Origin of the sequence: Stenotrophomonas sp. FR024 (assembly GCF_047500745.2) — a bacterium.
In the GTDB taxonomy this organism is placed as follows: domain Bacteria; phylum Pseudomonadota; class Gammaproteobacteria; order Xanthomonadales; family Xanthomonadaceae; genus Stenotrophomonas; species Stenotrophomonas maltophilia_A.
On the sequence record NZ_JAXAXM020000013.1, the window covers coordinates 87,162 to 143,402 of the forward strand.

Genomic DNA, 56,241 nt, shown 5'->3' on the forward strand with positions numbered 1-56,241 from the left:
GTTGGGGCGGGCCGGGGGCCGCCACCCCTGGGACGATCTGCGACGCCGGGTCGCACCTGCCGGCCAGCGGCCGGTACTACCCTGTGAATTCACCGCTACAATTGCCGCCGCACTCCGGCATGAAGACCTTTGCCCCTTGAACACCCCTGCATTGCTGGCCGCCAGCGGCCTGAGCTTTTCCCGCAATGACGAGCCGGTGTTCGGCCCGCTGGACTTCCATGTGGACGCCGGCGAAGCCCTGCTGGTTCAAGGCGGCAATGGCGCCGGCAAGACCACCCTGCTGCGCGTGCTGGCGGGCCTGGCCCGGCCTGGTGCCGGGCAGGTGCAGATCGATGGCAGGCCGGCCGGCAATGCCGAGCGCGCGCGTTACGTCGCCTACCTCAGCCACCTGCCCGCATTGAAGCCCGATCTGGACACGCTGGAGAACCTGCATTTCCTGTGTGGCCTGCACGGCCGTCGCGCACGGCAGATGCCGGGCAACGCGCTGGCCATCGTCGGCCTGGCCGGTTATGAGGACACTCTCGTTCGGCATCTGTCCGCCGGACAGAAGCGGCGGCTGGCACTGGCACGCATCTGGCTGTCACCGGCGCCGTTGTGGCTGCTCGACGAACCCTATGCCAACCTCGACCTGGAGGGCATCACCCTGGTCAACCGGATGATTTCCGCGCATCTGCGTGCCGGCGGCGCTGCACTGGTCACCACCCACGGCGCCTATGCCGCACCGCCGGTGCGTACCCGCCAGCTCGACCTCGGCGGTACCGCATGATCGCGCCAGGCACCGAACCGGGCCTGTGGCAGACCGCAGCGGCCCTGCTCAAGCGCGACCTGCGCCTGCTCTGGCGCCGCCGCGGCGATGCGCTGCAGCCGCTGCTGTTCGCGGTGCTGGTGGTGGTGCTGTTCGCGCTCGCCCAGGGCCGCGAACCGCAACTACTGGCCGCCACCGCCGGCGCGGTGCTGTGGCTGGCCGTGCTGCTGGCCGGCCAGCTGTCACTGGATTCACTGTTCCGCTCCGATGCCGAAGACGGCTCGCTGGAGCAATGGCTGCTGGCGCCGGTGCCGCTGGCCTGGCTGGTGCTGGTGCGCGTGCTGCTGCACTGGGCCACCACTGCGCTGCCGCTGATCGTGGTCAGCCCGTTGCTGGCCGAAATGCTGCATCTGCCGCATGACCAGCTGCCGATGTTGCTGGCATCGTTGCTGCTGGGAACACCGTTGCTGAGCCTGATCGGTGGCGTGGTCGCTGCACTGACCGTAGGCATCCGGCGCTCTGGTATTCTCGTGGCGTTGCTGTCGTTGCCGCTGTACGTGCCGGTGCTGGTGTTCGGTGCAGGCAGCCTGGCAGCGGCGGGACGCGGACAGGATCCGGTCGGTGCGCTGCTGATGCTGGGCGCCGGCCTGCTGGTCGCGCTGGTGCTGGCTCCGTTGGCCACCGCCGCTGCAATACGTATTTCTCTGAGTTGACCGAGCTGAGAGCCAATCCACCCCTGCTGGATAGCCGCCACGCATGAATCCGATTGTCCGCTGGTTCCACCAACTCGGTTCGCCCCCCACGTTCGACCGATTCGCTGCCCGCTGGTCGCGGGTGTTCTACCTCGCGGCGGTGCCGGTGCTGCTGGTCGGCATGTGGCAGGCGCTGCTGGTGGTGCCGCCGGAAGCCAAGCAGCTGGACAGCTTCCGCATCCTCTACATCCACGTGCCCAGCGCCTGGATGAGCCTGTTCGTGTTCGCGCTGATGGCGCTGTATGCCGCCATCGCCCTGATCTGGCGGATCAAGGTCTGCGAGATCCTGGCCATGGCCTGCGCGCCGATGGGCGCAGGCTTCACCCTGATCACCCTGTTGACCGGCAGCATCTGGGGCAAGGGCACCTGGGGCACCTGGTGGGACTGGGACCCGCGCATGACCAGCGAGCTGGTGCTGCTGTTCCTGTACCTGGGCGTGATCGGCCTGTATCACGCCATCGAGGACCGCCGCAGCGCCGCACGCGCAGCCGGCCTGCTGGCCATCGTCGGCGTCAGCCTGCTGCCGGTGATCCGCTATTCGGTGGACTGGTGGGGCGGCCTGCACCAACGCCAGTCGATCAACGTGTTCGGTGAATCGGCGATCAGCAGCGCGATGATCGCGCCACTGTGGTGGATGGTGATCGGCACCAAGTTCTGGTTCGCTGGTTCGGTGCTGGCCAAGGCCCGCGCCGACAATCTCGACCGCGAGGCCGGCAAGGCCTGGGTCGCTGGTCGCGTCGATGCCGCACGTGCGGCCGGGGAGGCCCAATCATGACCCACCTGCCCTATGTGATCGGCGCCTACGCCGTGTTCGTGCTGGTGCTCGGCGCCGATGCCATCGGTTCGTGGCTGCGCCTGCGCGTGGCACGCCGGTTGGCGCTGGCACGCCAGCAGCGGCAGCAGACCCGCGCCGTCAAACAGGACGCTGCGGCGCCGCTGTCGACGGAGCTGGAACGATGACGCCGGTACAACGTCGCCGCCTGGTCTGGGTACTACTGGCCCTGCTCGCCTCCGGGCTGGCCACCGCGCTGGTGGCGATGGCGCTGGAACGCAACATCGCCTACCTGTACACGCCTTCGGAAGTGCTGCGCGGCGATGTCGATACGCAGTCGCGGTTCCGCCTGGGCGGCATGGTGGTGAAGGGCTCCTTCAACCGCCCGGTGGGTTCGCTGGAAGCACGTTTTGAAGTGACCGACGGCGATGCCCAGCTGGCGGTGACCACGTCGCGGATCCTGCCGGACATGTTCGCCGAAGGCACCGCAGTGGTCGCAAGTGGCCGCCTGCAGGACGATGTGTTCGTCGCCGACGAGGTGCTGGCCAAGCACGATGAGAAGTACGTGCCCAAGGAAGTGGCCGACAAGATGGGCGACGCCCATCGCAAGCATGACGTGCCGGTGACGGCACCCGAGGTGCGCTGAGTGCTGCCCGAACTGGGTCAGATCCTGTTGTTGTGCGCGTTGCTCGCCTCGCTGCTGCAGGCCGGCCTGCCGCTGGTCGGCGCGCAGCGCAACAACGCCGCATGGATGGCGGTGGCACGGCCAGCCGCCTTCGCACAGCTGCTGCTGCTCGCCGGCGCCTTCGCGGTGCTCACCGCTGCGTTCGTACAGCAGGACTTCTCGGTGCGCTACGTGGCCGAGAACTCCAATTCGCTGCTGCCGATGATCTACCGCTACTCGGCGGTGTGGGGCGCGCACGAGGGCTCACTGCTGATGTGGGCACTGGTGCTGGCGCTGTGGACCGGCGCGGTGGCGCTGTTCTCGCGGCACCTGCCGGCACCGGTGCAGGCGCGTGTACTGGCGGTGATGGGCATCGTCAGCGTCGGATTCCTCGCCTTCCTGATCTTCACCTCCAACCCGTTCCTGCGCCTGAATCCGGCCCCGCTGGAAGGCCGTGATCTCAACCCGCTGCTGCAGGACCCGGGCCTGATCATCCATCCGCCGATGCTGTACATCGGTTACGTGGGCTTTGCTGTGCCGTTCGCATTCGCGGTGGCGGCACTGCTGGAAGGCCGCGTCGACGCGCGCTGGCTGCGCTGGACGCGGCCGTGGACCAACGTCGCCTGGGGCTTCCTGACCCTGGGCATCGCGCTGGGCAGCTGGTGGGCCTATTACGAGCTGGGCTGGGGCGGCTGGTGGTTCTGGGACCCGGTGGAAAATGCCAGCTTCATGCCGTGGCTGGTCGGTGCGGCACTGATCCATTCGCAGGCGGTCACTGAGAAGCGCGGCACCTTCGGCAGCTGGACCCTGCTGCTGGCGATCGCCGCCTTCGCGCTGTCGCTGCTCGGCACCTTCCTGGTGCGCTCCGGTGTGCTGACCAGCGTGCATTCGTTCGCTGCAGATCCGTCGCGCGGCCTGTTCATCCTGGTGTTCCTGTCGGTGCTGGTCGGCGGCAGCCTGCTGTTGTACGCGCTGCGTGCCAGCCAGCTCAGCGTGGACGCCGACGATCCGCGCCGTGGCTTCACCGCCACCTCGCGCGAGACCCTGCTGCTGGCCAACAACCTGCTGCTGGCCACCGCCTGCGCGATGGTGCTGCTCGGCACACTGTATCCGTTGCTGGCCGATGCACTGTCGCTGGGCAAGATCTCGGTCGGCCCGCCCTACTTCGGCAGCCTGTTCCTGCTGCTGATGGCACCGATGATCCTGCTGCTGCCGTTCGGCCCGCTGGTGAAGTGGCAACGCGACCAGCCCTCGCGCGCGTTCGCGCTGCTGGCACCCTGGCTGGGGCTGGCGGTGCTGCTGGGTGCGCTGGCCTGGTGGCAGGCGCCGCAGAACGGCTGGAAGGCCGGTCTTGGTGTCGCCGCTGCGGTCTGGGTCGGGTTCGGTACCGCACGCTTCGTCTGGCAGCGACTGCGCGGCAATGGCCGCTTCACCGCCGAAATGCTCGGCATGATCGTCGCCCATGCCGGCATCGCCGTGTTCCTGGCCGGTGCGCTGCTGGTGGAAGCCCTGAACGTACAGCGTGAAGTGGCGCTGGCACCGGGCCAACAGGTGGTGGTCGGCCGCCACGAGGTGCGCTTCGAGGGCGTGGACCATCGTGAAGGACCGAACTTCATCGCCGACCGTGGCCACCTGCGCGTGTTCCGCGACGGCCGCGAGCTGGCCCTGCTGCATCCGGAAAAGCGCCAGTACGCCAGCGGCGGCCAGGTGATGACCGAGGCCGGCATCGATGCACGCCTCGATGGTGATGTCTACGTGGCATTGGGCGAGCCGCTGGGCAACAATGCATGGGCGGTCCGGGTGCACATCAAGCCGTTCGTGCGCTGGATCTGGCTGGGCGCGCTGTTGATGGCCCTGGGCGGATTCATCACCGCCGCCGACCGCCGCTTCCGTCGTCCGTAGGAGTTTCCATGTCCGAGTCCCCCGCCCCGCGCCCCTCCCGCCCGCTGCCGCCGGTAGCCATCGTGATCGGCGTGCTGTTCTTCTTCGGCCTGCTCGGGCTGATGATCTACGGGGTGATGAAATCGGGCGATCCGCAGCGCGACGTGCTGCCATCGGCGCTGATCGACAAGCCGGCGCCGGCGTTCGCGCTGCCGGTGCTGCACGACCCGGAAATGATCGTGCACAGCGACGAACTGCGCGGCGCGCCTTACCTGTTGAACGTGTGGGGCAGCTGGTGCGCGGCCTGCCGCGAGGAACACCCGGTGCTGACCCGTTTCGCCGAGAGCAAGCGCGTGCGCGTGATCGGCTACAACTGGAAGGATGAACCGACCGATGCCCTGCATTGGCTGGAACAGCTGGGCAACCCGTTCATGGTCGTGCTCAGCGACGTGGAAGGCCGCACCGCGATCGACTGGGGCGTGACCGCCGCACCGGAGACCTTCCTGGTCGATGGCAGCGGCGTCGTGCGCTGGAAGTACAGCGGTGCGATGACCCAGCGCGTGGTCGACGAGAAGCTGATCCCGGCACTGGAGAAGATCGAGAAGGCCCAGGGCAATGCCGGCAGCACGCTGCGCACGGCGCCCTGAGCCCATGCGCTGGCTGCTGGCATTGCTGCTTCTGATGCTGCCCCTGGCCGTGCTGGCACAGCAGCCGTTGCATGATCCGCAGCCACTGCAGTTCCGCGATGGCGCCGAAGAACGCCGCTTCCACGACCTGGCCGCGCAGCTGCGCTGCGTGCAGTGCCAGAACCAGTCGTTGGCCGACTCGAACGCGCAGATCGCGCAGGACCTGCGCCGCGAGGTGCTGCAGCTGATGCAGCAGGGCCGCGACGACGCACAGATCAAGCAGTTCCTGGTCGCCCGCTACGGTGAGTTCGTGCTCTATCAACCGCCTCTGCAGCCGGGCACCTGGCTGCTGTGGGGCGGTCCGCTGCTGGTGCTGGGCGCCGGCGCGCTGGTGGTACTGGGCATCGTCCGCCGCCGTGGCCGCACGGTTGCTGCCGCCCCCGCCAGCAAGACCGATGAAGGAGACGGATGGTGAGCCATTGGCTGCCGATGCTGGCTGGACTGGTGGCCGCACTGATGGCGGCGCTGGTGCTGTGGCCGCTGCGCCACCACGGTCGCCGCGGTTTCGTGGTGGGCGTGCTCGCGCTGGGCGTGGCCGGTGCCTGCCTGTATCTGCTGGTTGGTGATCCGCGTGCAGCACAGGTACGACCGACCCCGTCGGTAGCCACCCTGCGCGATGGTGTGCAGGCCCTGCAGGATGCACTGAAGCGAGACCCGCAGCGAGCCGATGGCTGGGCGCTGCTGGGCCGGTCGCAGGCCGAGCTGGGCAACGCCGCCGCCGCAGCGGATGCCTTCGCACGTGCTGCCGCTCTCGCCCCGGAAGACCCCGGCGTGCTGGTGGAAGCGGCGCAGGCACGTGCGCAGGCCGATGCCGGCAAGCAGTTCGATGGCACCGCGATGGCCTGGCTGCAGCAGGCGCGTGCGCTGGCGCCCGATGCCGAGCGTGCCAGCTGGCTGCTGGGGATCGCCCTGCGCCAGCGCGGAAAGAATGCCGAGGCCGCAGATGTGTGGAGCGGCCTGCTGCCACGGCTTGAGCCCGGCGCCGCGCAGGCGCTGCAGGCGCAGATCGCCATCGCCCGTGAAGCCGCCGGTCAACCGTCAGATGCAACCGTTGCGGCGCCACCGGCGCTGTTGCAGGTGCGCGTGCAGTTGCCTGCGTTGAAGGGCACCGAGTGGCCGGCCAGCACCCAGGTATTCGTGCTGGCCCGCGCCGTGGGTGGACCGCCGATGCCGGTGGCCGCACGCAAGCTGCCCTTGGCCGGATTCCCGGCCACGGTCGGGCTGGGCGACGGAGACAGTCCGATGCCAACCGCACCGCTGTCGGCCCATCGCGAAGTGGAAGTGCAGGCACGCATCTCGCGCACCGGCAGCGCCAACCGCAGCGAGGATGACCTGCAGAGCGTACCGGTGAAGGTGAGCCTGCCCCACGACGGTGTTGTGGAGCTGCGCTTCCCGTAACGCGCCGCGGTAGTGCCGGCCGCTGGCCGGCAACCTCATGAATCGTGATGCGCCTGCGAGGTTGCCGGCCAGCGGCCGGCACTACCTGCATCACCGATGGAAACCAGCGTGTCGCCAGCTCCACATGCGGCCCCGCTAGAATGCCTGCATGACCGAATTCATCCCGCCCGGCACCCGCTTCCACGCCCTGCCCTCGCCCTTCCCGTTCAAGCGCGGCGGCGCCCTGCACGGCGCGCGCGTGGCCTATGAGACCTGGGGAACACTGGCGGCCGACGCCAGCAACGCGATCCTGATCGTGACCGGCCTCTCGCCGGATGCACACGCGGCAGCCAACGAGGCCAACCCGGCACCGGGCTGGTGGGAAGGCATGGTCGGCCCCGGCAAGCCGATCGATACCGACCGCTGGTTCGTGGTGTGCGTGAACTCGCTGGGCAGCTGCAAGGGCTCGACCGGTCCCGCCTCGCTCAACCCGGCCACGGGCCAACCGTATCGCCTCGACTTCCCCGAGCTGTCGATCGAAGACGGCGCACGCGCCGCCATCGAAGTCGTGCGTGCCCTGGGCATCGAACAGCTGGCCTGCGTGGTCGGCAATTCAATGGGCGGCATGACCGCACTCGCGGTACTGATGCTGCACCCGGGCATTGCGCGCAGCCACGTCAACATTTCCGGCAGTGCGCAGGCACTGCCGTTCTCGATCGCGATCCGCTCGCTGCAGCGCGAGGCGATCCGTCTCGATCCGCGCTGGAATGGTGGTCGCTACGACGATGCCGAGTATCCCGAGTCCGGCATGCGCATGGCGCGCAAGCTGGGCGTGATCACCTACCGTTCGGCACTGGAATGGGATGGCCGCTTCGGCCGCGTGCGGCTGGATTCGGACCAGGCCGACGACGATCCGTTCGGCCTGGAATTCCAGGTGGAAAGCTACCTGGAAGGCCATGCCCGGCGCTTCGTGCGCTTCTTCGATCCGAACTGCTACCTCTACCTGAGCCGCTCGATGGACTGGTTCGACCTGGCCGAATACGCCGACGGTGATGTGCTGGCCGGGCTGGCGAAGATCCGGGTGGAGAAGGCGCTGGCGATCGGCGCCAACACCGACATCCTGTTCCCGGTGCAGCAGCAGCAACAGGTCGCCGACGGCCTGCGCGCCGGCGGTGCCGATGCGCGCTTCATCGGCCTGGAGTCGCCGCAGGGCCATGACGCCTTCCTCGTCGATTTCGAGCGTTTCGGCCCGGCCGTGCGCGGCTTCCTCGACGCGCTGTAAGTGGCATGGCGGCGTAACCTCGCGCTGGCCGCATTCGGTGCGTTGATCGCACTGACGGTCAGCGGCGTGCTGCCGCTGTGGCTGGGCGGTTGGTGCCTGCTCGCCAGCGCGGTGTCTTTCGGCCTGTACGGCCACGACAAGCGCGCGGCGCAGCGAAAGCAGTGGCGGATTCCCGAGCGCACACTGCAGTTGCTGGCTTTTGCCGGCGGTTGGCCGGGCGCGCTGCTGGGCCAGGCGCTGTTCCGCCACAAGCATCGCAAAGCCGGATTCCAGTGGGTGTTCTGGCTGTGCGTGCTGGCCAACGTGGCCTCGATCGCGGTGATGCTGCGCGAGTTCTCGCGGTAACCCTTCGAATGGGTAGTGCCGGCCGCTGGCCGGCAATTGCGTATCCATATCAAGCGCCATGAGGTTGCCGGCCAGCGGCCGGCACTACCATTCACGCTTCGCGCACCACTCCCCCATCACGCAACCGGTACTGCGCATCCACCACGCCGTCGGGCAGGTCGTCGTGGGTGATCATCAGCAGGCTGCGCCCGTCCAGCAATCCGGAAAGATCCTGCAGCAGCGCGCGCGCGGTATCCACGTCCAGGCCTTCGGTCGGTTCGTCCAGCAGCAGGATCGGCGCATTGCGCAGCAGCGCGCGCGCCAGCGCCAGGCGTCGTGCCTGGCCGGCCGACATCGTCGCGCCGTTCTCGCCCACCCAGGTCTGCAGGCCACCGTTGCGCTCGGCCCACTCACCCAGGCGCACGCGACGCAGCACCACCCACAACGCGGCGTCACTGGCATCGGGATCACCCAATCGCAGGTTCTCGGCCACGCTGCCGGCAAACACCGGCGCGTTCTGCGGCAGCCACGCCAGTTGCCGGTGCCAGTCGCCCTGGGCGAAATCACGCAGGTCGCGGCCCCCGTAGGTCAACCGTCCTTGTTGCGGATCCCATAACCGCAGCAGCAGGCTCGACAGGGTGGTCTTGCCACTGCCGCTGTCGCCGCGAATCGCGATCCGCTCGCCCGGCGCCAGGGTCAGCTGCAGGCCGGACAACACCGGCCGCGCCGCACCGGGCCACTGGAAGTGCACGTCATCCCAATGCACGCGCGCGGCCTGCGGCACCGCCTGCGGCGCCTGCGGGTCCTCCACCGTCGGCGGTTGCTCGACGATGGCCTGCAGGCGATCGGCGGCGATGCGCCCGGACTGCAGCGACTGCCAGGCCAGGCCCATGCCGGCCCACAGTTCGATCAGTGCCACGGTGAGGAACACCAGACCCGCCGCCATTTCCGGCGCGATGCGCTGCTGTTCGGCCGCATGCAGGGCCAACGCCAGCATCGCCACCAGGCCCAGCCCGGCGACCAGGCCATGCAGGGTCGAGGCCGCGATCAGGCGCCAGCGCCGACGACGATCCCGCGAAGCCAGCTGCTTGGCCGCCACGCGCACCTTCAACTGCCACGCTGCATCGGCATGCAACGCGGCCAGATCACCCGCGCCCTCCAGTCCTTCGAAGGCTGCGGTACGCAGGGCAGCACGATGCGCGGCACGGTCGGCTTCCTCATCGTCGCGACCGCGCACGCCCAGCCACGGCACACCGAAGGCGATCAGCAGCGCCAGCACCGCCAGCAGTACCGCCGCAGACGGCAGGATCACAGCGGCCGAGGCGATCGCCACCAGTGACAGCGCACCCAGCGCCACCAGCGGCCCGATCGCACGCACCAGCAGGCCATCCACCTCATTGATGTCACCCAGCAGGCGTGCCAGCAGTTCGCCGGTACGCGTGGCCCCCAGCCGCGCCGGTGCCAGTGGCAGCGCGCGGCGGAAGAACCACACGCGCAGGTCGCGGGCGATGCGCAGCGTGGCATCGTGGCCGACCAGCTTCTCGAAGTAGCGCGACACGATGCGCGCCATGGTCAGGCCGCGGATGCCGGCCGACGGCGAAAAGAAGTTGAAGCCCTGCGCCAGCCCGGCCGCACCGGCCAGCGCAGCGGCGGTCAGGAAGCCACCGGACAGGCCCAGCAGGGCGGTGCCAGCCAGCATCGTGATCCACAGCAGCAGCACGGTCAGCAGCAGGCGCGGGCGATGGCGCAGGAACACCGCGCGCAGCGAATCAGGCGAACGGCTCATGCGCGCACCGCCTGTGCCGGCTCGACCAGGCGGCCTTCCGGCAACAGCAGGCAACGGTCAGCCCACGCGATCACCGCAGGGCTGTGGGTGGCGACCACCACGCTGCGTCCACGTGCATAGGCGGCCAGGCTGCGCAGCAGCGCGGCTTCGGTATCGGCATCGAGGAACGCAGTGGGTTCGTCCAGCAGCAGCACCTGCGGGTCGCGCAGCAGCAGGCGGGCCAGGCCGATGCGGCGTGCTTCACCACCGGACAGGCCGAAGCCGCGCTCGCCGATCACGGTATCCAGCCCCTGCGGCAGGCGCTGCGCGAACTGCAGCACCTGCGAGGCCTCGGCCACTGCGCGCAACCGCGCATCGCTGGCACCGGGATCGGCCAGGCGCAGGTTGTCGGCGATGCTGCCGTGGAACAGGTACGGCCGCTGGCTGGCATAGGCCACCTGCACGCCGGGACGCAGCTGCAGCTTGCCGGCACGCGGCGGCAACCATCCGGCCAGTGCCTCCAGCAGCGTGCTCTTGCCGGATCCGCTGGGGCCGACCAGGGCCAGGCGCTGGCCCGGTTCCAGCAGCACATCCAGATGCTGCAGCACGTCGTGCGGCGCGCCCAACGGGCGCAGCACCAGGCCCTGCGCCTGCAGCGGCGGCAATGCGGCCTCGGCCGGCTCCACCGCCAGCGGCGCGATCTCGTTCTCGATCAGGCCCTGCTCATCGGGCAGCGACTGCAGCAGGCGCTCCACCTCGGCGGCAGCGGCCAGCGCGTTGGCGCGGTCGTGGTAGTGCGCGGCCAGCCGCCGCAGCGGCGCGTAGAACTCCGGCGCCAGCAGCAGGCAGAACAGCCCAGCGCCCAGCGTCGGCACTGCTGCATGCAGCGTCATCAGGCCCAGATAGCTCAGGCCCAGGTACAGCGCAACCATCGCCACGCTCACCGAGGCGAAGAATTCCAGCACCGTGGACGACAGGAAGGCGATGCGCAGCACCTTCATCGTACGCACGCGCACGCCTTCAGCGGCGGCCGCGATGCCGTCCAGTTCGGCCTCGCCGCGGCCATACAGGCGCAGCAGGCCCAGACCCTTGATGCGGTCGGCGAAGTGGCCGCTCATCCGCGCCAGCTCGCCCAGCTGCGCACGGCCGGCGGCTTCAGCGCCCCAGCCCACCAGCATCATGAAGAACGGCACCAGCGGTGCGGTGAACAGCAGGATCAGCGCCACCACCCAATCCACCCAGGCCACTGCGGCCAGGATCAGCAGCGGCACCACCACCACTTCGGTGCGCACCGGCAGGAAGCCGCTGTAATAGCTCTCGATCGCATCACCGTGATGCAGCATCAGTTCGCCCAGCTCGCCGGTGCGGCGCTGGCGCAGCCACAGCGGCCCATGCCCAAGCAGGCGCGCGAACACACGCTCGCGCAGCGCCAACCGCGCAGCATCGGCCACATCACCGGCAGCCGCCTGGGTGGCGCTGCCCAGCAGCGTGCGCAGCACCAGGATCACCGCCAGCCCAGCGAGCACCGGCAGGCCCGACGCCAGCGGTGCGCGTTCCACCAGCACCTGCTGCACCAGCCAGGCGATGGCAGCGGCCTGGCCGATCAGCAGCGCGCCAGACAGGCTGATGCACAGCGCCGCCAGACGCTGGCGACCTCGAGCGGAGCGCGCAAGATCGGCCAGCCAGGCGGTGCGGGCACGCCGCTGGCGGGTCGTTTCGGCTTCCGGGGAAAGGCCGTCAGGGGTCGTTTCGGCAGCGCTCAAGGGGTCTTCACGGGTAACAGGGGAGACACGGCATTGTAGGCGCAGGCAACAGCCTCCCCCTGCGGCCGGCGGTCGCAGTCTTCATCGGGTTGGCATACGATCCTCCTGAATACCCATTCATACATTGATCTGGATCAAGGCTGTTTGAAGTAGTCGGTCACATCATTCACCCCGTAGACCACCCTTCCCGCCACCTGCAACGGCACTATCCAACGAGGTAGCCAGGCCATGATTGATCAGACAGTCGTAGAACTGTCGCGGCTGCAATTCGCGCTGACCGCGATGTACCACTTCCTATTCGTACCGCTCACCCTCGGCCTGTCCTTCATGGTGGCCATCATGGAGAGCGTGTATGTGATGACCGGCAAGGAGATCTGGCGCAGGATGACCCTGTTCTGGGGCGTCCTGTTCGGCATCAACTTCGCCATGGGCGTTGCCACCGGCATCGTCATGGAATTCCAGTTCGGCATGAACTGGTCCTACTACAGCCACTACGTGGGTGACATCTTCGGTGCGCCACTGGCGATCGAAGGCCTGATGGCGTTCTTCCTGGAAGCCACCTTCGTCGGCCTGTTCTTCTTCGGCTGGAACCGCCTGAGCAAGGTCAAGCACCTGATGGTGACCTGGCTGATGGCGCTGGGGACCAACCTGTCGGCGATCTGGATCCTGGTGGCCAATGGCTGGATGCAGAACCCGACCGGTGCGGTGTTCAACCCGGAAACCATGCGCATGGAAGTGGTCGACTTCATGGCGGTGGTGTTCAACCCGGTGGCGCAGGCCAAGTTCGTGCACACCGTCAGCGCTGGCTACGTGACCGGTGCGGTGTTCGTGATGGCGATCAGCGCGCTGTTCCTGCTGCGCAACAAGCACAAGGACCTGGCCCGTCGTTCGTTTGCGGTGGCCGCGGCGTTCGGCCTGCTGTCATCGCTGTCGGTGGTCGTGCTGGGTGACGAGAGCGGTTACGCCGCCAGCGAACACCAGAAGATGAAGCTGGCCGCGATCGAAGCGATGTGGGAGACCGAGCGTGCGCCGGCCGACTTCACCGCCTTCGGCATCCCGAATCAGGAGACCCACCAGAACGACTACGCGGTGAAGATCCCCTACCTGATGGGCCTGATCGCCACCCGCTCGTTGAACCAGCCGATTCCCGGCATCCTGGAACTGGTCGAGCGCGCCGAACACCGCGTGCGTGGCGGCCAGCTGGCCTACGGTGCATTGGAACGCCTGCGCGCCAACAAGAACGACGTTGAAGCGCGCGAGATGTTCGACCGTCACTGGCAGGACCTGGGCCACGGCCTGCTGCTCAAGCGCTATCGCGATGACATCCTCAACGCCACCCCGCAGGAAATCTCGCAGGCGGCGATGGACACGGTGCCGCGCGTGATGCCGTTGTTCTGGACCTTCCGCGTGATGGCCGGCCTGGGCTTCTACCTCATCGCCTTCTTCGCCCTGGCCTTCTACTACTCCTGCCGCAACAATTTCCAGGACAAGCGCTGGTTCCTCAAGCTGGCCCTGTGGACGCTGCCGGCGCCGTGGATCGCGATCGAGTGCGGCTGGTTCGTGGCCGAATATGGTCGCCAGCCGTGGGCGGTCGATGGCGTGCTGCCGACCTTCTATGCAGCATCGGGGCTGGCCCTGCATGAAATCGTGCTGACCCTGGCCGGCTTCACTGCCATCTACACCGCGCTGATCGTGGTCGAGATCAAGCTGATGCTCAAGGCGATCCGCAAGGGTCCGGACGAGGTGCTGCCGTCACTGCAGTCGCCCCAGCCGCATGCTTCCCACAATGCCTCGGCGCCGGCCGCCGGCCAGGCCTGAGGCAGGAGAACCAAGATGGATTTCATTCTTCTGGACTACACCACGCTGCGCGTGATCTGGTGGCTGCTGCTCGGCATCCTGCTGATCGGTTTCGCCGTGATGGATGGTTTCGACCTGGGCGTGGGCACCCTGCTGCCCTTCGTCGCCCGCAACGACGCTGAGCGCCGGCTGGTGATTAATACCATCGGTCCGGTATGGGAAGGCAACCAGGTGTGGCTGATCCTGGGCGGCGGCGCGATCTTCGCCGCATGGCCGCCGCTCTACGCGGTCAGCTTCTCCGGGTTCTACCTGGCGATGTTCGTGATCCTGTTCGCGCTGATCCTGCGACCGGTCGGCTTCAAGTTCCGCAGCAAGATGCCCAGCGAGCGCTGGCGCAACACCTGGGACTGGGCGCTGTTCATCGGTGGCTTCATCCCGGCGCTGATCATGGGCGTGGCGGTGGGCAACGTGGTGCTGGGCGTGCCGTTCCACTTCGATGACAGCATGCGCATCTTCTACACCGGCTCGTTCTTCGGCCTGCTGATGCCCTTCGCGCTGCTGGCCGGCCTGCTCAGCGTGTCGATGCTGGTCGCCCACGGTGCCGCCATGCTGGTGCTGAAGACCGACGGCCCGGTGGCCGAACGTGCGGCCCGTTTCGGCAGCATCGCCGCGATCATCGCCTTTGTGCTGTTCGCCGTCGGTGGCGCCTGGGTGGCCTTCGGCCTGCCGGGTTACCAGATCACCTCGCAGGTGGTCACCGATGGCGCCACCAATCCGCTGCTGAAGACTGCTGAACTGGGCGCCGCCGGCGGCTGGATGCGCAACTACAGCACGATGCCGGCCACGATCCTGGCCCCGCTGCTCGGCCTGGCCGGCCTGCTGGCCAGTGCGGTACTGCTGCGGGCCCGTCGCGGCGGCCTGGCCTTCATCGCCTCGGGGGCCGCCATCGCCGGCATCATCCTGACCGTCGGCTTTGCGATCTTCCCGTTCCTGCTGCCGTCCTCGAGCCAGCCCACCTCCAGCCTGACCGTGTGGGACGCCTCGTCCAGCCACCTGACCCTGTGGATCATGCTGCTGGCCACGGCGGTGTTCCTGCCGATCATCCTCGCCTACACCACCTGGGTGTACCGCGTGCTGAAGGGCAAGACCACCACCGAAGAGATGGGCAACAACCCGAACGCGTATTGATTGCTTGCACGTGTGCCGACCAACGGTCGGCACCTACCCGGAATGAAGGAGACTGATCATGTGGTATTTCGCCTGGATTCTCGGTGCCGGCCTCGCCTCGACGGTGGCCATCCTCAACGGCATGTGGTTCGAAGCCCGCGAGCAGAACCGCATCGAGAAGGAAAATCGTCGCTGAGCTGTAAAAAAGCCTTGCCGCCTTGGCCTTCACACGGTATCTTAGGCGGCTCCTTCGGGGTGTAGCTCAGTCTGGTAGAGCGCTACGTTCGGGACGTAGAGGTCGCAGGTTCGAATCCTGTCTCCCCGACCACTTAAGTGGTCGCATTGAAGCCTGGTGAAATCGTCCAGGCTTTTTTGTTCCCTGAAGTGGCACTGCTTCGGCAGTGTGCAGAAAACAGCATTCCCCCCTTGCCGCCATCGGGGTGAATCGCTAGAATAGGCGGCTCCCTTCGGGGTGTAGCTCAGTCTGGTAGAGCGCTACGTTCGGGACGTAGAGGTCGCAGGTTCGAATCCTGTCTCCCCGACCACTTCGGTGGTCACCAAGAAGCCTGGAAGACATCACTGTCCTCCGGGTTTTTTTGTATCAAGCGCCAGGCCGCCCGCGTGACGGGACCTTGCCGCGCAGCGCACGTACAATGGCCGCGCTGCCGGCCCTCCTGCAGCCCCCCCCCCCACCTGCCGCTTCGGCGTAGACCGATGCCGGCGCTGCATGCCGTTGCTGCGGCGTGCGACACCTGCAAGGACCACCGATGAGTTCCTCCCCTTCCGATTCGCCGTCGCTGCTGCACGGTCGTGTCCTCGCGTTTGCCGCGATCCTGCTGGCAGCGGTCAACCTGCGCACTGCGGTCACCTCGATCACCCCGCTGCTGGACGTGCTCGGCCAGCAGTTCGGCTTCGGCACCACCATGACCGGCGTGCTGGGCATGCTGCCGACCGCCTCGTTCGCGCTGTTCGGCGTGGCCACGCCGGCATTGGCGCGGCGCCTGGGCCTGGAACGCACCACGCTGCTGGCGATGGTGATGGCGATGGCCGGCCTGCTGCTGCGTTCCAGCGCCGGCAACGTCGGCACGCTGCTGCTCGGTTCGGTGGTTGCACTGGCCGGCATGGGCATCGGCAACGTGGTGGTGCCGCCGCTGGTGAAGCGCTATTTCGCCAACAAGGTTGGCACCATGAGCACGCTGTACATCAGCGTGCTGCAGCTGGGCACGATGCTGCCGGCGCTGCTGGCAGTGCCGGTGGCGAATGCTGCGGGCTGGCGCGTGTCGCTGGGCATGTGGGCGCTGCTGGCGCTGGCCGCCGCCCTGCCGTGGCTGCTGCTGGCCAGGCACGCACCGAAGCCGCAGGCCGACGCCACCGACCCCACCGCACAGCCGCACGGCAAGGTCTGGCGCACGTCGCTGGGCTGGAGCATGACGCTCATGTTCGGCATGACCTCGCTGATGACCTATTCGATGTTCACTTGGCTGCCGCGCATCGTGGTCGAGGCCGGTGGCACGCCCGCGTTCGGCGGCGTGATGGTCGCCGTGTTCTCGGCACTGGGCCTGCTGCCGTCGCTGGTCATTCCGTCGATGGCGGTGCGCCTGCAGAACCCGTTCCCGCTGGTGCTGATCGGTTTCTTCTCGTTCGTGATCGCCTTCACCGGCCTGCTTGTGGCCCCGATGAAGGCGCCGCTGCTGTGGGCCTGCCTGCTCGGCGTCGGTCCGTCCACCTTCCCGCTGGCGCTGACCCTGATCAACCTGCGCACCCGCACCCCCACCGGCTCGGCCGCGCTGTCCGGGTTCATGCAGGGCGTGGGCTACAGCTTCAGCTGCCTGGGGCCGTTCCTGGTCGGCTGGCTGCACACCGTCAGCGACGGCTGGACGATCCCATTCAGCTTCCTGTTCGGCTGCGCCACCCTGATGCTGTGCGCCTCCTGGGTGGCCTGCAAGCCGCGCAAGCTGGAAGACCTCTGGTAAGCCACGTGGGGCCTCGCAACCGGCCCCACCTACCGCTCGTCAGCCCGTCTGCGCATTTTGACGCCGGGCTGACAATTCCGGGCGGATAGTGCCCACGAATGCCCATCCTTGCCGCGTGCCGGCATCGGGCATGGGGGCGGCAGCGCCGCCCAGGCCACCACTCGGTGTGCGGGGGACTCTCGTTTCAGACAAGACATTGCAGGTCGCTGTCCTGGTTTCGCCCATCCCTGCTGGATGGGAGTTCGCGAGGGGAGTGACGCAGGCCACGGCCATCCCAAAATCTGGCATGTGATGTGCGTCACATTTTTCAGGTTGTCTGGTTCGGAAGCCAAGGGGGTCCCCAATGGTTGTCCACCGCCGGCTGGCGCTCTGCGTCGGCCTTGCCTGTACCGCCCTGGCCTGGGCCAGCAGCGCTGCCCCGCCTGACCGCGAGGCGGCCCTGGCCGAGATCGGCCGCTACCGCGACCAGGCCCGTTGGCTGGATGCGCTCGGCGCGATCGAGCGTGCCAGCCAGCAGCAGCCCAACGACGACCTGCTGTTCAAGCTGCGCGTCCTGACCCTGGGCGACATCGGCAATGCCTGGCGCGCCTGGGAGCTGTACCAGCAGCGCCCGCAACTGTTCGACGCTGCTCAGAAGCAACGCATCGAAGGCGACTACCTGGCCAAGCTGGTGGTCTGGAGCCTGGCCTACAGCAGCAGCGAAGACAGCCGGCTGGAAGAAGCCGAATCGACCCTGGCGCGCATGCAGCGCTATCTGGGCAGCGAAGGCACCCCACCTGTGCAGGCGCCATTGCGCATCCGCATGGACCGGCTGATCCTGCTCAACCGGCTGGGCCGCCATGCGCAGGTGCGAGAGGAAGCCCGCGCACTGCAGGCTGAAGGCCATGCCCTGCCCGACTATGTTCTGCCTGCGGTCGGCGATTCGCTGATGGGCACGCTGCATCCGGAAGAAGCCATTCCGGTGCTGCAGGCGGCCGTCGCAGGCGATCCGACGCGCGACGCCTCGCATTCGGAACTGGCTTACGCCTACCTGGAAAGCGAGCAGCAGGAAAAGGCCGTCGACCTGCTGCAGGCGTGGCGCGACAAGGAACCTGCCTGGCGCTGGAGCAACGGCAAGTCGCCGTATCCAAACTGGTCGCGCTACGAAGCCGACCTCAACCTGGCGATGGTGCGCGCCTACAGCGGTGACCTGCCCACCGCGCAGCGCGATCTGGAATCGATGGTCGACATCGCACCGGGCAACGGCGGCCTGCAGAGCGCGCTGGGCAGCGTGTACATGATGCGCGGCTGGCCACGCAGGGCGCTGCAACGGCAACAGATGGCGCATGCGCTGGACCCGCGCGACATCGAGCCACGGCTGGGCATGCAGGAAGCCTACGTCGCCCTGCAGCGCGATGACCTGGCGCGACCGCTGCACGACGATCTGGTCGCGCGCTACCCCACCCAGCCCGCCGTCGAACGCATTGACCAGGCCTGGCGCGCGCACCGCGGTTGGCAGCTGAAGGCATGGACCGACATCGGACGCAGTTCCGGCGGTGGTGGCACCTCGCCACTGGGCAACGACGACCGCCGCTATGGCATGGAAGTCCAGACACCCGTACTCGACGATCGCTGGCGGCTGTTCGCCTTCGCTGACCGGCGCTCGGTCGATTTCCAGGACCAGCGCATCGACCCGCTGTGGCTGGGCGCGGGCGTACGCTACCGATTCGGCCGTCTGGATGCGGAAGCTGCAGTGCAGCGCGCCAACGACCACATCGGTGATACCGGCCTGCGCGTCGGCGTGGGCTGGCAGTTCAACGACCACTGGCATGCCGGACTGACCGCCGCACGCAATGATCCGGATGCATCAATGCAGGCGCGCGTGGCCGGCATCACTGCCGACAGCGTCAGCGCGCAGGTCGACTACCGGCGCAGCGAACGCACGCACTGGATGTTCGGCGCCAGCCGCTTCCGCTACGACGATGGCAACCATCGCGAACTGTTCAGCACCAGCGTCGAGCAGCGGCTGCTGACACGTCCACGGTGGTTGATCGATGGCCTGGGCAGTGCCTACACCAGTCGCGGCAGCCGCGATGATGCTCCCTACTTCAACCCGAAGCGTGATCGCATGGTCGAGATCGGCCTGCGCATCGACCAGCAGTTGTGGCGCCACTACGAACGCCACTTCCGCCACCGGCTGACCGTCTCGCTGGGCGATTACTGGCAGGACGGCTTCGGCAGTGCACTGGTGCCGTCGGTGTCATACATGCATGAGTGGCAGCTGGGCCAGGGCCGCGTGTTCGAGTATGGCGTGCGCTGGTCGCGGCCGGTCTACGACGGCCATCGCGAACGCCATATCGGCTTCGAAGCCGCACTGCGCTGGGGAGACTGACATGACCCGCATCCTGCGCCTGATCGTGCTCCTGCTGCTGTCGGCTGCGCCGCCGGCCTTCGCGCAGCAGGCCCTGCATCTCGATGCGATCGACAACGGCCTGCTGATCCTCAGCTACCACGACATCCGCGACCAGGTCGCAGCCAAGGGGGATGCCGATACCTATGCGGTGAGCACGCAGAACTTCGCCGCCCATCTGGACTGGCTGGGGGCACACGGTTACCACCCGGTGTCGCTGTCGCAGGTGATCGACGCCTCCCGGGGACGCGCCACGCTGCCACCGAAACCGGTGCTGCTGACCTTCGATGACGGCCTGCGCAGCGTCTACGACAAAGCCTTCCCGTTGCTGCAGGCTTACCGCTATCCGGCGCTGGTGGCGGTGATCACCGACTACGTGGACATGGCACCTGGCCGCACCATCGACTATGGCTACCGGCCGTTCGGCCGCGACGACTTCATCACCTGGGCACAGCTGAAGCAGATGCACGACAGCGGCCTGATCGAAGTGGCCAGCCATACCGACGACCTGCACCACGGGGTGCTCGCCAACCCACAGGGGAACTCCACCCCGGCTGTCGTGACCCGCGTTTACAACCCCGCCACGCGCAGCTATGAGAGCGAGGCGCAGTACGCGCAACGCCTGCGCGCCGATCTCTCGCGCAGCGTGCAGCGCATCGAGCAGCACCTGGGCGTGCGCCCGCGCGCCATCATCTGGCCATACGCGGCCTACAACCAGTTGAGCAACGACATCGCCGAGCAGCTGGGCATGCCGGTGTCCTTCGATCTGGAGGGCCGCAGCACGCCGGTGGCCAGCGACCTGCATGGCCTGGCGCGCTTCCTGGTCAGCGACAACCCGACCGTGGAGGGGCTGGCCTACGAGCTGCGCCGCGACGTCGCGCTCGATGGCATCCGTGCCCTGCAGATCGACCTGGATGATGTCTACGATCCGGAGCCCGCACAGCAGGCGCGCAATCTGGATGCACTGATCGAGCGGGTCAAGCGCATCGCACCGACGCACGTCTACCTGCAGGCGTTCGCCGATCCGGACGGCAACAACACCGCCGATGCACTGTACTTCCCCAACCGCCACATGCCGATGCGCGCGGACCTGTTCAGTCGCGTCGCCTGGCAACTGAAATCGCGTGCGGGGGTGAAGGTCTACGCATGGCTGCCGGTACTCGGCTTCGAGCTGCCCGACCCGGTGCAGCGCAAGGCGCTGGCGATCCGCAACGGCGATGCCGATGGCATGTACCGGCTGGACTTCACCAATCCCCAGGCGCGCCAGGTCATGCTCGACATCTACGAGGATCTGGCGGTCAACTCCTACTTCGAGGGCCTGCTGTTCCATGACGATGGCTACCTGCGCGATACCGAGCTGCCCACGCTGGCACCCGGCGATGGGGGCAGCGCACGCACGCAGGCGTTGATCGACTTCACCCTGGCGCTGCGCAACAGCGCGCAGCGCTGGCGGCCGAAGCTGGCCACGGTGCGCAACCTGTACGCGGAGCCGGTGCTGCGCCCGCAGAGCGAAGCCTGGTTCGCGCAGCGCCTGGACCTGTTCAACAAGGCCTACGACCAGACCGCACTGATGGCGATGCCGTGGATGGAAGGCAGCAAGCATCCGGAACGCTGGCTCGACCAGCTGCTGGCCGCGGTGCGTGCACATGACCCACAGCTGCAGCACACCCTGTTCGAACTGCAGACCGTCGATTGGCGCAGCGGGCAACCGATTCCTGCCGAGCGCCTGCGCGCGCAGATCCGCCAGCTGCAGGCGCAGGGCGTGCACCACTTCGCCTGGTACCCGGACGACTTCATCGCCGACCAGCCCTCCACCCGCGATGCCCGCGCGGCAATGTCCGCCGGCAACTTCCCGTACCCGGAGAAGTGACATGGACATGCATCCGTTGCTGCAGGTCCTGTTCCAGTTCGCCTTCTACTACCCGATGGTGATGGCATTCTTCTGGATGTCGGGCGGCCTGTATTACTACTTCCGGCGCGAACGCCATTCGCGCCCACGCAACGACCCGCCGCTGATGGTCGATCCACCGTTCGCGAGCCTGCTGATTCCCTGCCACAACGAGTCGGCAAACCTCGACGACACACTCGGCGCGGCGCTGGCCCAGCGCTACCCGGCCGACTATGAGGTGATCGCCATCGACGACGGCAGCAGCGACGACACGGGTGCGAGGCTGGACGCCCTGGCGGCAAAGCACCCACGGCTGCGCGTGCTGCACCTGGACCGCAACCTCGGCAAGGCCAATGCGCTGCGCATGGGGGCGCTCGCCGCACGCTCGGAATACCTGGTGTGCATCGACGGCGACGCGATGCTGGAAGAACACGCGCTGCACTGGATGATCTGGCACCTGGTCAGCGGCAACCGGGTCGGCGCGGTCACCGGCAACCCGCGCATCCGCAACCGCTCCACCCTGCTCGGACGCCTGCAGGTGGCCGAGTTCTCCTCGATCATCGGCATGATCAAGCGCGCGCAGCGGGTGTACGGGCGCATCTTCACCATCTCCGGCGTGATCGCCGGCTTCCGCCGCACCGCCCTGCACCAGGTCGGCTGGTGGTCCGATGACATGGTGACCGAAGACATCGACATCAGCTGGCGGCTGCAGCGCGCGCACTGGGACATCCGCTACGAACCCAACGCACTATGCTTCATCCTGATGCCGGAAACCCTGAAGGGACTGTGGCGGCAGCGGCTGCGCTGGGCCCAGGGCGGCGTGGAGGTGATGCTGCGCCACGCCCGCTCGCTGCTGCACTGGAAGGAGCGGCGCATGTGGGGCGTACTGCTGGAGTACGTGCTCAGCGTGATCTGGGCTTACACCATGTTGTTCATCGTGGTGCTGTGGGCGCTGGGCAAGTTCATCGAACTGCCCCCGCAACTGCATATCGCCAGCCTGCTGCCGGAGTGGCATGGCGTGATCCTGGCCCTGGTCTGCCTGCTGCAGTTCGCCAGCAGCCTGATCATCGACCGTCGTTACGAAACACAGATTGGACGCAACTACTTCTGGGTCATCTGGTACCCGATGGCGTACTGGTTGATCAGCCTTTCCACCACCCTGGTGGCGTTGCCGAAAACCCTGCTGCGCCGTCGCAGCAAGCGCGCCACCTGGACCAGTCCCGATCGGGGGATCCGATGAACGCACAACGCCCGTCCAACCGCTTCGACTCGCGGATGATCCGCAAGCCGCATCGCCAACCACGCTTCCAACGCACCGCCTGGGGCTTCGTCACCCTCGCGTTCTGGGGGTTCTACTTCTACCTGTGGGCCCCACTGGTCACCCTGGTGTCGTGGCTGGTCGGCGGCCAGCTGGCCTGGCAGCAGCTGTACGAACGGCAAAGCCAGTTCGACCCCTATGTGCTGGTGGCGTTGCCGCTGATGCTGCTGTGCGCCAGCGTACTGCTGATCGGCTGGGCCGAGTACAACCGCGCGCGCTTCCGCGGCCACGACCGGCGCCTGCCGCGGCCGCTGGCCAGCCTCAACGAAGTGGCCGCCGACCTGGGGGCCAGCACCGGGCTGGCCGAGCGCCTGCTGGGCTGCAAGGCCGCCACGCTGCACATGGACGATCACGCGCGGCCGATCGGCATCCGCCGCGAGGTTGTGTAGCCCTGCTGCACGGTAGATGCCGACCTTGGTCGGCGTTCTCTCTGGTGGGTGCCGACCTTGGTCGGCACCGGGGTCTACCGCGAAGAGCATCCACGCATGGCGTGGATCTACGTGCGGGTCTGCCCTTCACCGCGCACGACAAATCGTTCGACGGTGAGTGCCTCCAGCCCCATCGGGCCATACGCGTGCAGGCGCGTGGTGGAAATGCCGATCTCGCTGCCCAGGCCCAGCTGGCCGCCGTCGGAGAAACGCGAGGACGCATTGACCATCACCACCGCCGAGCGCAGTGCGTTGACGAAGCGCTCGGCATGGCCGGCGTCTTCGGTGGCGATCACTTCGGTGTGGTCGGAGGTATAAGTGCGGATGTGCGCGATAGCCGCATCGAGGTCGTCGACCACGCGCACCGCCAGCACCAGATCGAGGAACTCGGCGGCATAGTCGTCTTCGGTGGCGGCGGTGCTGCCCGGCAGCAGCGGTTGCGCCAGTGCATCGGCGCGCAGCTGCACGCCGCGCTCGCCCAGCGCCTGCGCCACGCGCGGCAGGAACGTTTCGGCCACGTCGCGGTGCACCAGCAGCGTTTCCAGCGAGTTGCAGGCTGCAGGGCGGCTGCACTTGCCATCCACCAGCAGATCAATGGCCTTGCCGAGGTCGGCACTGGCATCCACGAACAGGTGGCAGACGCCCTTGTAGTGCTTGATCACCGGCACCCGCGCATGCTCGGCAACGAAGCGGATCAGGCCCTCGCCGCCTCGCGGAATGGCCAGGTCGATCAGCTCATGCAGCTGCAGCAGTTCCAGCATCGCTTCGCGGCGCAGGTCGGTCAGCACGGTCACCGCCGCCGGCGGTACGCCGTTGGCCTTCAATGCGCCGGACAACGCTTGGGCGATGGCGGTGTTGGAGTGGATCGCCTCGGAGCCTCCGCGCAGGATCACGCCATTGCCGGCCTTCAGGCACAGGGCGGCCGCTTCGGCGGTCACATTCGGGCGGGCTTCGTAGATCATCGCGATCACCCCCAGCGGAACGCGCACCTTCTGCACACGGATGCCGTTTGGACGCACATCGTCGCGGGTGACCTGGCCGACCGGATCGGGCAGCGCAGCGACCTCACGCACCGCTTCGGCCATCGCGAACAGGCGCGCCGGGTCCAACGCAAGGCGGTCGAGCATGGCACTGCCAACGCCCTTGTCGCGCGCGGCAGCAAGGTCACGCGCATTACCGGCCAGGATCAGCCCGGCATTCACTTCCAGTGCCTGCGCCATTGCCAGCAGCAGCGTGCGGCGCGCCGCACTGTCGAGGCCGGAAACGATCTGGGCCGCGTCACGGCAGGCACGCGCCTGCACTTCGATTTCGCTCATCGGGGAGTCCTTCAAACCGGTCATGGCAACACCAGATCGTCGCGATGGACGACACTGCCACCGTAGTTGTAGCCCAGCACGGCCTCGATGTCGCGCGAATGGCGCCCGGCGATCCGGCGCACATCATCTGAAGCGTACTGGCTGACGCCGCGCGCCACGCAGACACGGCCCTGTGGCGCGTTCCAGCACACCTGCACCATGTCGCCACGGCGGAACACGCCCTCCGCACCTGTGATGCCACCGGGCAGCAGCGAGGCGCCCTTCTCACGCATGGCCTGCGCCGCGCCGGCATCGATCACGATCGCACCCTCGACCAGCGGCGCGTGCCGCAGCCAGTGCTTGCGGGCCGCCTCACGACTGCGCGCGGCGTGGATACGGGTACCGAACAGGCGGTCCTGGGCCAGCGCGCGCACCACGTCACCGCTGCGGCCATTGAACAGATAGGTTTCGATGCCGAGGCGACCGGCCTTCGCCGCCGCTTCCAGCTTGGTGCGCATGCCGCCGGTACCGGCGCGCGAGCCGGTGCCACCGGCCATCGCCAGCACCTCGTCACTCAGTTCCGGCACGTCGTGCAACGGCCGCGCATCGGCCACGGTGCGCGGATCCGCGCTGTACAGGCCGTCGATGTCGGTGGCAATGAACAGTGCATCGGCATCGACCAGCGCGGCCACGGTGGCGGCCAGGTTGTCGTTGTCGCCGAGCTTGAGTTCGTCCACCGACACGGTGTCGTTCTCGTTGACCACCGGCAACGCGCCCAGCCGCAGCAACTCATTGAGCGTGGCGCGTGCGTTGAGGTAGCGGCGGCGGTTGCGCAGGTCGTCGTGGGTCAGCAGCACCTGCGCCACGGGGCGCTCGAAGAAGCGCTGCCAGAGCCCGATCAGCTGCGCCTGGCCGAGCGCGGCCAGGGCCTGCCGCGCCGCCATCGCCGCACCGGGTTCATCGGCCCGCGGCAGGATCGCGCGCCCCGCCGCAACCGCACCGGAGGAGACGATCACCACCTCACGCCCGGCCAGTACATTGGCCGACACGAACTGTGCCAGGCCCAGCGCGTGGCGAGGTGACAGGCCGCCGCCATCGGCGGCCAGCAGGCTGCTGCCGACTTTCAGCACCGCACGCCGCCACGGCGGCAGCGCTTGTTCGGGGAACGGCGAGGCGACGTGGGCAGCGTGCTGGATCATCGGTCAGGCTCTCAGCGGGTGTTCCATTCGTGCACGGTCAGCGCGGAGGCCTGCATCGTCACCAGCGGATCGGTGGCGACGATGGCCTGCGCCTGCGCCAGGCTGTCCACGTTGCACAGCACATAGGCGCCACCGCTGCCATCGGCAAAACCGCCGGTCAGCTGCAGCTTGCCCTGTGCCTGCAACGCATCGAGAAAGTCACGGTGCGGCTGCACGGCGGCGGCGTTGAAATCGGGCCGGCGCATGGCCAGCACCAGGTAGACGGTGCCGGCCATCAGGACAGCGCCTGCCAGCGCGCGTGCAGTTCGTCCAGGCGCAGGTCGGCGGCCGAACCCGGCGATACGCGTGCGGCCAGGCTGCCTTCCGGGGTACGCCCCTGCCCTGCGCTGTCGGCACCGGCGGCAGCAGCCTTGTAGGCCTCGCGGAACGGCACGCCGGCCACGGCCGCTTCGACCGCCACATCGGTGGCGTACATGCCCGAGTCGATTGCCGCGCGAACCTTGTCGTCGCGCCATTCCAGGTTGGCCAGCAGCGCCGGCAGCAGTTCCAGCGCCGACAGGCCGCGACCGAAGCCGTGGAAGATGGCGCCCTTGGACGACTGCAGGTCGCGGTGATAGCCCGACGGCAGCGACAGCAGCTGCTCGATCTCGGTACGCGCGGCGGCGACGCTGGCGTGGGTCGCGCGCATCAGCTCGATCACGTCCGGATTGCGCTTGTTGGGCATGATCGAACTGCCGGTGGTGTACTGCGCCGGCAGCGCGACGAAGCCGAACTCGGCGCTGGTGAACAGCGACAGGTCCCAGGCAATGCGGCGCAGGTCCAGCGTGGCGCCGCCCAGCGCTTCCAGCGCGGCCAGTTCGAACTTGCCGCGCGACAGCTGCGCGTAGATCGGCGAGATCTGCATGCGGGCGAAACCGAGCGCGGCCGTGGTGTGCTCACGGTCCAGCGGCAGGTTCACACCGTAGCCGGCAGCCGTGCCAAGCGGATTGGCGTCGACCAGCGCATGGGTGTCGCGCGCGCGGATGGCGTTGTCGATGAAGGCCTCGGCCCAGCCGGCCCACCACATGCCGGCCGAGGACACCACGGCACGCTGGATATGGGTATAGCCGGGAACCGGAAGGTCCTTCTCGGCCCGCGCGCGGTCCAGCGCGACCTTGGCAACCTCGGCGCTGAGCTGGGCCACACGCAGCAGCTTCTCCTTCAGCCACAGGCGGGTGGCAACCAGGATCTGGTCATTGCGGCTGCGGCCGGTGTGGATCTTGCGGCCGGCATCGCCAAGGCGTTCGGTCAGGCGCGCTTCGATCGCCGAGTGACCATCTTCGTACTGCGTGTCCAGCACGAAGCGGCCTTCACGGAAGTCCTGCGCCAGCACGTCGAGCTCGCGCAGCAGGCCGGCCAGTTCATCGGCGCTGAGGATGCCGATGTGCTGCAGGCCCTGTGCATGCGCGGCGCTGGCGGCGATGTCGTGCAGGAAGAATTCGCGATCGAGGATCACGTCATCGCCGGCGAGGAAGGTCTGGATCTGGGCGTCGACGGCGACGCCGGGCTTCTGCCAAAGAAGGTCTGCCATGGGGGCTCCGGAATACGTGTTCAGTGCGGGATCGACGTCAGTTCGTCGATGCCCAGCGCGAGGTTGAGGTTCTGCATGGCCTGGGTGGCCGCGCCCTTGAGCAGGTTGTCCAGGGTCGCCACCACCACCACCCGCTTGCCGCACGGGGCCAGGGTGAAGCCACCGACCTGCGCACCGTGGCGGCCGGCGATGCGGCTGACCCACGGCGCTTCATCCACTACCTCGATCAGCGGTTCGCCCGCATAGGCCTGCTGGAAGCGCTCGACGATCTGTTCGCGGGTCTGCACGCGGTTCAGCCACAGGTTGGCGGTGAGCGTGATGCCGCGGAAATGCGGCGCGACATGCGGCATGAATTCAACCGCCACGCCCAGCTGGACCGACACTTCACGCTCGTGCACGTGGTTGGTCAGCGCATACGGCATCAGGTTGTCGGCGAGCAGTTCGACGTTGTTCTTGTCCGACGGCGTGGTGCCGGCGCCGGAATAGCCGGACACACCGAAGCACTGCGGCGGGCCGGCCAGCAGGTCCAGCAGCGGATGCACCGCCAGCTGCATCGCCGTGGCATAGCAGCCCGGGTTGCTGATGTGCTTCTGGCCGTTGTAGCGGCCTCGGGTCAGCTCCGGCAGGCCGTAGTACCAGCTGTTGTCGAAGCGGTAGTCGGCCGACAGGTCGACGATGACGGTGTCCGGCTTCGCCGCTTCCAGTGCGGCCACGAACGGTGCGGCCAGGCCGTTGGGCAGGGCCAGGATCACCGCGTCCACGCCCTTGGCGGCCACCGCGTCGGCGTCCAGGTTCTCGTACTGCAGCTCGCCCTGGAATTCCGGATGGTGGTCGGACAGGCGCTGCCCCGCGCGTTCGCGCGAGGACACGAAAGCCAGCTTCAGCCGCGGGTGTGCGGCCACCAGCTTGATCAGCTCGGCACCGGTATGGCCACGGGCGCCGACGATGCCCAGGGTGAAAGTCGAATCGTTCATGCGTGGCTGTCCAGGCGGTACTGCAGGTGGCGCTTCACGCCCTGCCATTCCGTATCGATGATGGAGAAGATGACGGTGTCGCGCGGCGTGCCGTCGGCGTGCCGCTTGTGGTTGCGCAGCACGCCGTCCTGCTTGGCGCCGAGGCGGGCGATGGCGGTGCGCGAGGTGAAGTTGAACCAGCTGGTTTCCAGCACCAGGCTGATGCAGCCCATGGTTTCGAAGGCGTGCTGCAGCAGCAACAGCTTGGTTTCGGTGTTGACGCCAGTACGCTGCACGCGCGGTGCATACCAGGTGTAACCCAGGCTGAGCTTGGGCACGCCGGCATCCAGGTCGTAGAAGCGGGTGGTACCCACGATGTCACCCGCCGCATCGAGGATCACGAACGGCAGCACCTTGCCTTCTGCCTGTGCCTGCAGCGCGGCCTGCACATAGTGCTCGACCCGCTCCGGCGAAGGCACCTGGGTGTACCAGAGCTGGTCCAGGCCGCTGCCCTCCACGGCGGCGCGCAGGCCAGGCACATGCTCGGGCTGCAGCGGCTGCAGTGTCACGTGCTGGCCGCGCAGGGTGGGAATCGTAGTCCAGTGATCGGAATGGTCCATCATTCAGCCCTGCAGGCTCGGTGCGCGCTGGGCGCAGTGGTCGACATAGGTGCTGATCCGGTCGATGCCATCGGCGCCGTACCAGAACACCTTCCAATGGCCCTGCTTGTAGCAGCCATCGGATTCAGCATAGTAGAAGTGATTGATCGGGTTGCCATTGCGCGAACGCCAGAACAGCTGCGGCGTTTCATCCCGCATCACGTTCCACACCGCGCGGCCGAGGCCTTCACCCTGTGCATCATCGAGCACGGCGAACTTGTCCAGGTACACGCCCTCGGCTTCGTCGGTGAGGATCACCGCGGTGCGGTAGTTCTCGCTGACATAGGCGCGCAGCAGCTTGGTCTTCTGGAAATAGTCAGGCACCAGCGTGCGGCCGAAGCTGGATTCGATCAGGCCCTTCAGCCGTGGCAGGTCCAGCTCGTTCCACGCGGTGGCGCGCAGCACCTTCTCGCCCTTGCGCACCAGCGTGCCCGAGCCCTTGTGGGTGAACAGTTCCTTGGCCAGGTCAGCCGGGCGCGTGATGGACACCGACGATTCCAGCGGCAGGCGGTCGAGCAGATCCTTGATCTGTTCGATCTTCACCTTCATGCCACCGTGGATCCACGGCTGCGCGATCAGGTGGTCGTACTCGGTGGACAGGTTGATCGAATCGATCACGCTGCCCTGCTCGTCCAGCAGGCCGCCGGTGCCGGTCAGGAAAATGATCTTGTACGGCTGCAGCTCCTGCACCAGCTCGTTGGCGGCGAAGTCGGCGTTGACGTTGAGGATCTGGCCACCCGCGGTTTCGCCCAGGCTGGTGATGACCGGGATCGAGCCGGCGCGCAGGCTGGCCTCGATCGGCGCCAGGTTGACCTTCTTCACCTCGCCGACCAGGCCGTAGGTGTCCACGTCCAGGTACTCCGCCTCGAACACGCCACCGGTGATCGAGGTGGCACGCGCGCCGTTCTGCTGCAGTGCTTCGACCAGGCGCAGGTTGGACTGCTGGAACACCCGGCGCACGATCGCCAGTGCCTCCGGCGAGGTCACGCGCAGACCGTTGACGGTCTGCTTTTCGATGCCGGCGGCCGACAGTTCGGCATCCAGCTGCGGGCCGGCGCCGTGCAGCACGATCGGGGTCAGGCCGACTTCCTGCAGGAACGACAGAGAAGAGGTCAGCGCGTCGAGATCGTCGCGCAGCACCGCGCCGCCGACCTTGACCACGGCAAAGCGCTTGGCGTCCAGCTGCGAGAAGCGCTTGAGGTACTGGCTGATCTCCTTCGCGCTGGCCATGCTGGAAAGCAGGCGCACGATGGTCTGGCGGGTCTGGCGGTGGGGCTGGAGGGCAGGAGACATTTCGGTTTCGTCACAGGCGGCGGTCGCCGCGTTGCAGTTCCACCCGGCCAGGGCCGGGCGGCGTTGTGGGGTCGATCAGGCGCCGGCGGCGATGATGCGGTGCACGGCGTCGGTGTAGCGCTGCAGCTGCTCCAGCGTCACGAACTCATCGGCGGTGTGGGCCTGGGCGATGTCGCCCGGGCCGAACACCAGCGTGGTGTATCCAGCAGCGGAGAACAGCGAGGCCTCTGTCCAGAAGTCCACCGCGTTGCCGATCGGCAGTTCCAGCGCATCGGCCACGTCGCGTGCCAGCAGACGGCGGTTCTCTGCCTCGGCGATATCACCGGCCGGCAGGCTGGGGCCACGGAAGGTTTCGGTGAACAGTGCCGCTTCCGGCTCGGCAAAACCGGCGAAGGTCGCCAGCAGGCCATCGATGTCCATCGACGGCAGCGGACGGAACCCGAACCGCACTTCGGCGGCCGGCGCGATCATGTTGGCCTTGATGCCACCTTCGACGCGACCGATGTTGAAGCGCAGGCCGGTCAGCCCGCCGAAGCGCGCCGAGGCCAGCGATTCCACATGGTCCAATGCGCGGTTGCCCCAGCGCATGGCCTGGTGCAGCGCGCTGGCGGCCGCATCCTGCTTGCCCGACGCGTGCCCGGCGCGGCCGGCGAACTGCATAAGCACCGAACTGATGCCACGGTGCGCCAGCACCGCTTCGCTCATGGTCGGCTCCGCCACCAGCACCGCTTCATACGGCAGGCCACGGGCCAGGAACGCGGCGATGCAGCGCGGATCGTTGGCTTCTTCGTCGCTGGAGAACAGGAACGCGGCATCGCCATCACTGGCGTTGGCCGCGGCCACCAGTGCAGCGGCGGCGCCCTTGATGTCACACACGCCCAGGCCGACCACACGGTCGTCCAGACGCCGCATCACGTGCGGGTCGGCACTCCAGTGCGGCGAATCCGGCACGGTATCCAGATGCACGTTGAACAGGTACTTCGGCGTGCCACGCACGGCGTACAGGCTGACCGCACCGGCGCCATGGTCGATCACCTCGACGTTGAAGCCGGGCAGGTTCACGCGCAGGTAATCGAAGATGCCACCGGTGGTGATCGCACGCGGCGGGTTGCGGGTGTCGAAGGACACCAGGGCCTGCAGGTGATCGAGCGTCTGTTCAAGCATGTGTCTGAATATCCGTAGGGTTCGAAATCGGTAGTGCCGGCCGCTGGCCGGCTCCGCAATGATCCAGCCGTGCCACGAGCCGGCCAGCGGCCGGCACTACCCTCCATTGACGTTGCGAGGCGCCGGCCAGCGGCCGGCACCCCCGTCACAGGTCAACCGCGATTGACCTGCGCATAGACAGTGGAGCTCATTCCGAACAGCTTGATGAAGCCCTCGGCCTCCTCCACGCCCCAGTCGGCCGACTGCGCGTAGGTGGCGCCCTTGGTGTTGAGCAGGTGCGGCGACTTCACCGCCACTGCATCGACGCGGCCGCCGCGGGTTTCCAGCACCACTTCGCCATTGACCTTGGCCTGCGAGGACTTCAGGAAGGCCTCGATGTCGGTCTTCAGCGGGTCGTGGTAGAAGCCTTCGTAGACCAGCTCCACCCACTTGCGCGCCACGTCCGGCTTGAAGCGGTTCTGCTGCTTGGTCAGCACGGCGTCTTCCAGCGCGCGATGCGCGGCCAGCAGCGAAACCAGGCCCGGGGCCTCGAACACGATGCGACCCTTCAGACCGATCACGGTGTCACCGGTGTAGACGCCGCGGCCAACACCGTAGGGGGCGAACAGCTTGTTGAGCTGGGCCAGGATCTGGTCGCCCGGCAGCGCCTTGCCGTTCAGTTCGACGGCTTCGCCCTCAACGAACTTCAGGGTCACGGTCAGCGCCTGTTCCGGCCACTCGCTGCGCGGTGCGCACCAGCCGCGGGCGCCCTCGCCCGGGGCTTCCCAGCGGTCGATCTCGCCGCCGGACATGGTCAGGCCCAGCAGGTTCTCGTTGATGGTGTAGGCCTGCTGCTTGGCACGCACGCCGAAGCCGCGCTCTTCCAGGTACTTCTGCTCGTAGGCGCGGGTCTGGGTGTGTTCCTTCTGGATCTCGCGGATCGGCGCGATGATCTGGTAGTCACCCAGGGCCTTCACCGCCAGGTCGAAGCGGACCTGATCGTTGCCCATGCCGGTGCAGCCGTGGGCGATGATGTTGGTACCCAGTTCGGCGGCACGCTTCAGCGCGGCATCGACGATCAGGTAGCGATCCGAGACCAGCAGCGGGTACTGTCCCTGATAGCCTTCGCCTGCCCACACGAACGGCTTGACGAAGCCTTCCCAGATGGCCGGGCCACCATTGACGGTAACGTGGCTGGCCACGCCGAGTTCGGCGGCGCGCTTCTCGATGAAATCGCGCTCTTCATCATCCACGCCGCCGGTGTCGGCGAACACGGTGTGCACGTTGTAGCCGCGCTCCTGCAGGTACGGCACGCAGAAGCTGGTATCCAGGCCGCCGGAGAAGGCGAGAACGACGTCTTTGTTGCTCATGGGGATCAGGTCCACTTGGGGGATGGGAATTCGGTAGAGCCGACCGCTGGTCGGCTGAAATGTTGGATGCGCCGCTGCGGGAGCAGCCGACCAACGGTCGGCTCTACCCCTTGTTTGATTCAGCGCCCGGCAACAGCCGCCATGATCGCCTTCTGCACATGCAGGCGGTTCTCGGCTTCGTTGATGGCGATGCACTGCGGCGAATCCATCACCGCATCGGTGGCCTTCACGTTGCGGCGCAGCGGCAGGCAGTGGCTGAACACACCGTTGTTGGTCAGCGCCATCTTCCGCTCGTCCACGATGAAGTGCTTGAACTGGTCGCGGATCGGCTTTTCCGGTTCCCAGTTGCCGAAGAACGGCAGCGCGCCCCAGCTCTTGGCGTAGACCACGTCGGCACCGGCGTAGGCGCTGTCGATGTCATGGCTGATCTTCAGCGAGCCGCCGCTCTCGGCCACGTTCTGCTCGGCCCAGCCCATGTAGCGGTCGTCGAGGATGTAGTCGGCGGTCGGGCACAGCAGGGTCACGTCCATGCCCATGCGGGTGGCGATGGTCAGCGCCGAATTGGCGACTGCGGTGTTCAGCGGCTTGGGGTGGTAGGTCCAGGTCAGCACGTACTTCTTGCCGCGCAGGTCCTGGGTGCCGAAGTGCTCCTGCAGGGCCATGATGTGGGCCAGCTCCTGGCACGGGTGGGTGATGGTCTCCATGTTGATGACCGGCACCGGCGAGTACTTGGCGAAGCTGTTGAGGACGATGTCCTGGCGGTCGTAGGCCCAGTCGATGAACTTGGGGAATGCGCGCACAGCGATGATGTCGCAGTAACGGCCCAGCACCTTGGCCACTTCAGCGATGTGCTCTTCGGTATCGCCGTCCATCACCGTGCCGAGGTTGAACTCGATCGGCCACGCATCCTTGCCCGGCTGCAGCACCACCGCGTGGGCACCCAGCTGGAACGCACCCAGTTCGAAGCTGGTGCGGGTGCGCATGGACGGATTGAAGAACACCAGCGCGATCGACTTGCCCTTGAGCTGGTCGCCGAGCTTGTTGCGCTTGAACAGCGCGGCCTGGGTCAGCAGCGCGTCGAGCTCGCTGCGGCTCCAGTCCTGGGTGTTCAGGAAGTGCTTGGGGGACATCATCTTTCCTTGCGTGGCGGCGCCGGGTTCGACGCGGTGGAAGGGAAAACAGGAAGCAAAGGTGGAACGAAAAGGTTGCAGTTGCAGCTTTCATGACGCGGAAACGAAAAAACCCAGCCGGCGGGCTGGGTTTTTTTCGGACGAACAGCAAAAAGCTCCGGTTACCCAGCGAGGATGTGGGGTTCCGGTCGACGCGCACGCGAGGTCATGCCCGACGCCTGTCGGGCTGCGCTGCTGTCGTGCTGGAAGTCGGTGAGCTTCATGGTCATCCATCTTTGCATGCGGCCGGGGCCGACGCAAGGGGCCGGGGTCGCAGAATCAGGGATTGCCAGCGGCGCCCTGCTCGGGGCCGACCCAGGGGGTGATCGACACCCGGATCTTGAGCCGGTTGCCGGGATCTTCCGGCAGCCGCGAGCGGTACTTGGTGCCCTTGTAGACGTAGTCCACGTCGTAGGCGATGGGCCGGCGGAATTCACGTCCCACCGGCACAATGCGACAGTCGCGGGTCAGCATCGGACCATTGTTGGCCGGTGCCGGCGCCGGGGCCGGTGACTCGGCGGCGGTGTCCTCGGAGACCTCTTCATCGCTGCGCTTGAACATCGAGCGTACCGAGTCCCAGAAGCGGCTGATCCGGCCCTTGTCCTCGACCGGCTCCTCACCAGTGACATTGACCGGCGCCAGGGTCCGGGTCGAGACCGGCTCGCAGTGTTCTTCGGTACGGGTCGCGCGCAGGGTCTGGAACACGGGTTCGACGTTCAGTACCTGCGCGTAGTCGAACTTCACGTTCTCCACGATCACCACCCGGTTGCGGGGCTCGGCCTCCTGCGCCTGGGCCACGGCGGCCAGCGCCGACAGGCAGGCCAGGGTCAGCAACGCGGTGGATTTCATTGGCGAAGGGAGCAAGGACACGGCAATAGTGTAGGCAGTGGCGAGCGCAAGGGGCTGAACATTACCCGTCCACGCTGCTCCTGCCCACCCCACCCTGGTTGGACCCGGCGTCCACCGGTGGCAGGCGGTGCCCCCAAAGGGGGCCGACACGTTCTAAAATCACAGGCTTGCCCCCCAGCCACAGCCCCATGACCCTGCGCCTGCACAACAACCTGACTCGCCAGCTCGAACCGTTCACCCCGCTCGACCCGGCCTGTCCGACCCTGTATGTGTGCGGCCCGACGGTCTACAACTACGTGCACATCGGCAACGCCCGTGGCCCAGTGGTGTTCGGGGTGCTGGCCGATCTGCTGCGGCGCCGTTTCGGTGGCCTGCGCTACGCGCGCAACATCACCGACGTGGACGACAAGATCAACAACGCCGCGCGTGAGCAGGGCGTGCCGATCAGCACCATCACCGACAGGTTCGCCGCCGCCTACCGTGAAGACATGGCCGCGCTGGGCGTGGTGCCGCCGGACATCGAGCCGGAAGTGACCGCGCACATCCCGCAGATCATCACCATGATCGAGCAGCTGATCGCCAATGGTCATGCCTACGCCGCCGAAGGCCACGTGCTGTTCGCGGTGGCCAGCTTCGAAGGCTACGGCAAGCTCTCGCGCCGCGACCCGGAAGAGATGCTGGCCGGCGCTCGCGTCGACGTTGCCCCGTACAAGCGCGACCCAGGCGATTTCGTGCTGTGGAAGCCGTCCAGCGATGACCTCCCTGGCTGGGAGTCTCCCTGGGGCCGTGGCCGCCCGGGCTGGCATATCGAATGCTCGGCGATGGCCGCCGCCCACCTGGGCGAGACCATCGACATCCATGCCGGCGGCGTCGACCTGCAGTTCCCGCACCACGAGAACGAGCTTGCGCAGAGCGAATGCGCCCACGGCGGCAAGATCTTCGCCCGCTTCTGGCTGCACAACGGCATGCTCAACTTCGGCGGCGCCAAGATGAGCAAGTCGCTGGGCAACATCGAACGCGTGCACGACCTGGTCCGCCAGCACCCGCCGGAAGCGCTGCGCCTGGCCCTGCTGTCGGCCCACTACCGGCAGCCGCTGGACTGGTCCGATGGCCTCATCGAGCAATCGGTGCGCACCCTTGATGGCCTCTACCGAGCTATCAGGGAATTTGCCAATGTCGACGCCACCCCAGTGATCCCGCAAGCAGTCGAGGACGCGCTCAATGACGACCTCAACACTCCGAAAGTGCTGGCAATACTCGCTGAATCGGCTCGAAAGCTAAGGCACGCAGGTGCCCCGGCGGGCGGCCCGGACTATCCCCGCGAGGGTGAAAAGCTGGCACAGCTAAGCCGCCTGAAGGGCGAACTGCTCGGTGCCGGCCTGGCCCTGGGCCTGCTGCAGGCCGATCCGGCGCAGTGGTTCGGCACCGCGGCCAGCGATGACGGCGAAGATGCCCGCATCCAGGGCCTGATCGACGAGCGTGCCGCCGCCAAGCAGGCGCGCGATTTCGCCCGTTCCGACGCCATCCGCGACCAGCTGGCGGCCGAGGGCATCGTGCTGGAAGACACCCCGCAGGGCGTGCGCTGGTCGCGCAAGCGCGGCTGACCACCCTGCCCCGTGGCCGGTCCGCCGGCCACGCTCCACTGTAGAGACTGTTGTGACTGACTCCCCGTTCCCGCTTGAACCCACCGCCGCCGAGGCCCAGACCGCCATCGCCGAGGAATTCGGCTTCTTCGGCGACTGGTCCGAGCGCTACCAGTACCTGATCGACCTCGGCCGCAAGCTGCCCGTCTTCCCGGACGAATGGAAGACCGAGGAGCACCGCCTGCTCGGCTGCCAGTCGATGGTCTGGATCGTGCCGGAAGGCAATGCGCAGTCGCTGCGCTTCCACGCCATCAGTGATTCGGCCATCGTTTCCGGCCTGATCTTCCTGGCCCTGCGCGTGTACTCCGGGCGCTCGGCGCAGGAGATCCTGGATACCGAGCCCAGCTACATCCAGGACATCGGCCTGGCCCGCCACCTCTCGCCCACCCGCAGCAACGGCGTGGCGGCGATGCTGGCCTTCATCCGCGAGACCGCGCAGGCCCAGCTGCAGCGCGACCCGTCGTGAGCGAACCCGCCACGGCCGAAGACACTGCGCTGGGGCTGCTGTCCCGGCCCGGTTTTGCCAAGCTGCTGGCCTACCGCATCTTCGCGATGCTGTCCTACCAGGTGGTCGCGGTCACCGTCGGCTGGCACATCTACGAAGTCACCCGCAATCCGTTCTCGCTGGGCCTGGTTGGCCTGGCCGAGGTACTGCCGTTCTTCTGCGTCGCGCCGTTCGCTGGTTATCTGGTCGACCACCTGCCGCGCCGCCGGCTCGGCATGGTCGCCTGCTCCGGGTTGATCGCCACCGCGCTGGTGTTGACCGGCGTGGCCAAGGGCTGGCTGCCGTTCGAAGGCGTGTGGCCGATCTATGCGGCCATTGCGCTGACCGGCATGGTCCGCGCCTTCCTGTCGCCGATCTACAACGCACTGTTCGCCCGCGTGCTGGCCCGTGACCAGTTCGCACGTGGCGCTGGCCTCGGCGCCGTGGTGTTCCAGGCCGGCATGGTGGCCGGTCCGGCATTGGGCGGCGTGCTGGTCGGCTTCGGCGGCAAGGGCCTGTCCTACGCGGTGGCCACGGGCTTCGCGCTGGTGGCGATGGCCTGCCTGGCCACGCTGAAGGTGGAAGAACCGGTGCATACCGGCCCGGCCGCCCCGATCTTCAAGAGCATCGCTGAAGGCGCGCGCTTCGTGGTCGGCAACCGGATCATGGTCGGGGCGATGGCACTGGACATGTTCTCGGTGCTGCTGGGCGGCGTGGTGGCGATGCTGCCGGCGTTCCTGCACGAGATCCTGCACCACGGCCCGGAAGGCCTGGGCATCCTGCGCGCAATGCCGGCGCTGGGCTCGGTCTGCGTTGGCCTGTGGCTGGCGCGCCACCCGCTGCACCGCAATGCCGGCCGCGTGCTGCTGTTCGCGGTGGCCGGCTTCGGCCTGTGCGTGATCAGCTTCGGGCTGTCGCAGCACTTCTGGCTGTCCGCGCTGATCCTGCTGTTCTATGGGGCCTTCGACGGCGTGTCGGTGGTGATCCGCTCGACCATCCTGCAGCTGGCCACGCCGGAAGAAATGCGCGGCCGGGTGTCGTCGATCAACGGCATCTTCATCAGTTCGTCCAACGAACTGGGCGCGTTCTATGCCGGCACGATGTCAAAGCTGCTCGGCCTGGTGCCGGCAGTGGTGCTGGGTGGGTTCGCGGTGCTGAGCGTGGCCGGGATCACCGCGTGGAAGAACCCGACGTTGCGGAAACTGAATCTTCGCGACCTGCAGTGAGCCTGTAGAGCCGAGCCCATGCTCGGCTGCGTATTTCCGTGCGCCCACGCGCCGATAGCGCCAGGCCATGCCCGGCGGGCTCTTTCCGTGACCGCGGTGGGGTGTCACTTTTCTTTTCGCGCGAAAAGAAAAGTAACCAAAAGAAACGCGCCGCCATCCGCGAGCCGGCGCTGCGCGCCGGTGCCCTGTGCTCCTCGGTGAATCAGGGGACGGCGCCGAACTCGCTGCGCTCAAACAGCGGCGCCTCTTCGCCCCTGATTCCCCTGCGGTGCTCGGCTCGCTACAAGGCGGACCCAACAGCCGCGAGCGCACGCATGACCGCCCTTGGTAGAGCCAAGCCATGCTTGGCTGCTTTTGCTTTTGCTTTTGCTTTTGCTTTTGCTTTTGCTTTTGCTTTTGCTTTTGCTTTTGCTCTTCCTTGCCCTCCGCCTTCGACCCGAGCCGGGCATGGGCTAGGCTTTACAGCAACCGCGCACACAGGCTCCCTCCTATACCCGGAAGGCGCCGTTCTACACAGCCAACCACACCCAACAAAAAACCCGGCCGAGGCCGGGTTTTTCGCATGACCAGACAACGATCAGGAATCAGTCGCCCTGCTGCTTCTGCAGGTGCTCCCAACGCTCCTGGGCGTCGATGGTGCGCTCGGCGGTCAGGCGCGCTTCCAGGCGCTCCAGGCCGATTTCTTCGCCGGTGTCGACGCAGTAACCATAGTCGCCCGCTTCCAGGCGCTTCAGGGTGCTGTCGATCTTGCCGATCAGCTTGCGGTAGCGGTCACGGGTACGCAGTTCCAGCGAGTTCTCGGTCTCGCGGGTCGCGCGCTCGGCTTCGTCGCCGATGTCACGCACTTCCTCGCGCAGGTTCTCGATGGTCTGCTTGGACTCTTCCACCAGGTCCGCGCGCCAGTTCTGCAGGCGCTGACGGAAATACTCCTGCTGCAGCGGGCTCATGTATTCCTCTTCCGAGGACGGCTTGTAGCCAGCCGGCAGGATCGGGCGGCCGGTGGCCTCGTCGGTCTTGTACTCGACCACCTTGTACTTGCTGCGCGGGGCCGGTGCCGCCGAGCGGGCGGCGACGGCCACGGCAACCTTGCCGACAGGGCGCGACACGGTCTTCGGGGCGGAATCGGATTTCACGGCGGTTTTGGCAGGCGATTTCGAAACGGGCACGGGATTCTTGGGTTGCGGGGCCTTCGAAGCAGCAGGAGCGGCGGCCGGGGCCGGCTTGGGGGCCGGTTGGGCTGCTGCCACTGCCACGGTCTTGGCCGGGACAGGCTTGGCCGGAGCCGGCTTGGGGGCAGGCTTCGGTGCGGACTTCACTACGGGGGCCGGGGTCGGCTTTGCGGCCGGCGCGGCAACATTCTTGGTGACTTTCTTTACAGCGGCAGGCGTGGCCACCGGTTTAGCCGCAGCAACCTTCTTCGCTGCAGGTTTGGCGACCGGCTTGGCCGCAGCCTTCTTCACCACCGCCTTCGGCGCCGGCTTGGCTGCTGCCTTCTTCGCCACCGGCTTGGCGGCGGCCTCCTTCACCGGCGCGGCCTTGCTGGCGGCTTTCTTCACCACCGGCGCCTTCTTGCTGGCAGCGGCAGGCTTGGCCTTGGCGGGCGCAGCAGCCTTCTTCGCCACCGGCTTGGTTGCCTTGACCGGCGTTTTCTTTGCGGTGGCCTTCCTGGCCGCCGGTTGCGAGGACGCTGCCTTGGTCGCCGGCTTGCTGGCCGGTTTCCTGGCAACGGGCTTTGCCGCCAACTTCTTCACAACAGGCTTGGCGGTTTTCTTGGCGGCCGTTGCGGCCTTCTTTGCAGTTTTTTTAGCAGCCACGAAACGCTCTTCCTTGGATTCCCCGGGGCCCGGGAAAGCGGGCCTTTATAGCCTACCCGACCCGCAGCAGCAACCTCGACCCCCTGCTCCATTCAGTCCTGGAGTCAAGGCGCCCTTGGAGGCAGTCCGACGAACACGGACCGCCTTGCGCGGTACGGAACCTGGCCAGCACCCGAAGGTACTGGTACCGGTCGCAGGCCATCGGCGACATGCGACCAACGGCCCATCCTGCACAAATGCGGCCTTCATGCCAACTGGCATAAGATGACTGGGTGATCTCGCGCCTGCTCATTGCCCTGCTGCGCTTCTACAAGCGCTTCATCAGCCCCCTGCTGGGGCCACGCTGCCGTTTCGTGCCGAGCTGTTCTGAATACGCGATGGACGCCATCTCGCGGCACGGCCCGCTGCGCGGAAGCTGGCTGGCTGCGCGCCGGCTGGGCCGCTGCCACCCGTTCCATCCCGGCGGCTTCGACCCCGTGCCCGAGTCCCCCAACGCCCCCTCTTGCCGTTGCACAGGAAAACACTGACATGTCCTCCACCCTCATCACCAACGCCCGCATGGTCAACGAAGGCCGCACCTTCGACGGCGACCTGCGCATCGAGAACGGCCGCATCGCGCAGATCGGCAACGGGCTGGCGCCGCGCGACGGCGAGCAGGTGGTGGACGCAGCCGGACGCTGGTTGCTTCCGGGCATGATCGACGACCAGGTGCACTTCCGCGAACCGGGCCTGACCCACAAGGGCGACATCGCCAGCGAATCGGCAGCTGCGGTGGCCGGTGGCCTGACCAGCTTCATGGACATGCCCAACACCAATCCGCCGACACTGGATTCGACCATCCTGGAAGCCAAATACGAGCTCGCGCGCGGCCGCGCCTGGGCCAACTACGGCTTCTACCACGGCGCCAGCAATGACAACCTGGACGCCATCCGTGCGCTGGACCCGAAGAAGGCCCCGGGCGTGAAGGTGTTCATGGGCGCCTCCACCGGCAACATGCTGGTCGACAATCCGGAAACGCTGGACGCGATCTTCCGCGAATGCCCGACGCCGATCATCACGCACTGCGAAGACACGCCGATGATCGACGCCAACCTGAAGGCCTTCCAGGAGAAATACGGCGACGCGCTGACCCCGGACATGCATCCGGACATCCGCTCGCGCGAGGCCTGCATCAAGTCGACCCGCCTGGCGATGTCGCTGGCGCGCAAGCACGGCACCCGCCTGCATGTGCTGCACATCTCCACCGCCGATGAGCTGGCGCTGTTCGAGAAGGGTCCGCTGATCCGCGCCGACGGCAGCCGCAAGCAGATCACCGCCGAAACCTGCGTGCACTTCCTGCACTTCGCGCGTCCGGACTATGCGACCAAGGGCAACCTGATCAAGTGCAACCCGGCGATCAAGGAAGTGTCCGACCGCGAGGCGATCACCGCCGCGCTGGCCGATGACGTGCTGGACGTCCTGGCCACCGACCACGCGCCGCACACCTGGGAAGAGAAGCAGAAGCCCTACGCACAGGCGCCGTCGGGCCTGCCGCTGGTGCAGTACGCGCTGGTGGCCGCGCTGGAACGCGTGCACGAAGGCAAGCTGACCCGCGAGCAGGTGGTGCAGAAGTTCGCGCATGCGCCGGCACAGCTGTTCGACGTGGAAGAACGTGGCTTCCTGCGCGAGGGTTACTTCGCCGACCTGGTGCTGGTCGAGGACGTGCCGTTCACGGTCAAGCGCGAGGACGTGCTGTCCAAGTGCGGCTGGTCGCCGTTTGAAGGCACGACCTTCCGCTCGCGCGTGGCCTCCACCTGGGTCAATGGCCAACTGGTGTGGGACGGCAGCAAACTGGTGGGCGAGCCGGCCGGCCAGCGCATGACCTACGACCGCTGATGCGCTCCGCACTTCTGATCGGGGCGCTGCTGCTGGCCGCGCCCCTGTTCACCGCACCGTCGGCGCAGGCACAGGACGGCATCGGCAGCCTGATCGACAGCCGCGTGGTGTTCCCGGCCAGCGCATCGCAGGGCGCACTGGTGATCGGCAAGGTACCCGCCGGCAGCCGCGTGCAGTACGCCGGCCGCCAACTGCGGGTGAGCGGCTATGGCAGCGTGGTGTTCGGCATCGGCCGCGACGAGAAGGGTCCGCTGCGCGTGCAGGTGCAGCGCCCTGATGGTGGCAGCGAGACCGCGACCATTGCGGTGACCCCGCGCGACTGGCCCACCGAGCGGGTCAACGGCGTGCCGCCGAAGACGGTCAACCCGCCGCCGGCGATTGCCGAGCGGATCAAGCGCGAACAAGCACAGGTGACCGCCGCCCGCGCCCGCGATGACGATCGCACCGACTTCACCCAGACCTTCATCTGGCCGGTGCAGGGCCGCATCAGCGGCCGCTTCGGCAACGCACGCGTGTACAACGGACAGCCCGGCGCAGGTCATTCCGGCATGGACATCGCGGTACCGACCGGCACGCCGGTGAAAGCGCCGGCGGCCGGCATCGTCACCTTCGCCGGCCCCGACCTGTACCTGACCGGCGGCACGCTGCTGCTCGACCACGGTTTCGGTGTCAGCTCCAACTTCCTGCACCTGTCGCGCATCGACGTAAAAGTTGGCGACCGTGTGGAACAGGGCCAGGTGATCGCTGCGGTCGGCGCCACCGGTCGTGCCACCGGCCCGCACCTGCACTGGGGCATGAACTGGTTCGATACCCGTATCGATCCGCTGCTGGTGCTGGAACGCAAATAACGGTCGTGCCGGCCGCTGGCCGGCAACCCCATGATCTTCGCGGCGAATCTGGATGCCGGCCGGCGGCCGGCGCTACCGTGATGTTTCGACGCATGGAAACAAGGAACGTTGCATGCCCGCTACGGGTGATATCCACGCCGTCCACAACGCACGCCTGGGCGCCTACGTGGCCTACCAGCTCACCCACCAGAATACGGAGGACGGCAGCTTCGCCGTCCTTGCACTGGACTGGGTGGGCAGTGCCCTGCCGGATGCCGCCGCCGTTGCAGCCATGCAACCTGCCCGCTTCAGCCCGTTCCGTGCGGCGCCCGCGATCCTGCACCGCTGGGTAGGCAAGCGCGTCCCGCGCGATTTCTGGCAGGTGGGCTGGCGCGAGCCGCTGATCGCCGATCATCCGAGGGCTTACGGCAGCTGGCCGGATGGCGCCGAATGGGTCGGGCAACGCAAGTGGGATGCGCTGGATACCGATGCCGTGCGCGCCTTCCACGCCGCGATGTCCGCGCCGCAAGACCAGAGCGTGGTACTGGAAAGCGATGCCTTTCCGGTGCGTCGCTGTACCCGCCAACTGGACAGCGCGACCCTGAACCGTGCGCCGTCACTGGCTGTATTCGATGCCCTGCCGTTGCTCACGCAGCTGGAGATCAGCACACCGGTGCCGGGCCTGCTGCCGTGGCTGCGTACACGGCCGTTGATCCATACCTTGCAGATCAGTGGCCTGCAGCAGACCGACGTCGATGTGCGAGGAACCCGGCTCCTGCAGATGACGATCGATGTCACCGGCCTGCGCTCGCTCCACCTCAACCCGCAGCTGGATCGCCTGACGCTGATCGGCAGCATCGATCCCGCGCTGATCATCCACGCCGAGGACGAAGGCCGCTGGCTGACCCTTATCAGTACCGATCCGCTGCTGCCAGGCCTGGGCCTGGCGCAGCTCGGTGAGCTGCAGCTGCGGGAGGTACGCGAACTCGACGCCGCACGCATCGCCCAGCAGTTCCCGCAACTGCAATCACTCGCGATCAACGGCGCCCCCTGCCTGCTGCATCAGCTGCAGTGCCTCGGCGATCTGCAGCAGCTGCACACCCTCAGCGGCAGCGATCTCTTTCCGCCTGCTGGTTCGGTGTTTCCGGCACCGGAATGCTGGCCGCGCTTGTGCCGGCTGTGGCTGCACAGCTTACCGGCCGATCTTGGCACCGCCATCAGGAAGGCCTACAAGGGCGAGGTGGCAAAAGGCCTGGATCTGGATGTGGGCCAGCTGCGCAAGCCCGAATGGCTGGCCGCAAATCTCGACAACCCCTTCCGCGACTGGGAGGGAAGCACGCACATCAGCACTGCGCAGGCGAAGAAGGCAACCACGCTGTATCGCAAAGCCTGTAGGGATGCATTGAAGCTGGCCACCGATGACCGCGCTGCTGCAGAACTGACCGCAGCGCTGGCGCAGATCGGCCGCAACTACACCGAAGGCTTCAACGCACTGGACCGCCGTAGCGGCTTCATCGAAACCGAAGAGCGCGAGCAGATCTACATGGCGTGGATGGGCATCGTCGATGCAGTGGAAGCGGCGCGCGCACCGGGCACTACGCCGCTGCAGCGCGACGTACTGCGCGAAGCAATGAACGAGGTCAGGACGTTCTGAGGCGCCCTGGAAGGGTAGCGCCGGCCGCTGGCCGGCAACCCCATGAATCCTGCATCGCCCTGGCTGTCGGCCAGCGGCCGGCACTACCACGGCAATCGATCAGCCGCGCGCAGCCCACCACACACGCAGCAGGGTGCGTACCGGCGTGGCTTCGATCGGCTTGCCTGCCGCCTGCGCGGCAACGCGTGCACGCGCCAGGCTGGACCACACGCGGCGCGGGCGCGGGCCGGGCACGCGGCTGCCCCAGCCCTTCAACAGATGCTGCGCCCAGCGCTGTGCGGCCGTGCTGGCATCACCGTCCAGCAGGCTACGCGGCACACCGGCTACGCCGGCATCCTGCAGGCGCTGGGCCAGGGTCTGCAGCTGCACCGCACGACCGGCGCCAGTTCGCGGCTTGTCCGCGAACAGGGCTGCCTCCACCGCGGCCACGGCCTCTGCGTAGTTCGCCAGCGCGCGCTCGGCGCCGGCCGCATCCAGCGCGACCGTGCGCGCTTCAACCAGATCCGGAAGTGCTTCGGCCAGCTGCGCCCACGGCGCACGCACCGGCTCCAGCAGGCGGCCCAGCGGATGGCGCGAACGATGCGCGGCCCAGCTGCGCAGCTCCTCGCCCCACCACGCCAGCTTGGCGTCGGCCGGCAACGGGTCGCCGCTGGTGTTGAGCATGTCGTCGAATTCCTGCAGCAGCGCGAACCACGCCACCGCAAGCTCGCGTTGCGATTCGGCCACGAACGGGGCGGCCACCGACCATTCCGGCCAACGGCTGCGCCACTTGTCGAGGAAACTGTCCAGCGCGGTACTGCTCACTACGTGATTCCTTACGGCTGGGCCGGGGCTGCCGGCCGGGTCGGCCAGAGGCTGGCCAGTTGCAGAAGTTCGGCGTTCTCGACCAGCACGTCGGCCTGCCAGGCCAGCGGATCGTCGCTGTGCAGGCGATAGCCCCACAACGCCGCCACCGACGGCATGGCCGCGGCACGCGCGGCGATGATGTCGCGCTCGTCGTCACCCACGTACACGCAGTCTTCGGCGGCAATGCCGATGGCCTGCGCGGCGTGCAGCAACGGCAGCGGATGCGGCTTGCGTTCGGCCAGGCTGTCACCACCCACCAGTACCGCACAGCGCTGCTGCCAGCCGTGCTGCGGCAGGATCAAGCGCGCCAGGTATTCAGGCTTGTTGGTGACAATGCCCCACACCGTACCGGCATCGTCCAACGCGGCGAGCATGCCGGCCACGCCATCAAACAGCACTGCGTGCTGGCCGATCAATGCTTCGTAGCGCTGCAGGAATTCCGGGATCAGCGCGTCACGTGCGGCAACGTCCAGTTCCGGGAACGCAGCCGAGACCATCGCCCGCGAGCCCTTCGACACAACCGGGCGCAGCGCGGCCGGATCGATGGGTGCGCGTCCACGCTCGGCCAGCATCGCGTCGCAGGTGGCGACGAAGTCCGGCGCGCTGTCCAGCAGGGTGCCGTCCAGATCGAACAGCACCGCGCGCGGGAAGCGGGCCGCGGTCATGCCGGCTTGACCGCGTAGGCCAGGTAGTTGATGTCGGTACGGCTGCTCAGGCGGGCCTGGTTGCGCCACGGCTCGTAGGCCATGCCGCTGACATCCACCAGCTGCATGTCGGCCTCGCGCAGCCAGCGCGCCAGCTCGGCAGGCTTGATGAATTCCTGGTAGTGGTGCGTGCCCTTGGGCAGCAGCCGCGCCACGTACTCGGCGCCGACGATCGCCACCGCGAAGGCGGCGGCGGTGCGGTTGATGGTCGACAGGAACAGGTGGCCGCCCGGCTTCAGCAGGCGCTTGCAGGCCTCGATGATCGCGCCCGGGTCGGGCACGTGCTCGAGCATTTCCATGCAGGTGACCACATCGAAGCTGCCCGGCTGCTCGGCGGCCAGATCTTCGGCAGCCTGCACCCGGTAATCGACCTTGGCGCCGCTTTCCAGCGCATGCAGGCGCGCGACCTTGACCAGTTCCGGGGCCAGGTCGATGGCGGTGACGTCAGCACCGGCCTGGGCCAGCGCTTCACTCAACAGGCCGCCACCACAACCGATGTCGAGCACGCGCGCACCGCGCAGCGGCACGCGATCGGCCACGTACTGCAGGCGCACCGGGTTCAGCGCATGCAGCGGCTTCTGCGGGCCGTCAGCGTCCCACCAGCGGTTGGCCAGCGCGGCGAACTTGTCCAGCTCGGCCTGATCGAAATTGGAGGAAGCGTGGGGGGCAGTCATGAGGGGTCCTTGCGGCGCCGGGGTTCAGGCGCGGATATGACGGATGCGCTCGCGCCACTGGCGCGCGTTGGCGATGATGCCCGGCAGGTCCATGCCGACCAGCTCGCGCTGCACCAGCTTCGGCTTGCCGGCAATCCAGACGTCGCTGACCTGCTGGCGGCCGGTGGCGTACACCAGCTGCGACAGGACGTTGTGCAGCGGCTGGGTTTCCAGCGCGGACAGGTCGACGCAGACCAGATCGGCCTGCTTGCCGACTTCGATGGAACCGATGCGGTCGCCGAAGCCCAGTGCGCGGGCGCCACCCAGGGTGGAGGCGCGCAGCGTGGTCGCCGCATCGAGCGCGGTCGCATCGTCGGCCACGGCCTTGGCCAGGATCGCCGCGGTGCGGTTCTCGCTGAACATGTCCAGGTCGTTGTTGCTGGCGCAGCCATCGGTGCCGATGGCCAGGTTCACGCCGGCACGCTGCAGGGCGCAGGCCGGGCAGAAACCGGAGGCCAGCTTCAGGTTCGATTCCGGGCAATGCACCACGCTGACGCCACGTTCGGCGCACAGGTGGATTTCCGCATCGGTCAGCTGGGTCATGTGCACCGCGATCAGGCGGTCGTTGACCAGGCCGAGCCGATCCAGCCGCGCCAGCGGGCGCTGGCCGTGCAGCTTGATCGAATCGTTGATCTCCTGCGCGGTCTCGTGGGTGTGCAGGTGCACCTGCATGTCGAGCTGGTCGGACAGCATCCGCACCCGCTCGAAGTTGGCATCGTTGACCGTGTAGGGCGCATGCGGCGCGAACGCGGTGCCGATCAGCGGATCGGTGCGCCACTGGTCGTGCAGTTCACCGGCCTTGGCGAAGTATTCGTCATCGGTCTTGGCCCAGGCGGTGGGGAAATCGATGATGACCGCACCCACCAGCGCGCGGAAACCGTGCTTCTTGTAGACCGCGGCCTGCACGTCGCCGAAGAAGTAGTTCTCGTTGGCACAGGTGGTACCGCCGCGCAGCATCTCGGCGATGGCCAGGGTGGTGCCGTCGGCAACGAATTCGGGGCCGATCACCGCCGCTTCCACCGGCCAGATGTGCTGCTGCAGCCAGGTCATCAGCGGCAGGTCGTCGGCGACGCCGCGCAGCAGCGTCATCGGGTTGTGCGTGTGCGCATTGACCAGGCCCGGCATCAGGGCAGCCTCGGGGCGGCTCACCACCTGGGTGGCGCGGAACCGCGCGCGCGCCTCGGCACGCGGCAGGATGGCCACGATTTCACTGCCACGCACGGCAACGGCATGGTCTTCCAGCACCACCGCATGCGGCTCGATCGGAACGACGTAACCGGCTTCGATGAGCAGGTCGCAGGCTTCGGGGAGGTGCGGGCTATCGCTCATGCGGGCTCACTGGCTGTGGGGCGAGATACTTCTGGGGGACACGCCCCTGAGTCAGGGGCTGCCGCGAAGCGGCGGGGTCTGGAGACTCGTGAAGCGGGGCCCATGATCTGCCGAAGCAGATCATGGGAGCGCCAGCGCGAATGCGATGGCGCGTACCCGGCCAGCGGCCGGCACTACCGTAATCCGGCTGCGCCGGATTACTTGACGCGTGCGGAGTATTCGCCCGAACGGGTGTCGACGCGGATCACTTCTTCCTGGTTCACGAACAGCGGCACGCGGACCACGGCGCCGGTTTCCAGGGTTGCCGGCTTGCCGCCGCCGCCCGAGGTGTCGCCACGGACGCCCGGATCGGTTTCGGTGATCTTCAGTTCAACGAAGTTCGGCGGCTGCACGAAGATCGGCTCACCGTTCCACAGGGTGACCACGCAGGACTCTTCGCCCTTCAGCCACTTCTCGGCGCCGCCCATGCCGGCCTTGGTGGCCTGGACCTGCTCGAAGGATTCCGGGTCCATGAAGTGCCAGTACTCGCCGTCGCTGTACATGAAGTTCATGTCGGTATCGACGACGTCGGCTGCATCCAGCGAGTCGGTCGACTTCATGGTGACTTCCTGGGTACGGCCGTCCTTGATCAGGCGGTACTTCACGCGGGTGAAGGCCTGGCCCTTGCCCGGCTTGACGTATTCGGTGTCGATGATGACGGCCGGTTGGTTGTTGACCAGGATCTTCATCCCGTTCTTGACGTCGTTCATGCCGTAGCTGGCCATGCGTAAACTCCTGAGTGGCAAAAACGCCGCGGGTGCGGCGAGCCGTTAGAATGGAAAGCCCACCGGATGCCGGTGGGCGACTGTTTTTCTGCCCCCATGATAACCGCAGGCCCCCTCTCCATGCAGCTTTCCGCCTTCCCACGGCCCCAGTCGCCAGGTGCGCCCGCGCGCTGGCAGCAGCTCTGGCGCCAGGCGCTGCGCGACCCGCACGCCCTGCTGGCCCGGCTGCAGCTGGACCCGGCCGCGCTGGGTGTCTCGGAGGCGGCCATGGCCCAGTTCGCGCTGCGCGTGCCGGAGGGCTTCGTGGCCCGCATGCGCCCCGGCGATGCGGCCGACCCGCTGCTGCGCCAGGTGCTGCCGATCGACGAGGAAATGCACCCGGCGCCCGGGTTCAGCTTCGATGCGGTGGGCGATGGCGCCGCCAAGAAGGCCACCGGCGTCATCCAGAAGTACCGTGGCCGCGCCCTGCTGGTCGCCACCGGCAGCTGCGCGATCAACTGCCGCTACTGTTTCCGCCGCCACTTCGACTATGGCGCGGAGAACGCCGCCAAGGGGGGATGGCAGGAGGCCGTAGCCGCCATCGCCGCCGACCCGGACATCGACGAGGTGATCCTGTCCGGCGGTGACCCGCTGTCGCTGGCCACGCACAAGCTGGTGGAACTGACCGACGCCCTGCGCCAGATACCGCACATCCGCCGCCTGCGCATCCATACCCGACTGCCGATCGTGCTGCCGGAGCGCGTGGACGATGAACTGGTCTCCTGGCTGGGCAGCCTGCCCTGGCCGCTGGCGATCGTGGTCCACGCCAATCACGCCAATGAATTCGACGCCAGCGTGGACGCAGCGATGGCCCGCCTGCGCGGTACCGGCGCCCAGCTGCTGAACCAGGCGGTGTTGCTGCGCGGGGTCAACGACAGCGTGCAGGCCCTGCAGGACCTGAGCGAGCGCAGCTTTGCTGCTGGCGTGCTGCCCTATTACCTGCACCAGCTGGACCGGGTCGAGGGCGTGGCCCACTTCGAAGTGGACGACACCCAGGCCAAGGCGCTGATTGCCGGCCTGACCGCACGCCTGTCCGGCTACCTGATCCCCAAGCTGGTGCGCGAACTGCCCGGCGACCCAAGCAAGCGCCCGCTGTAACAAAAAAGGGACGGAGGGAATTAAGTCGCTTATGCATTTGCGACTTAATTCCCTCCGTCCCCTTTTTGGAGGTCAGACGCCCGATTCGATCATCCGCACCACTTCGGTGGCGGTCACCGGGTGGCTCAGCCAGTAGCCCTGGCCAAGATCGCAGCCGCGCTGCGCCAGCAGCTCGAACTGTGCCTGCTGCTCGATGCCCTCGGCCACCACGGTGATGCCCAGCGCGTGGGCCATGGCGATGATCGCCGTGGTCAGCGCAAGGTCGTCGGGATCGCGCTGCATGTCGGCAACGAAGCTCTTGTCGATCTTCACGCCGTCCACGGGCACCTGGCGCAGATGACTGAGCCCGGAGAAGCCCGTACCGAAATCGTCCAGCCACACCTTCACGCCGGTGCGGTGCAGCTTGTCCAGCAGCTGCGCGGCAACCATCTCGTCGCCGATCACGGCGGTTTCGGTCAGCTCCAGGTGCAGGCGCGACGCCGGCAGCCCGGACTCATGCAGGCACTGCGCGACCAGTGCCGGCAGTTCGCCGCCACGCAGCTGCCGCGGTGACACGTTGACCGACACGAACAGATCATCGCCCGCTGCCCCGCGCGGCCACTGCGAGGCTTCCATGCAGGCCGCACGCAGCACCTTCGGGCCGATGATCTCGATCAGGCCACTCTGCTCGGCCACCTCGATGAACACCGAGGGCGGGATCGTGCCCAGGGTCGGATGCTGCCAGCGCAGCAGTACTTCAACACCGACCATGCGGCGGTCGCGCATGCGGAAGATCGGCTGGTAGGCCAGGCGCAGCTCACCGCGCTCCCAGGCGCCGCGCAGCTCCTGTTCCATATGCACGCGACGCTCGACCGCATGGTCCATCGCCCGGCTGTAATAGCGATAGCAGTTCTTGCCGGCCATCTTCGCCTGGTACATGGCGATGTCGCCGTTTTTCAGCAGCGTGGTCGCATCGGCAGCATCGTCGGGGAACAGGGTCACGCCGATCGAGGTGCCCAGGAACAGTTCCCTGCCCTGCACCACCAGCGGCTTGCCCAGCTCGCGCACCAGCACTTCGGCCAGCAGCCGCGCATTGGCCGCCACGTCGCCATCTCCGACCAGGATCACGAACTCGTCGCCGCCGAAGCGGGCCAGCAGGGCTTCATCGCCCCCGGCCTCGGTGACCGCGCGGCCGATACGCTGGGCGAACTGCAGCAATGCCTCATCGCCGGCCTCGTGGCCAAGGGTGTCATTGACCCGCTTGAAATCGTCGATATCGGCGAACAGAAGGCCCAGCCGGTGATTGGCGGCACGGGCCGCCATCAACCGATGATCAAGCGCCTCGCGGAATGCCAGCCGGTTGGTCAGCCCGGTCAGTGCGTCGGTATAGGCCATGCGCCGCACTTCGCGGTCATGGCGTGCGATCGCATCGCGCATCCGGGCGAAACCGCGGACCAGTTCGCCGACCTCGTCGTCGCGGGTGTTCTCGGCCAGGGGTGTCTGGTAGTCACCGGCCTCGATGCGGCGGGCGGCGACGGCAAGATCACGGATCGGCGCGACCAGGGTGCGCTGCACGTACAGGATCACCACCACGCCGATCACCACCAGCAGGCCCAGCATCAGCAGCAGCCAGCCCAGGTGACGGCTGCCAACCTGCTGCAGGCGCTCGCCCAGGGTGGCGTTGGCCGCCTGCTCGCGCTGCTGCACCTCATCCAGCGCCATGCCGACCCGGACGCCGCCAATGCGCTGGTTGCCGATCATGATCGGCATGGCGTTGTCGAGCACCTTCGGCGATTCCTGCACGACCAGCATCTGCGCGGCCGCGGCCTTGGGTGCCAGTGGATCGGCCATCGGCTGACCGAATCCAGACACCTCGACCGAGCCATCGTGTACCAGCCGGCCGCGTTCATCGAACACCAGTACATAGCGCACCACGGGCTGGCGCGCGGTACTGCGCACCAGTACGCCCACCTGGTCCAGGTCACGGTAGTACAACGGGTTGGCCAGCGCGTCGGACAGCTCACGCGCCATCGCCTCGCCGCGGCTGCGCACGCTGCGGTCGAACAATTCATGGATGACGCCGCCGCTGAGGTTGCGCACCTCGCCCTGCATCGCGGCCTGCCGCCCCAACAACACCGCAAGGATCGCGATCACCACGACCATCGCCCCGCCCATCGCGAGCAGGAACCGGGCCTGCATCCCCGAGCCAAGCCACTTCATTCCACTTCCATCCGCACGCGCGTCAATCCTTGTTTCAATTCATCCAACCGCTGCTGCGCATGCGCATCGACGCGGTGGAACCCGGAAGTGCCAAAAAACCGATGCAGCGCCCCCTGTGCCTGCGGGTCGCTGGCCGCCTGCAGCAGTACTTCCTGCAGGCGATCGCGCACGCGTGGATCAAGGTCGGCGCGGACCATCTCCACCGCACGCGGGTAGGGCTCGGTGCGCAGCAGCTCGCGGAAGTCGCGCCGGAACGCTGCCGGCATCCGCCGCTCGTCGTTCCAGTCCACGCTGCTCACCGCCCCCACGTCAACCACCCCCTTGTGCACGAACGTCGCGATGTTCAGCTCGCTGCGTGCAAATACGTAACCCACACTGTCCCGGCCCGGCATGTCCCATGCACCGGCCAGGATCTGGGGCGACAGGCCCTCCTGCAGCAACGTCATCACCGGCACCAGATAGGCACTGGTGGACGCCGTGTTCTGCAGGGCCAGGCGATGGCCCCGCAGATCCTGCACGCGCTGGATCGGGCTGTCGCGGCGCACGAAGAACACCGTCTGGTAATCCCGCACGCCGTTGCGCTCGGTCAGCAGCAGTGGACGGGCGCCACTGCGCTGGCCCAGCGCCACCGCCGTACCGGAGGTTTCCGTGACCCAGTCGACCCTGCCCCGCCGCAGATAGCTGGCCATCTGCTGCGGGTCGCGTGCCATCAGGATCCTCCCCTCCTTGATGCCAACGTCCTGCATGCGCGCCACCACGTAGTCCAGCAATGGTTGCAGCTGCTCGTAATGGGCCTTGGGATCATCGCTGATCCGGCCCAGCACCAGCACCGGGTCCGGTGCTGCACGCACCGTCCCGGCCAGCAGGACCATGGCCAGGCTCAGCAGTCCCCCCTGCATTGCCTTTCGCAGACCCGACACAGGCTTCATCCCCCCTGGGTATCCAGACAGACTACCCGAAAAAATGAGAACGTCGTCAGCTGTCCTTGCCGCCTGCCTGGGCCAGTCGCGCCATGCGCTGGGTGTCGGCGAGGATGCCGCGCAGCAGGCGCACTTCCTGCTCGCTCGGCTCACTGCGCAGGAACAGGCGGCGCAGCTTGCGCATCGCCGATTCCGGGGCGCGGCCCTTGTGGAAATCGATCTCGTCCAGCGTGTCGCCAAGCTGGGCGAAGAAGCTCTCCATCTGCTCGTGGCTGGCCGCCTGTTCGCGGAAGCCGGGCTCGGCATCGGTGGCCGGCTGCGCGCCCAGCAGCTGCATGCGCGTTTCATAGGCCAGCACCTGCACGGCGGCAGCCAGGTTGAGCGAGCTGAACTCCGGGTCGGACGGGATGTGCACCGCTGCATGGCAGAGCTGCAGTTCCTCGTTGGTCAGGCCGGTGCGCTCACGGCCGAACACCAGCGCCACCTCGGCGCCCTCGCCGGCCTTGGCCACCGCGCGGGCAGCGGCATCGGCGGGCAGGTACTCCTCCAGCTGGACGCGACGTGCACGGGCGGTGCAGCCCAGTACCAGGCGGCAATCGGCCACCGCCTCGGCCAGGGTGGCCACCACCGGGGCATCCCCCAGCACGTCTTCGGCACCGGCCGAGCGGCGGAAGGCCTCCTCGTCCAGCGGCTTTTCGGGGGCAACCAGCACCAGGCGGGCCAGGCCCATGGTCTTCAGGGCGCGGGCGGCGGCGCCCATGTTGCCGGGGTGCTGGGTACCGACCAGGACGAATCGGAGGCGGGTGGCGGCAGGAAACTGGGACATGAACAGGGAAAAGGTCGAGCTGGACGATGACCAATGGTAAACTGTGCGGCCGGCCACTGCGCCGGACCCGCTCTTTTCCCCCGCCAGTCCATCTCTTCTGCCTTTCCGGGAGCCCACGCCATGCAGAAACCCGCCGTAACCGTCATGGTCAAGGCCGCCCGCCTCGCCGGCAACGTCCTGTTGCGCAACATCAACAAGCTCGAGGCACTGAACGTGGTGCAGAAGGGCCGGATGGACTACGCCAGCGAAGTGGATGCGGACGCGGAAAAGGTCATCGTCAAGGAACTCAAGCGCGCCTACCCCGAATACGGTGTATTCGGCGAGGAAGGCGGCGTGCAGGGCGAGCGTCGCCACATGTGGGTCATCGACCCGCTGGACGGCACCAGCAACTACCTGCGCGGCGTGCCGCACTACTGCGTGTCGATCGCCCTGGTCGAGAATGGCGAGCCGACCGATGCGGTCATCTTCGACCCGCTGCGCAATGAACTGTTCACCGCCAGCCGTGGCGCCGGCGCCGTGCTGAACGACCGCCGCATCCGCGTGGCCGAACGCAAGGATCTGGAAGGCACCATGATCCACACCGGCTTCGCGCCGCGTGAGCGCAACCGCGCCAGCGCCCAGCTGAAGGCGGTCGACGCCCTGCTGGTGCACGGCGAGGACATCCGCCGCACCGGCTCGGCCGCGCTGGACCTGGCCTACGTGGCCTGCGGCCGCGCCGACGCCTACTTCGAAGCCGGCGTGAAGGCGTGGGACATCGCTGCCGGCCTGCTGCTGGTCCGCGAGGCCGGTGGCAAGGTCTGCGACTTCAAGGGCGCGACCCTGGGCCGCATGGACAACCGTGGCCCGGAGACCCACCAGATCGTGGCCGGCAACCTGAAGGTGGCCGAGTCGCTGCAGAAGGTGCTGGTCAACACCGGTTACGCCGCCGAGTTCGACGCCAAGTTCTAAGCGTCCCGGCAACGCGGCTCACTGAAACGGCACCTGCGAGGGTGCCGTTTTCGTTTGTGCGCACGGAGATTCGTTTCCGCGACCGCGGAGGGGTGTCACTTTCTTTGCGCGTGCACCGCGCTGCAGGAGCAGCGTGGAACGGCGTAGCCGGCCCGTAGGGTGGCGCACACGGATGTGCGCCATCAAGAAAGTAACCAAAGAAACGCTCCGCCGGCCGAGAGCCGACGTGCTTCGCACGCCGGTGCCCTGCGCTCCTCGGTCCGTCGAGGGACGGTGCGGGAACTCGCTGCGCTCAGACACCCGCACCTCTTCGCCCTCGCCGGACCTGCGGTGCTCGGCTCGCTTGAAGGCGGACTGGAAGGTCAAGATCAAGGGCAAGGGCAAGGGCAAGGGCAACAGCATCCATGCATGGCGTGCATCTACCGGGTGCAGCTGTGGCATTTGACCTTGAGTCCGCCTTGAGCGAGCCGAGCATCGCAGGGGAATCAGGGGCGAAGAGGCGCCGATGTTTGAGCGAAGCGAGTTCGGCGCCGCCCCCTGATTCGCCGAGAAGCGCAGGGAACCGATGCGCAGCATCGGATCGCGCCCCGGCGGCGTGTTTCTTTGGTTACTTTCTTTGCACGAGCAAAGAAAGTGACACCCCTCCGCGGTCGCGGAAATGATCCCGGCACCACCCATGCGTGCGCGCACAAACAAAAACGCCCGGCGCGAGGCCAGGCGTTCCTGCGCTACCGTGGAAGTACGGAGGCTTACGCCACCGTCGACGCCCGCAGCGCGGCGATGCGCTCTTCCAGCGGCGGGTGGCTCATGAACAGCTTCTTCGCGGTCGAACCGGCAATACCGAACGCCGCGATCTGCGTCGGCAGCGTGCTCTGGCCGTGGTTGAGCTGCAGGCGCTCCAGCGCGGCGATCATCTTCTGGCGGCCGGCCAGCGAGGCACCGCCTGCGTCGGCGCGGAATTCGCGATGGCGCGAGAACCACATCGAGATCATGGTGGCGAACAGGCCGAACACCATCTCCAGCACGAACACGATGATGTAGTAGGCGAAGCCGCGGCCGCCGCCTTCGCGGTTGCCCGACAGTGCGCTGTCGATGATGCCGCCGACCACGCGGGCCAGTACGATGACGAACGTGTTCAACACGCCCTGCAGCAGGGCCATGGTGATCATGTCACCGTTGGCGACGTGGGCGATCTCGTGGCCCAGCACCGCTTCGGCCTCGTCTTCGCTCATGTTGTGCAGCAGGCCGGTGGACACCGCGACCAGCGCATTGTTGCGGTTGGCACCGGTGGCGAAGGCATTGATCTCCGGACCTTCATACACGGCCACTTCGGGCATGCCGATGCCGGCCGCCTTGGCCTGGCGCTCGACGGTAGCCAGCAGCCAGCGCTCGGTCTGGTTGCGCGGCTCGGTGATGACCACCGCACCGGTGGAGCGCTTGGCCATCCACTTGGACAGCAGCAGCGAGATGAAGGAGCCACCGAAACCGAAGATGCCGGCCATGATCAGCAGGCCGCTCATCTTGCTGGGGTCGGTTCCCAACAGCGACATCACGATGCTGGCCAGGATCAGCACGGCAAAGTTCGTGGCCAGGAAGAGGGCAATACGGGTGAACATGGGAAATTCCGGCTCGGAAGGGGGCGATATCGATCAATTTGCGGTGCGGTCAGCTTGAATTCAAGCGCCAACCTGACCGACGATTCAGCCAGCATGACCTCCCCCATTCCCTGCGGCCGTTTCGCCCCTTCGCCGACCGGCCTGCTCCACCCCGGATCCCTGCTCGCCGCCTTCGGCAGCTGGCTGCTCGCCCGCCATCACGGCGGCCTGTGGCGGCTGCGCGTCGAAGACGTCGACCCGCCGCG

At 67.3% G+C, this 56,241-nt stretch carries 52 protein-coding genes and 2 tRNA genes (1 of these 54 cut by a window edge); 31 read left to right on the forward strand and 23 right to left on the reverse strand.

Annotated features, from left to right (window positions below):
* Positions 1-136: 136 nt before the first annotated feature.
* The 11 genes from ccmA to ACMZ91_RS15050 all read left to right on the forward strand — a co-directional run bounded on the left by ccmA (position 137) and on the right by ACMZ91_RS15050 (position 8,504).
* On the forward strand, positions 137-766 hold the full coding sequence (ccmA, locus tag ACMZ91_RS15000; RefSeq protein ID WP_032129784.1) for a heme ABC exporter ATP-binding protein CcmA: 630 nt from the start codon (positions 137-139) through the stop codon (positions 764-766).
* A complete protein-coding gene (gene ccmB, locus ACMZ91_RS15005; RefSeq protein ID WP_032129785.1) occupies positions 763-1,458 on the forward strand; it encodes a heme exporter protein CcmB in 696 nt (231 codons plus the stop codon). The genes ccmA and ccmB overlap by 4 nt, the downstream gene beginning before the upstream one ends.
* A 43-nt stretch (positions 1,459-1,501) precedes the next feature.
* Positions 1,502-2,272, forward strand: a complete 771-nt coding sequence (ccmC, locus tag ACMZ91_RS15010; protein WP_414578502.1) for a heme ABC transporter permease CcmC — start codon at positions 1,502-1,504, stop codon at positions 2,270-2,272.
* On the forward strand, positions 2,269-2,457 hold the full coding sequence (locus ACMZ91_RS15015; RefSeq protein WP_032129786.1) for a heme exporter protein CcmD: 189 nt from the start codon (positions 2,269-2,271) through the stop codon (positions 2,455-2,457). Before ccmC ends, ACMZ91_RS15015 begins: the two co-directional genes overlap by 4 nt.
* Positions 2,454-2,915 carry a cytochrome c maturation protein CcmE gene (ccmE, locus tag ACMZ91_RS15020; protein ID WP_414578504.1) on the forward strand — a complete coding sequence of 154 codons (462 nt, stop codon included), beginning with the start codon at positions 2,454-2,456 and terminating at the stop codon, positions 2,913-2,915. Before ACMZ91_RS15015 ends, ccmE begins: the two co-directional genes overlap by 4 nt.
* Positions 2,916-4,835, forward strand: coding sequence for a heme lyase CcmF/NrfE family subunit (locus ACMZ91_RS15025; RefSeq protein WP_414578506.1), 1,920 nt, complete (start codon positions 2,916-2,918; stop codon positions 4,833-4,835). It begins immediately after the preceding gene.
* An 8-nt stretch (positions 4,836-4,843) separates the two neighbouring features.
* Complete coding sequence (locus ACMZ91_RS15030) at positions 4,844-5,461, forward strand: DsbE family thiol:disulfide interchange protein (RefSeq protein WP_414578508.1); 618 nt, start codon at positions 4,844-4,846, stop codon at positions 5,459-5,461.
* A 4-nt stretch (positions 5,462-5,465) separates the two neighbouring features.
* A complete protein-coding gene (locus ACMZ91_RS15035) occupies positions 5,466-5,915 on the forward strand; it encodes a cytochrome c-type biogenesis protein (RefSeq protein WP_032129419.1) in 450 nt (149 codons plus the stop codon).
* Positions 5,909-6,898 (forward strand): tetratricopeptide repeat protein, encoded by a 990-nt coding sequence (locus ACMZ91_RS15040; protein WP_414578510.1) that lies wholly within the window; start codon positions 5,909-5,911, stop codon positions 6,896-6,898. Before ACMZ91_RS15035 ends, ACMZ91_RS15040 begins: the two co-directional genes overlap by 7 nt.
* Positions 6,899-7,046: 148 nt before the next feature.
* Positions 7,047-8,159: a homoserine O-acetyltransferase MetX gene (gene metX, locus ACMZ91_RS15045; RefSeq protein WP_049460753.1), complete on the forward strand. Its 1,113-nt coding sequence runs from the start codon at positions 7,047-7,049 to the stop codon at positions 8,157-8,159.
* On the forward strand, positions 8,160-8,504 hold the full coding sequence (locus ACMZ91_RS15050) for a DUF1294 domain-containing protein (RefSeq protein WP_049401133.1): 345 nt from the start codon (positions 8,160-8,162) through the stop codon (positions 8,502-8,504).
* A gap of 91 nt (positions 8,505-8,595) precedes the next feature.
* On the opposite strand, the gene cydC is transcribed toward ACMZ91_RS15050, so the two are convergent.
* Together cydC and cydD are read right to left on the reverse strand one after the other, a co-directional pair.
* A complete protein-coding gene (gene cydC / locus ACMZ91_RS15055) occupies positions 8,596-10,269 on the reverse strand; it encodes a thiol reductant ABC exporter subunit CydC (protein ID WP_414578578.1) in 1,674 nt (557 codons plus the stop codon).
* A complete protein-coding gene (gene cydD, locus ACMZ91_RS15060) occupies positions 10,266-12,011 on the reverse strand; it encodes a thiol reductant ABC exporter subunit CydD (protein ID WP_049460748.1) in 1,746 nt (581 codons plus the stop codon). The genes cydC and cydD overlap by 4 nt, the downstream gene beginning before the upstream one ends.
* A gap of 228 nt (positions 12,012-12,239) precedes the next feature.
* Here cydD and ACMZ91_RS15065 point away from each other — a divergent pair, with 228 nt between their 5' ends.
* From ACMZ91_RS15065 to pgaD, 10 genes are all read left to right on the forward strand, one after another.
* Positions 12,240-13,829: a cytochrome ubiquinol oxidase subunit I gene (locus ACMZ91_RS15065; protein ID WP_005410352.1), complete on the forward strand. Its 1,590-nt coding sequence runs from the start codon at positions 12,240-12,242 to the stop codon at positions 13,827-13,829.
* Between the two features lie 15 nt (positions 13,830-13,844).
* Positions 13,845-14,996, forward strand: a complete 1,152-nt coding sequence (cydB, locus tag ACMZ91_RS15070) for a cytochrome d ubiquinol oxidase subunit II (protein ID WP_014647773.1) — start codon at positions 13,845-13,847, stop codon at positions 14,994-14,996.
* Between the two features lie 58 nt (positions 14,997-15,054).
* Positions 15,055-15,171: a cytochrome bd-I oxidase subunit CydX gene (gene cydX / locus ACMZ91_RS15075; RefSeq protein WP_005410354.1), complete on the forward strand. Its 117-nt coding sequence runs from the start codon at positions 15,055-15,057 to the stop codon at positions 15,169-15,171.
* 55 nt (positions 15,172-15,226) lie between these two features.
* Positions 15,227-15,303: transfer RNA gene (locus ACMZ91_RS15080), tRNA-Pro, on the forward strand.
* A gap of 140 nt (positions 15,304-15,443) precedes the next feature.
* Positions 15,444-15,520, forward strand: a tRNA-Pro gene (locus tag ACMZ91_RS15085).
* 222 nt (positions 15,521-15,742) lie between these two features.
* Positions 15,743-16,948 (forward strand): CynX/NimT family MFS transporter, encoded by a 1,206-nt coding sequence (locus ACMZ91_RS15090; RefSeq protein WP_149909175.1) that lies wholly within the window; start codon positions 15,743-15,745, stop codon positions 16,946-16,948.
* A 343-nt stretch (positions 16,949-17,291) separates the two neighbouring features.
* Complete coding sequence (pgaA, locus tag ACMZ91_RS15095; RefSeq protein WP_414578387.1) at positions 17,292-19,319, forward strand: poly-beta-1,6 N-acetyl-D-glucosamine export porin PgaA; 2,028 nt, start codon at positions 17,292-17,294, stop codon at positions 19,317-19,319.
* Between the two features lies 1 nt (position 19,320).
* On the forward strand, positions 19,321-21,207 hold the full coding sequence (gene pgaB / locus ACMZ91_RS15100) for a poly-beta-1,6-N-acetyl-D-glucosamine N-deacetylase PgaB (RefSeq protein WP_414578389.1): 1,887 nt from the start codon (positions 19,321-19,323) through the stop codon (positions 21,205-21,207).
* A 1-nt stretch (position 21,208) separates the two neighbouring features.
* On the forward strand, positions 21,209-22,465 hold the full coding sequence (gene pgaC, locus ACMZ91_RS15105; RefSeq protein ID WP_010486660.1) for a poly-beta-1,6-N-acetyl-D-glucosamine synthase: 1,257 nt from the start codon (positions 21,209-21,211) through the stop codon (positions 22,463-22,465).
* Complete coding sequence (gene pgaD, locus ACMZ91_RS15110) at positions 22,462-22,932, forward strand: poly-beta-1,6-N-acetyl-D-glucosamine biosynthesis protein PgaD (RefSeq protein WP_032129407.1); 471 nt, start codon at positions 22,462-22,464, stop codon at positions 22,930-22,932. The genes pgaC and pgaD overlap by 4 nt, the downstream gene beginning before the upstream one ends.
* A gap of 107 nt (positions 22,933-23,039) precedes the next feature.
* Here the strand turns inward: pgaD and ACMZ91_RS15115 are convergent, their stop codons facing one another.
* The 11 genes from ACMZ91_RS15115 to ACMZ91_RS15165 form a co-directional block, all read right to left on the reverse strand.
* Positions 23,040-24,311 (reverse strand): glutamate-5-semialdehyde dehydrogenase, encoded by a 1,272-nt coding sequence (locus ACMZ91_RS15115; protein WP_414578391.1) that lies wholly within the window; start codon positions 24,309-24,311, stop codon positions 23,040-23,042.
* Positions 24,308-25,465, reverse strand: coding sequence for a glutamate 5-kinase (gene proB, locus ACMZ91_RS15120; protein ID WP_414578393.1), 1,158 nt, complete (start codon positions 25,463-25,465; stop codon positions 24,308-24,310). Before proB ends, ACMZ91_RS15115 begins: the two co-directional genes overlap by 4 nt.
* A gap of 11 nt (positions 25,466-25,476) precedes the next feature.
* The gene (locus tag ACMZ91_RS15125; RefSeq protein WP_032129404.1) at positions 25,477-25,740 is read right to left on the reverse strand and encodes a YciI family protein; all 264 of its coding nucleotides are present in this window, start codon (positions 25,738-25,740) and stop codon (positions 25,477-25,479) included.
* Positions 25,740-27,035, reverse strand: a complete 1,296-nt coding sequence (gene argH, locus ACMZ91_RS15130) for an argininosuccinate lyase (protein WP_121505061.1) — start codon at positions 27,033-27,035, stop codon at positions 25,740-25,742. The genes ACMZ91_RS15125 and argH overlap by 1 nt, the downstream gene beginning before the upstream one ends.
* Positions 27,036-27,055: 20 nt before the next feature.
* Entirely contained in the window at positions 27,056-28,009 is a 954-nt protein-coding gene (argC, locus tag ACMZ91_RS15135) for an N-acetyl-gamma-glutamyl-phosphate reductase (RefSeq protein ID WP_414578395.1), read from the reverse strand.
* Positions 28,006-28,608 (reverse strand): GNAT family N-acetyltransferase, encoded by a 603-nt coding sequence (locus ACMZ91_RS15140; protein WP_049401159.1) that lies wholly within the window; start codon positions 28,606-28,608, stop codon positions 28,006-28,008. The genes argC and ACMZ91_RS15140 overlap by 4 nt, the downstream gene beginning before the upstream one ends.
* Positions 28,609-28,611: 3 nt before the next feature.
* Complete coding sequence (locus tag ACMZ91_RS15145) at positions 28,612-29,940, reverse strand: acetylglutamate kinase (RefSeq protein ID WP_134951255.1); 1,329 nt, start codon at positions 29,938-29,940, stop codon at positions 28,612-28,614.
* Between the two features lie 75 nt (positions 29,941-30,015).
* Positions 30,016-31,104 (reverse strand): acetylornithine deacetylase, encoded by a 1,089-nt coding sequence (locus tag ACMZ91_RS15150; RefSeq protein WP_414578397.1) that lies wholly within the window; start codon positions 31,102-31,104, stop codon positions 30,016-30,018.
* 152 nt (positions 31,105-31,256) lie between these two features.
* Positions 31,257-32,453, reverse strand: a complete 1,197-nt coding sequence (locus ACMZ91_RS15155; RefSeq protein ID WP_005414009.1) for an argininosuccinate synthase — start codon at positions 32,451-32,453, stop codon at positions 31,257-31,259.
* A gap of 119 nt (positions 32,454-32,572) precedes the next feature.
* Positions 32,573-33,583 (reverse strand): N-acetylornithine carbamoyltransferase, encoded by a 1,011-nt coding sequence (locus ACMZ91_RS15160; RefSeq protein ID WP_032129398.1) that lies wholly within the window; start codon positions 33,581-33,583, stop codon positions 32,573-32,575.
* 318 nt (positions 33,584-33,901) lie between these two features.
* Entirely contained in the window at positions 33,902-34,471 is a 570-nt protein-coding gene (locus tag ACMZ91_RS15165; protein ID WP_032129397.1) for a glycine zipper 2TM domain-containing protein, read from the reverse strand.
* Positions 34,472-34,659: 188 nt separating this feature from the next.
* Between ACMZ91_RS15165 and cysS the strand changes: the two genes are divergently transcribed.
* The 3 genes from cysS to ACMZ91_RS15180 are packed head-to-tail and all read left to right on the forward strand — an operon-like array spanning position 34,660 to position 37,824.
* Complete coding sequence (cysS, locus tag ACMZ91_RS15170; RefSeq protein WP_277779338.1) at positions 34,660-36,075, forward strand: cysteine--tRNA ligase; 1,416 nt, start codon at positions 34,660-34,662, stop codon at positions 36,073-36,075.
* A gap of 52 nt (positions 36,076-36,127) precedes the next feature.
* Positions 36,128-36,580: a SufE family protein gene (locus ACMZ91_RS15175; protein ID WP_277779337.1), complete on the forward strand. Its 453-nt coding sequence runs from the start codon at positions 36,128-36,130 to the stop codon at positions 36,578-36,580.
* On the forward strand, positions 36,577-37,824 hold the full coding sequence (locus tag ACMZ91_RS15180) for an MFS transporter (protein WP_414578626.1): 1,248 nt from the start codon (positions 36,577-36,579) through the stop codon (positions 37,822-37,824). Before ACMZ91_RS15175 ends, ACMZ91_RS15180 begins: the two co-directional genes overlap by 4 nt.
* A gap of 584 nt (positions 37,825-38,408) precedes the next feature.
* Here the strand turns inward: ACMZ91_RS15180 and dksA are convergent.
* Positions 38,409-39,638, reverse strand: coding sequence for an RNA polymerase-binding protein DksA (dksA, locus tag ACMZ91_RS15185; protein ID WP_495497669.1), 1,230 nt, complete (start codon positions 39,636-39,638; stop codon positions 38,409-38,411).
* A gap of 272 nt (positions 39,639-39,910) precedes the next feature.
* On the opposite strand from dksA, the gene yidD reads away from it, so the two are divergent.
* From yidD to ACMZ91_RS15205, 4 genes are all read left to right on the forward strand, one after another.
* Complete coding sequence (gene yidD, locus ACMZ91_RS15190) at positions 39,911-40,165, forward strand: membrane protein insertion efficiency factor YidD (RefSeq protein ID WP_014037867.1); 255 nt, start codon at positions 39,911-39,913, stop codon at positions 40,163-40,165.
* A 1-nt stretch (position 40,166) separates the two neighbouring features.
* Complete coding sequence (locus ACMZ91_RS15195) at positions 40,167-41,513, forward strand: dihydroorotase (protein WP_010486624.1); 1,347 nt, start codon at positions 40,167-40,169, stop codon at positions 41,511-41,513.
* Positions 41,513-42,361: a M23 family metallopeptidase gene (locus ACMZ91_RS15200; RefSeq protein ID WP_049401255.1), complete on the forward strand. Its 849-nt coding sequence runs from the start codon at positions 41,513-41,515 to the stop codon at positions 42,359-42,361. Before ACMZ91_RS15195 ends, ACMZ91_RS15200 begins: the two co-directional genes overlap by 1 nt.
* A 112-nt stretch (positions 42,362-42,473) precedes the next feature.
* Positions 42,474-43,994: a hypothetical protein gene (locus ACMZ91_RS15205; protein ID WP_414578173.1), complete on the forward strand. Its 1,521-nt coding sequence runs from the start codon at positions 42,474-42,476 to the stop codon at positions 43,992-43,994.
* Positions 43,995-44,093: 99 nt separating this feature from the next.
* Here ACMZ91_RS15205 and ACMZ91_RS15210 read toward each other — a convergent pair whose 3' ends face one another.
* From ACMZ91_RS15210 to efp, 5 genes are all read right to left on the reverse strand, one after another.
* On the reverse strand, positions 44,094-44,798 hold the full coding sequence (locus ACMZ91_RS15210) for a squalene/phytoene synthase family protein (protein WP_049460737.1): 705 nt from the start codon (positions 44,796-44,798) through the stop codon (positions 44,094-44,096).
* Between the two features lie 11 nt (positions 44,799-44,809).
* Complete coding sequence (locus ACMZ91_RS15215; protein ID WP_110712927.1) at positions 44,810-45,505, reverse strand: phosphoglycolate phosphatase; 696 nt, start codon at positions 45,503-45,505, stop codon at positions 44,810-44,812.
* Positions 45,502-46,218 (reverse strand): bifunctional 2-polyprenyl-6-hydroxyphenol methylase/3-demethylubiquinol 3-O-methyltransferase UbiG, encoded by a 717-nt coding sequence (gene ubiG / locus ACMZ91_RS15220; RefSeq protein ID WP_049401248.1) that lies wholly within the window; start codon positions 46,216-46,218, stop codon positions 45,502-45,504. Before ubiG ends, ACMZ91_RS15215 begins: the two co-directional genes overlap by 4 nt.
* Positions 46,219-46,242: 24 nt before the next feature.
* On the reverse strand, positions 46,243-47,586 hold the full coding sequence (locus ACMZ91_RS15225; RefSeq protein ID WP_014037873.1) for a TRZ/ATZ family hydrolase: 1,344 nt from the start codon (positions 47,584-47,586) through the stop codon (positions 46,243-46,245).
* A gap of 197 nt (positions 47,587-47,783) precedes the next feature.
* Positions 47,784-48,350 carry an elongation factor P gene (gene efp / locus ACMZ91_RS15230; RefSeq protein WP_014037874.1) on the reverse strand — a complete coding sequence of 189 codons (567 nt, stop codon included), beginning with the start codon at positions 48,348-48,350 and terminating at the stop codon, positions 47,784-47,786.
* Between the two features lie 120 nt (positions 48,351-48,470).
* On the opposite strand from efp, the gene epmB reads away from it, so the two are divergent.
* Positions 48,471-49,487 carry an EF-P beta-lysylation protein EpmB gene (gene epmB, locus ACMZ91_RS15235; RefSeq protein ID WP_049401246.1) on the forward strand — a complete coding sequence of 339 codons (1,017 nt, stop codon included), beginning with the start codon at positions 48,471-48,473 and terminating at the stop codon, positions 49,485-49,487.
* Positions 49,488-49,559: 72 nt separating this feature from the next.
* Here the strand turns inward: epmB and ACMZ91_RS15240 are convergent, their stop codons facing one another.
* From ACMZ91_RS15240 to ACMZ91_RS15250, 3 genes are all read right to left on the reverse strand, one after another.
* Positions 49,560-51,686, reverse strand: a complete 2,127-nt coding sequence (locus tag ACMZ91_RS15240; protein WP_049460742.1) for a putative bifunctional diguanylate cyclase/phosphodiesterase — start codon at positions 51,684-51,686, stop codon at positions 49,560-49,562.
* Positions 51,683-52,585: a phosphate/phosphite/phosphonate ABC transporter substrate-binding protein gene (locus ACMZ91_RS15245; protein WP_223224712.1), complete on the reverse strand. Its 903-nt coding sequence runs from the start codon at positions 52,583-52,585 to the stop codon at positions 51,683-51,685. The genes ACMZ91_RS15240 and ACMZ91_RS15245 overlap by 4 nt, the downstream gene beginning before the upstream one ends.
* Positions 52,586-52,661: 76 nt before the next feature.
* Complete coding sequence (locus tag ACMZ91_RS15250) at positions 52,662-53,432, reverse strand: RNA methyltransferase (protein WP_049423915.1); 771 nt, start codon at positions 53,430-53,432, stop codon at positions 52,662-52,664.
* A 120-nt stretch (positions 53,433-53,552) separates the two neighbouring features.
* Between ACMZ91_RS15250 and ACMZ91_RS15255 the strand changes: the two genes are divergently transcribed.
* Positions 53,553-54,380: an inositol monophosphatase family protein gene (locus tag ACMZ91_RS15255; protein WP_049401244.1), complete on the forward strand. Its 828-nt coding sequence runs from the start codon at positions 53,553-53,555 to the stop codon at positions 54,378-54,380.
* Positions 54,381-55,129: 749 nt separating this feature from the next.
* Here the strand turns inward: ACMZ91_RS15255 and htpX are convergent.
* A complete protein-coding gene (gene htpX, locus ACMZ91_RS15260; protein ID WP_049457138.1) occupies positions 55,130-55,996 on the reverse strand; it encodes a protease HtpX in 867 nt (288 codons plus the stop codon).
* A gap of 93 nt (positions 55,997-56,089) precedes the next feature.
* On the opposite strand from htpX, the gene gluQRS reads away from it, so the two are divergent.
* On the forward strand, positions 56,090-56,241 hold the 5' portion of the coding sequence (gene gluQRS, locus ACMZ91_RS15265; protein ID WP_277779460.1) for a tRNA glutamyl-Q(34) synthetase GluQRS. It continues 769 nt past the right edge of the window; only the first 152 of its 921 coding nucleotides appear in the window; the start codon lies at positions 56,090-56,092; its stop codon lies off the right edge, out of view.

Excerpts from the sequence above, each read along its gene's own strand:
- pgaC (WP_010486660.1), top strand. The coding sequence starts at position 21,209 with ATGGACATGCATCCGTTGCTGCAGGTCCTGTTCCAGTTCGCCTTCTAC.
- ACMZ91_RS15030 (WP_414578508.1), top strand. The coding sequence starts at position 4,844 with ATGTCCGAGTCCCCCGCCCCGCGCCCCTCCCGCCCGCTGCCGCCGGTA.
- argC (WP_414578395.1), bottom strand. The coding sequence starts at position 28,009 with ATGAACGATTCGACTTTCACCCTGGGCATCGTCGGCGCCCGTGGCCAT.
- ACMZ91_RS15255 (WP_049401244.1), top strand. The coding sequence starts at position 53,553 with ATGCAGAAACCCGCCGTAACCGTCATGGTCAAGGCCGCCCGCCTCGCC.
- proB (WP_414578393.1), bottom strand. The coding sequence starts at position 25,465 with ATGATCCAGCACGCTGCCCACGTCGCCTCGCCGTTCCCCGAACAAGCG.
- efp (WP_014037874.1), bottom strand. The coding sequence starts at position 48,350 with ATGGCCAGCTACGGCATGAACGACGTCAAGAACGGGATGAAGATCCTG.
- ACMZ91_RS15015 (WP_032129786.1), top strand. The coding sequence starts at position 2,269 with ATGACCCACCTGCCCTATGTGATCGGCGCCTACGCCGTGTTCGTGCTG.
- htpX (WP_049457138.1), bottom strand. The coding sequence starts at position 55,996 with ATGTTCACCCGTATTGCCCTCTTCCTGGCCACGAACTTTGCCGTGCTG.
- ACMZ91_RS15150 (WP_414578397.1), bottom strand. The coding sequence starts at position 31,104 with ATGCTTGAACAGACGCTCGATCACCTGCAGGCCCTGGTGTCCTTCGAC.
- ACMZ91_RS15245 (WP_223224712.1), bottom strand. The coding sequence starts at position 52,585 with ATGCAGGGGGGACTGCTGAGCCTGGCCATGGTCCTGCTGGCCGGGACG.
- pgaA (WP_414578387.1), top strand. The coding sequence starts at position 17,292 with ATGGTTGTCCACCGCCGGCTGGCGCTCTGCGTCGGCCTTGCCTGTACC.
- cydB (WP_014647773.1), top strand. The coding sequence starts at position 13,845 with ATGGATTTCATTCTTCTGGACTACACCACGCTGCGCGTGATCTGGTGG.
- cydX (WP_005410354.1), top strand. The coding sequence starts at position 15,055 with ATGTGGTATTTCGCCTGGATTCTCGGTGCCGGCCTCGCCTCGACGGTG.
- cysS (WP_277779338.1), top strand. The coding sequence starts at position 34,660 with ATGACCCTGCGCCTGCACAACAACCTGACTCGCCAGCTCGAACCGTTC.
- ACMZ91_RS15240 (WP_049460742.1), bottom strand. The coding sequence starts at position 51,686 with ATGAAGTGGCTTGGCTCGGGGATGCAGGCCCGGTTCCTGCTCGCGATG.
- epmB (WP_049401246.1), top strand. The coding sequence starts at position 48,471 with ATGCAGCTTTCCGCCTTCCCACGGCCCCAGTCGCCAGGTGCGCCCGCG.
- ACMZ91_RS15090 (WP_149909175.1), top strand. The coding sequence starts at position 15,743 with ATGAGTTCCTCCCCTTCCGATTCGCCGTCGCTGCTGCACGGTCGTGTC.
- pgaD (WP_032129407.1), top strand. The coding sequence starts at position 22,462 with ATGAACGCACAACGCCCGTCCAACCGCTTCGACTCGCGGATGATCCGC.
- argH (WP_121505061.1), bottom strand. The coding sequence starts at position 27,035 with ATGGCAGACCTTCTTTGGCAGAAGCCCGGCGTCGCCGTCGACGCCCAG.
- ACMZ91_RS15215 (WP_110712927.1), bottom strand. The coding sequence starts at position 45,505 with ATGACCGCGGCCCGCTTCCCGCGCGCGGTGCTGTTCGATCTGGACGGC.
- ACMZ91_RS15160 (WP_032129398.1), bottom strand. The coding sequence starts at position 33,583 with ATGTCCCCCAAGCACTTCCTGAACACCCAGGACTGGAGCCGCAGCGAG.
- ACMZ91_RS15065 (WP_005410352.1), top strand. The coding sequence starts at position 12,240 with ATGATTGATCAGACAGTCGTAGAACTGTCGCGGCTGCAATTCGCGCTG.
- ACMZ91_RS15205 (WP_414578173.1), top strand. The coding sequence starts at position 42,474 with ATGCCCGCTACGGGTGATATCCACGCCGTCCACAACGCACGCCTGGGC.
- cydC (WP_414578578.1), bottom strand. The coding sequence starts at position 10,269 with ATGAGCCGTTCGCCTGATTCGCTGCGCGCGGTGTTCCTGCGCCATCGC.
- ACMZ91_RS15035 (WP_032129419.1), top strand. The coding sequence starts at position 5,466 with ATGCGCTGGCTGCTGGCATTGCTGCTTCTGATGCTGCCCCTGGCCGTG.
- ACMZ91_RS15115 (WP_414578391.1), bottom strand. The coding sequence starts at position 24,311 with ATGACCGGTTTGAAGGACTCCCCGATGAGCGAAATCGAAGTGCAGGCG.
- ACMZ91_RS15250 (WP_049423915.1), bottom strand. The coding sequence starts at position 53,432 with ATGTCCCAGTTTCCTGCCGCCACCCGCCTCCGATTCGTCCTGGTCGGT.
- metX (WP_049460753.1), top strand. The coding sequence starts at position 7,047 with ATGACCGAATTCATCCCGCCCGGCACCCGCTTCCACGCCCTGCCCTCG.
- ACMZ91_RS15165 (WP_032129397.1), bottom strand. The coding sequence starts at position 34,471 with ATGAAATCCACCGCGTTGCTGACCCTGGCCTGCCTGTCGGCGCTGGCC.
- ACMZ91_RS15195 (WP_010486624.1), top strand. The coding sequence starts at position 40,167 with ATGTCCTCCACCCTCATCACCAACGCCCGCATGGTCAACGAAGGCCGC.
- ACMZ91_RS15200 (WP_049401255.1), top strand. The coding sequence starts at position 41,513 with ATGCGCTCCGCACTTCTGATCGGGGCGCTGCTGCTGGCCGCGCCCCTG.
- ACMZ91_RS15145 (WP_134951255.1), bottom strand. The coding sequence starts at position 29,940 with ATGTCTCCTGCCCTCCAGCCCCACCGCCAGACCCGCCAGACCATCGTG.
- ubiG (WP_049401248.1), bottom strand. The coding sequence starts at position 46,218 with ATGACTGCCCCCCACGCTTCCTCCAATTTCGATCAGGCCGAGCTGGAC.
- ACMZ91_RS15040 (WP_414578510.1), top strand. The coding sequence starts at position 5,909 with ATGGTGAGCCATTGGCTGCCGATGCTGGCTGGACTGGTGGCCGCACTG.
- pgaB (WP_414578389.1), top strand. The coding sequence starts at position 19,321 with ATGACCCGCATCCTGCGCCTGATCGTGCTCCTGCTGCTGTCGGCTGCG.
- ACMZ91_RS15140 (WP_049401159.1), bottom strand. The coding sequence starts at position 28,608 with ATGGACCATTCCGATCACTGGACTACGATTCCCACCCTGCGCGGCCAG.
- ccmE (WP_414578504.1), top strand. The coding sequence starts at position 2,454 with ATGACGCCGGTACAACGTCGCCGCCTGGTCTGGGTACTACTGGCCCTG.
- ccmC (WP_414578502.1), top strand. The coding sequence starts at position 1,502 with ATGAATCCGATTGTCCGCTGGTTCCACCAACTCGGTTCGCCCCCCACG.
- ccmB (WP_032129785.1), top strand. The coding sequence starts at position 763 with ATGATCGCGCCAGGCACCGAACCGGGCCTGTGGCAGACCGCAGCGGCC.
- ACMZ91_RS15155 (WP_005414009.1), bottom strand. The coding sequence starts at position 32,453 with ATGAGCAACAAAGACGTCGTTCTCGCCTTCTCCGGCGGCCTGGATACC.
- ACMZ91_RS15125 (WP_032129404.1), bottom strand. The coding sequence starts at position 25,740 with ATGGCCGGCACCGTCTACCTGGTGCTGGCCATGCGCCGGCCCGATTTC.
- ACMZ91_RS15225 (WP_014037873.1), bottom strand. The coding sequence starts at position 47,586 with ATGAGCGATAGCCCGCACCTCCCCGAAGCCTGCGACCTGCTCATCGAA.